Consider the following 57,671-nt stretch of genomic DNA (forward strand, 5'->3'; position numbering starts at 1 on the left):
GTCATTGGAATTAAGACCAATAAATATTTTTATAAAGACGATTTATGCACATTACAATGGAATAATCAAATCAATCACAACAGGGATAACTAATGCCGTTTCAGAAGGACTAAACAGCGTGATGCAATTAGCCAGATCTAGGGCAAGAGGCTATCGAAATTCGGAAAACTTCATTGCTATGATATATTATCTTGGAAACGTATAAAAGATGTACCCACTAGTTTAGGCGAAGAGCCATTCATGTTTTGCTTAACAAAAATCCATCTTATAGATTTAAGATGGATTTTTGTATTTTTTTTAAAACATAAACCTACAAAAATATTGAATTTCAGTCGTTTAGTTAAAATTAACATACAATTTCAAAACTTATTTAGAAAAATAATTATTAATGTTCTAATTTTGACCCGTATAAATACCTGTTTTTGAATTGGTATAGAATGTTTTAACACAAAAAAGAAGGTTTTTTTATTGTTAAAGCTACATTAATTATTGTTATTGCATTGAATAAGCCCCCAAATTCTCTCCAAATACTATGAATAAAATTTTACATTTATTTACCGCTATTTTTTTTTCACTTAATATTAAATTTAAGAAAGTTGTTTTCTCTTTTTTTCAAGGCAATAAAAAATACAGTTTTTCATACAAAACTTCTTCATATAAAACTTTTGTGTTTTCAGTAGTTTTGTTGTTGACGGTTTCGTTTACGAATGCAACTGCTTATAATTCAAAAACTAGAGAAAATCTTGAACTTACAACAAGTTGGGGAACGAATACATATTGTAGTGGAAAATCATCTACTATTTTACCAACAAGTGCTTGTCCTTCGTATACAGCATCTATAAAGACTAATGGTTCAGTTTGTAATACAGCTCCTCCATCATCTGTTAGTTTAAAAGTAAAATTAGTTGGTGGTCAAAGTCCATATTCAGTACAGTTTAGAAATGAAATAACTGGTGTTGTTACAACGGTTACCAACTATATTAGTGACACAAATATAGGAATTCCTGTTCCATCAGTAACTACACCTTATACTTTGGTTTCGGTTACTGATGCTAACGGTTGTCCAGCAACCATTTCCCAAGCATATACAAGCATCTTGATGTATAGCATTCCAGCTACTCCTACTGCGAATGTTGTTAATGTTGCTTGTTCATCTGATGCTAATGGAAGTATAACAATGAATAATGCTTATCAGCCAGGATCTTTAAAGTTCAATGGCGTTAATACAAATTCTGGTTCCACATCGCCAATAGATTCTCATGTTGATTTTGGTACTACTTTATTGTCTAATAGAGCTCAATTTACTGGCGAAGGATGGATAAAATTTGATAAAAGTAAATACAAAAATAGAATGTCACTTTTCGGGCAAAATGATGTCGTAGAATTTGGTTTTGAAAATAATAATTTGAGATGTTGGACTGCGGGTGGTGGAAGTGTAGATTATGCTCTGACGTCCTATCCAGCAGATAATGCTTGGCATCATATAGCAGTAGTTGCTAACGGTACAAATCTTCAGTTTTATATTGATGGAGTAAGTGTAGCGACAGGCGGTTCTGGTACAACTAACTACGGTAGTAACACTAGTTATACTACTAAAATCGGTTGGGGAGTTATGGATGCTGGAGGTGTGGGTTTAGTAGGAGAAGTTTTTAATCTTAGTTTTTGGAACCGTGCACTTTCATTAGATGAAATAGCTGGTTTAGCAACAGGGTTTACACAATATAATAGCAAGCAAGTGGGCTTATTAGCAGGATATAGTTTTAATGAGGGAAGTGGTACTTCGATGAGTTCTGTAGGTAGTGTGGCTCCAACAGGTACTTTAAAAGGAGCAACTATACCTGTTTGGACAGATCCAAGTACTTATAGTTGGACATCTATTCCTGCAGGATTTACGAGTAGTTCTATAAATTTAACGGGTTTAAGTCCAAAAACGTATAATTTATCAATCAATTTAAAAGGTTGTCCAAAAACCACTTCATTTGTAGTAAACGCAACTAATGTTGCGCCGACTATAACTACAGCTGCTACACCTGCGATAGTTTCAGCAGTTTGTCAAAGTGGTTCAGCTCAAACCACTACAATGGCTTATACAGCAACTACAGGAATTCCTACTAGTTATAGTATTGTATGGGCAGCAGGAATAATAAATCAATCGTCTACTCCATTCTCATTTGTTTCAGGAGGTGGAACTGTTACTGGGATTAAAGTTCCGGCAAATACATCCGCTGGAAATTACGCGGGCACAATGACTATCAAGACTGATAATGGTTGCACGGCTACTCAGTCAATAACACTTACTATTGGTCCTGTTTCTACAATAGCTGCTCCAGCAGCAACATCAGCTACAAATGTTGGTTGTTCTGGTTTTACAGCAAATTGGAGTTCTGTAGCAGGGGCTACAGGGTATTATTTAGATGTTTCACCCGATAGTAATTTTGGCAACTTTAATCTGGGTGGTTTTCAAAACATAGATGTTACTCTTGCTACTTCATTCGTCGTAACTGGATTGACAACTCCTGGTCAAACGTATTATTATCGTGTTAGAGCCTATAATAATTGTGGAAGCACGTTGTTGACAGGTGGTTATTCTAATAAAGTAAGTATATTGGTAAGTGTAGCAGTTACTAATTCATCATTAACGCAATCAATTTGTTCAGGAGGAAGTTCTACTTTAGTTAATCTTACTTCTGGAGTTACTGGAACTACTTTTGCTTGGACAGCGACTGCAACAACCGGTGTAACTGGTTTTACAGCAAGCGGAAATACTGATTCAATTCCTGTACAGATTATCTCTACAAATGGGACAGGACAGGGAACGGTTACTTATGCAATTACTCCAACAGCTAATGGTTGTAATGGTCCTGCAACTAATTACACTATAGTAGTTAACCCAAGTCCAACTGTTAGTAATTCACCATCAACTCAGACAATTTGCTCTGGGTCGAGTTCTACTTTAGTTACTCTTGCCTCTGCAACTGCAGGCACTAGTTTTACTTGGACAGCCACAGCTACATCAGGTGTAACTGGTTTTGCTACTAGTGGAACGAATACAATTCCTGCTCTGAACATTTCTACAACTGGGTTAGTACAGGGTACAATTACTTATGATGTTACTCCAACAGCCAATGGGTGTCTTGGTACGGCAAGTAATTACACTATTGTAGTTAACCCAACTCCAATAGTTACCAATTCGCCATTAACCCAAACAATTTGTTCCGGAGGAAGTTCTACTGCAGTTAGTCTTACTTCAGGAGTTACAGGAACTACTTTTGCATGGACAGCTACAGCTACAGCTGGGGTTTCTGGTTTTACGACAAGTGGCACAGGATCAATTCCGGTTCAGACGATTTCTACCACAGGAACAATACAAGGAACAGTTACTTATGTTGTAACTCCAACAGCCAGTGGTTGTTCTGGTACTGTAGTAAATTATACGATATTGGTAAATCCAAAGCCAGCGGTTACCAATACCCCATTAACACAGACTATTTGTTCAGGAGGAAGTTCTACAGCAGTTAGTCTTACTTCAGGAGTTACCGGCACTACTTTTGCATGGACAGCTACAGCTACAGCCGGGGTTTCTGGTTTTACTACAAGTGGGACAGGATCAATTCCGGTTCAGACGATTTCTACCACAGGAACAATACAAGGAACAGTTACTTATGTTGTAACTCCAACAGCCAGTGGTTGTTCTGGTACTGCAGTAAATTATACGATATTGGTAAATCCAAATCCAACGGTTACCAATACCCCATTAACACAGACTATTTGTTCAGGAGGAAGTTCTACAGCAGTTAGTCTTACTTCGGGAGTTACTGGCACTACTTTTGCATGGACAGCTACAGCTACAGCTGGGGTTTCTGGTTTTACGACAAGTGGGACAGGATCAATTCCAGTTCAGACGATTTCTACTACAGGAACAACACAAGGAACAGTTACTTATGTTGTAATTCCAACAGCCATTGGTTGTTCTGGTACTGCAGTAAATTATACGATATTGGTAAATCCAAAGCCAACGGTTACTAATACCCCATTAACACAGACTATTTGTTCAGGAGGAAGTTCTACAGCAGTTAGTCTTACTTCAGGAGTTACCGGCACTACTTTTGCATGGACAGCTACAGCTACAGCCGGGGTTTCTGGTTTTACGACAAGTGGGACAGGGTCAATTCCGGTTCAGACGATTTCTACCACAGGAACAACACAAGGAACAGTTACTTATGTTGTAAATCCAACAGCCAGTGGTTGTTCTGGTACTGCAGTAAATTATACGATATTGGTAAATCCAAATCCAACGGTTATCAATACCCCATTAACGCAGACTATTTGTTCAGGAGGAAGTTCTACAGCAGTTAGTCTTGCTTCAGGAGTTACCGGCACTACTTTTGCATGGACAGCTACAGCTACAGCCGGGGTTTCTGGTTTTACGACAAGTGGGACAGGGTCAATTCCGGTTCAGACGATTTCTACCACAGGAACAACACAAGGAACAGTTACTTATGTTGTAAATCCAACAGCCAGTGGTTGTTCTGGTACTGCAGTAAATTATACGATATTGGTAAATCCAAATCCAACGGTTACCAATACCCCATTAACACAGACTATTTGTTCAGGAGGAAGTTCTACCGCAGTTAGTCTTACTTCAGGAGTTACCGGCACTACTTTTGCATGGACTGCAAGTGCTACAATAGGAGTTTCTGGTTTTACGACAAGTGGGACAGGTTCAATTCCAGTTCAGACGATTTCTACCACAGGAACAATACAAGGAACAGTTACTTATGTTGTAACTCCAACAGCCAGTGGTTGTTCTGGTACAGCAGTAAATTATACGATATTGGTAAATCCAAATCCAACGGTTACCAATACCCCATTAACACAGACTATTTGTTCAGGAGGAAGTTCTACAGCAGTTAGTCTTACTTCAGGAGTTACCGGCACTACTTTTGCATGGACAGCTACAGCTACAGCCGGGGTTTCTGGTTTTACGACAAGTGGGACAGGATCAATTCCGGTTCAGACGATTTCTACCACAGGAACAACTCAAGGGACTGTTAATTATGTCATTACGCTAACGGCAAGTGGATGTCCGGGTACAGCAACAAATTATACGGTCTTGGTAAATCCAAATTTACCTGCGAGTGTAAGTATCGCTATCACAGCGGGAACCCAGGTTTCATGTTCTGGTACCTCAGTAACTTTTACAGCTACCCCAACAAACGAGGGAACTACCCCAACATATCAATGGACTAAAAACGGTTCAAATATTGGTGGTGCTACTTCTGTAACCTATACAGGAGTTTCGGGAACAGCTTTTGTGAGTACAGATGTAATCGCTTGTGTAATGACTTCGAATGCTACACCTTGTTTAACAGGTTCTCCAACAACTTCTAACGTTGTGTCTATGACTGTCAACGCATTGCCAATAACTCCTACAGCATCTGCAACGGCACAACCTACTTGTGTTGTGTCAACTGGAACTATCACAGTTACGGCTCCAATAGGTTTAAACTATAGTATAGACGGAGTAGTATATAGCAATACCTCAGGAATTTTTAATAACGTACCAGTAGGATCATATACGGTAACAGCTTCAAATGGAACCTGTATCTCGTTGGCTTTAGCCCCTATTTCAATAAATCCTCCGGTTACCAATACTTGGAATGGAACTGCTTGGTCTAAAACAGGAAACGCTACACCACCAACATCAAGTGATATAGTAGTTTTTGCTGCAAATTTTAATATTACGACTTCTATAAACGCTTGTTCTGTTCAAATTAATCCTGGTGTAAATGTGGTAGTAGGATCTCTAGTAGGAAGCGCAGGATATTTAGTTGACAAGAACGCAAATGCTATTATGCATATCGAAAACGGTTTAACAGTTGATGCAACCAGCAGCTTGACTTTCGAGAATAATGCGAGTTTGATTCAAATTAATGATGCAGCAGCTAACAGCGGTTTAATTACTTACAAGCGTCTTACTACTCCGATGAAGAATTTTGATTTTACAGATTGGTCTTCACCGGTATCATTACAAACTTTGAAAAATTTATCACCAAATACCTTATCTGATAAATATTTTAGTTTTTGGAATAGAGTTTGGTTTACAGAGAATTCTGCCAGTGTAATGTTGCCAGGAAAAGGGTATACGATACGAACGCCAAAAGAAGGAGTTTGGGGTGCCCCGTATCCTGAAACCGTTGTTTTTCCTTATGCTCAACCTGTTTCTTTTATTGGAAAACCCAATAATGGTGTTTATACGGTGACAGTAAATTCAAACGCGGGCCGTTATAATTTTATAGGAAACCCTTATCCATCGGCATTGGATGCAAATAAATTTATTCCTGCAAACAGTGCGGGAATTAAAGGAACAATTTATATATGGACTCATAATACTCCTATTACACAAAGTGGTTCCAACTATGTTTACAGTCAAGATGATTATGCTGCATACAATGGATTTCTTCAAGCTGGAGTTGCAGCAAAAAGTCCTAATATAGGTCCAAGTGATGGTAATAGAAATCAACCTACAGGTAATATAGCAGCTGGTCAAGGATTTTTTGCCATAAGTACAACAGCAACCACTGGAAGTATAACTTTTAATAATGGTATGAGAGTTGGTTCACCTTTGAGTAATTCGCAGTTTTTCAAGGGAACAAAGACAAAAAAATCTACTATTGAGATACATCGTATTTGGTTGAATTTGAGCAATAGCCAAGGAGCATTCAAACAAACCTTGATTGGGTATGCTACAGGGGCAACCAATGGAGATGATGCTGATTATGACGGATCAAATTATACTAAAAATGCTTATATTGATTTTTACAGTTTGATAAGCACTAAAAAATGTGTGATACAAGGACGTGCTTTGCCATTTGACACAAAAGATGAAGTTCCTTTGGGTTACAAATCAACAATAGATGGTAGTTTTTCAATAAGTATTGATCAAATTGATGGAGTATTGGCCAGTCAAGATGTATTCCTTCAGGACAAAACTGCTTCGATTTATTATAATTTAAAAAAAGGACCTTATACTTTTAATACCCTAAAAGGATCATTTGATGATCGTTTTGTATTGGTTTATGTTGATAAATCTGTTGTTGTTCCTCCAGTTGTTGTAACGCCACCAGTAGTAGTAGTTCCACCAGTAGTTGTAGAACCACCAGTTGTAGTTGTTCCTCCAGTTGTTGTAACACCACCAGTTGTCGTTGTTCCACCTGTCGTTGTAGAACCGCCAGTTGTAGTTGTTCCTCCACCTGTAATTGTAGAACCACCAGTTGTAGTTGTTCCTCCTGTTGTTGTAACGCCACCTGTAATTGTAGAACCGCCAGTTGTAGTTGTTCCTCCAGTTATTGTAACGCCACCTGTAGTTGTAATACCGCCAGTTGTTGTAGAGCCGCCAGTAGTAGTTGTACCTCCTGTAGTTGTAATACCGCCAGTTGTTGTAGAGCCACCGGTTGTAGTTGTTCCTCCGGTAGTTGTAGAACCACCAGTTGTAGTTATTCCTCCAGTTGTTGTAACGCCACCTGTAGTTGTAGAACCACCAGTTGTCGTTGTTCCTCCTGTAGTTGTTGAGCCTCCGGTTGTAGTTGTTCCACCAGTTGTTGTAACTCCACCAGTAGTTGTAGAGCCGCCAGTTGTAGTTGTTCCTCCAGTTGTTGTGACGCCACCAGTAGTTGTAGAGCCGCCAGTTATAGTTGTTCCACCAATCGTGATTCCACCAGTAGTTGTTATAGATCCTACTTTGGAAAATCCAGAGTACACCAAAACAGGCAAAGCAGTTGTTGTTTCTGTAAATAACCATCAAATTAAAATTAACTCTTTCGATGAGACGATTTCAAAAGTGATGGTGTACGATTTAACGGGAAGGCTACTTTTTGAAAATGATAATGTAAATAAAAATGAGTATATAATTCAAAATCTGAATTCAACTGATCAATTTTTAATTGTAATCACGCAACTTGTAAATGGTAAATGGGTAACTAAGGAAATTGTTTTTTAGAAATTTAGTGAATTTTATAAATATCTTAATCCCATTCTGTTAATTTAGAATGGGATTTTTTTTTGTTATTATAATATTGATAAATAAAAAAAAAGAGGCTGTTCACTATTACTTGATAAATAATTGCGCAACTATATTTTTTAATATAAAAAGATTACATTTTTTTAATTTAACATTTGATTGTCTAATAAAATTTAGTTTATGACGATAATTTAGAACTTAATAGATTTATATTTGTGAAAATTTTTTTAAGTACTTATTGTAAAGTATTTACATTAATTTCTAATGACAATACCAACTGATAAAAATCAGGTTCATTAGTAAAGAACAATTAATTCTAATTATGAAAATAAAACTACTATCTGTAATTTTACTAATATTCTTATGCCAAAACATCAGTTTTGCTCAATGTTCATTTGGTAACCTGCCTTTTAATGCGTCTATTCAATCAATATGTTACAATACCGAAGTTATTTCTCCAAATGTGGGAGAAGTTACTACTACTGGTGTAACTGTTGGACGTTATGTGGCAGTAAATGTTGTAAAAGGATATTCGTATACCATAAAAACCACAAATACTGATTTAGGTTTTATAAAAAGAGTAACGCTGTTTGACAGTAGTTCAACAGGGGTAAGTCTTCTCACAGCTAAAGCAACTGCGAATAATACTGCAATTTCTCTATCTTGGTTAGCCACTTTTACTGGTGTTTTGTATGTGCAATTCAATAATGATGGTAATGGTTGTGCGACGAGTTCGAGTGTAGATACAGTTGCTATAGCTTACACAGGGGGAAGCAATATATCTGACTCACCAACTGCCTTTGGTATGGATAGCTGGATTGGTCATGTTTATGATTTTTCTAATTCAACGGTAGCAGTACCTCCTTCCGATACCAATGCTTTTTCTAATTACTTAGGTAGTTTTGTTCAAAATAATACTGTTTCGGGCTCAACAAGGTCATTTGTTCAAGGTTATGGAGGCAATGATACTTGTTTTTCATTTAGTGCAGGAGGAACTCCTCAAACTTTAAGGACAGATACTTTTGCCGTACGATATAGAATGCAAACTACACCAGCTACGTATCCTGCTGGTTGCTATTTTGTAAATGTTAGAGGAGATGATGGAGTCCGATTGTATATTGATGATACTTTGGTATTTAATGCTTGGTTGCAACAAGGTCCGACTGATTATAATAATGTTTTGGTATATCTAAATGGTAACAGTCAATTAGTATTTGATTACTATGAAAAAAACGGTCAAAATGAGTCTAATTTTACGATTTTTCCTGTCGATGTTGCTACTATAAATAGTTTAAACACAATTACTCCATTAGGTCCAATAACAAGATGTGCAGCTACGAATACTACTTTAACAGGTTCTGTTGTTGCAGCACAAGGAAACAATGCTATACCACCAGTGACATACCAATGGCAATATTCTAATGATAACAACATTACTTGGAATGATATATCTGGTGCTACAACAAAAGACTATACAGTACCGGGAACTTCCCCTGCGGTTGCCACACAAATATATTATAGAAGAAATGTAAAAGGTGCAACTACAAACTCAGCGGCATGTGTTTATAACTCAAATGCTGTTGCTATTATTACAGATTCTACCGTAGCTCCAACTGTACCAATATCATCAGCAGGGACTAATATTAGCTGTTCTGGTTTTACTGCAAATTGGAATACAGTGTCTTCGGCCACAAGTTATATATTGGATGTTTCTAGTGATGCAGGTTTTACAACTCTAGTTGTTAGTGGTTTGAATGTGGGTTTTGTTACTTCACATAATGTTACAGGATTGGCTGCTGGGACTTATTATTATCGAGTACGAGCCTATAGTTCATGTCCTGCAACTACTACTGGAAATTCTTTGAGTCAAACGGTTACAATTTTATCTCTTCCTTTAGCTACTATTAGCGGTAATACAACGGTTTGTCAAAATGCAAGCTCACCAAATGTAACTTTTACTAATTCTCTTAGTAATGCTATAACCCTAACTTATAATATTAATGGAGGAACAAATACTACTATAAATGTGGCTGCTAATTCTATAGCAACAGTTCCAGTATCTACTGCTTCTTCAGGTTCTTTTGTTTATAATTTGGTAAGTGCGGTTTATCAATTAACTCCTAGTTGTTCGAGTAGTTTATCTGGTTCGGCAATAGTAACTATAAACGCTTTATTATCAGTAGCCCCCAATAAGGTTGATGAAACCTGTCCTACATCAAATAATGGAACTATTTCACCTGTTCTTTCAGGTGGTCTTACCAATATTAGATACATAAAATTGACTCAAAAATACGTTAATGCAGATGCTTGGCAGCAGGTTGCAGAAATTGAAGCTTTTGAGGTTTTTTCGGGTACAAATGTTGCACGTTCTTCAAATGGAGCAATTGCTTCATCCTCTTCGAATTATTCTGCTTCGTATTTGCCGGCAATGGCTATAGATGGGCTTAATAATGTTAATAATAATTTGTGGCACAGTGGGACTACAAATATTAATGAATGGATTAAAGTAGACCTTCAATCAAGTAAAAATATTGATTATATAAAAATCTATAATCGTGCAGATTGTTGTCAAGTAAGAGGACAAAATATGTTGTTGGAACTTTTTGATGCATCCAATAATCTGGTTTATTCAAAAACAATAGATTTATACCAAGCAGGAGCAAATGTGCCTGTTACTGTTAATGTATTGGATGTTACATGGGCAGATGGCGCACCAACTTTGAATCGTACTGCTTTGGATTCTGGAACTTATACTTTGAATGCTTCAGATGCAGTAGGATGTTCGGTGAGTTCTCCAATAAATATAGCTTCAATAAATCCAAACGCAAGTATAGCTTCGGTTACAGGAACAAGTCCATTGTGTATTACAGGGACAGCTACTTATGCTGCCAACGCGGTAGTTTTAGGAGGCGGAGCAGGGTCTTGGAGTAGCAGTGATACGACAATAGCGACAGTAAGTGCTGCAGGATTGGTTACAGGAGTTTCTGCAGGATCAGCTAACATTATTTATACCATTACAGGTGGCTGTGGCGGAACAGTATCTGTACAACAATCGGTAACTATAAGTCCAAACGCAAGTATAGCTTCGGTTACAGGAACAAGTCCATTGTGTATTGCAGGAACAGCTACTTATGCTGCCAACACGTTAGTTTTAAGTGGTGGAACAGGAGCGTGGAGCAGCAGCAATACGGCAGTAGCGACAGTAAGTGCAGCAGGATTGGTTACTGGAGTTTCTGGAGGTTCAGCTAATATTATTTATACCATTACAGGAGGCTGTGGCGGAACAGTATCTGCACAACAAACGGTTTTAATCAATGCTACTCCTGCAGCGCCAGTTCTTAACAATGTTGTATTAAATTGTAGTGATACAACGGCTAATGGCACATGGGCAGCCATTCCAAATATTGCGAATTATCGATTTGATGTTTCTTTGGATCCTTTGTTTGGATCTTTTATACCGGGTTATCAAGATATTTCTGTAGCACCTTCGTTAAGTCCTACTGAATCGGTAGCTGTTAATGGATTGACACCAGGAGTTACTTATTATGCTAGAGCTAGAACAATAAGTAGTTGTGGTACGCCAAGTGTTAATTCTAATACGGCAACAATTTCTGTCCCGATTACCACAACAACAGATGGTGGTTTAACTTGGGACAACTTATCTCCGGATAATTCTAAAAAAGCCGTCTTTGCAGTTGGTTCAGCAAGCAGTGTGCCAATGGTAACTCCAATAAACGCTTGTTCTGTACAAATCAATCCAGGAGTAAATGTGGTTGTTGGAGCTCCAGGAAATGCAAACTCAAATGCTATTTTACATATTGAAAACGGTTTGACTATTGATGCAACCAGCAGCTTGACTTTCGAGAATAATGCGAGTTTGATTCAAATTAATAATACTGCGGTAAATAGTGGTTTAATTACTTACAAACGTATTACAACCCCGATGAAGAATTTTGATTTTACGGATTGGTCTTCACCTGTTTTAGGTCAAACCTTGAAAGCATTGTCTCCAAACACATTATCGGATAAGTATTATAGTTTTTCGGACAGAGTTTGGATAACAGAGAATCCGATCAATACAATGTCTCCTGGAAAAGGCTACACGATACGAACACCAAAAGGAGGCGTTTGGGGAGCGCCATATCCAGAAACAGTCGTGTTTCCATACTCACAACCTGTTTCGTTTATTGGGACGCCCAATAATGGTGTTTATACGGTGACAGTAAATTTAAACGCAGGCCGTTATAATTTTATAGGAAACCCTTATCCATCGGCATTGGATGCAAATAAATTTATTCCTGCAAACAGTGCGGGAATTAAAGGAACAATTTATATATGGACTCATAATACTCCTATTACACAAAGTGGTTCCAACTATGTTTACAGTCAAAATGATTATGCTAGTTATAATCCATTTGTTGGAGGAGTTGCAGCAGGTAGTTCAACCATTCCTGGAGCAAATAACAAAGCACCTACAGGTAATATAGCAGCTGGTCAAGGATTTTTTGCCATAAGTACAACAGCAACCACTGGAAGTATAACGTTTAATAATGGTATGAGAGTTGGTTCACCTTTGAGTAATTCGCAGTTTTTCAAGGGAACGAAGACAAAAAAATCTACTTTTGAGAGACATAGAGTTTGGTTGAGTTTGAGTAATACCCAAGGAGCATTCAAACAAACCTTGATTGGGTATGCCACAGGAGCAACCAATGGAGATGATGCTGATTATGACGGATCAAATTATACTAAAAATGCTTATATTGATTTTTACAGTTTGATAAGCACTAAAAAATGTGTGATACAAGGACGTGCTTTGCCATTTGACACAAAAGATGAAGTTCCTTTGGGTTACAAATCAACAATAGATGGTAGTTTTTCAATAAGTATTGATCAAATTGATGGAGTATTGGCCAGTCAAGATGTATTCCTTCAGGACAAAACTGCTTCGATTTATTATAATTTAAAAAAAGGACCTTATACTTTTAATACCCTAAAAGGATCATTTGATGATCGTTTTGTATTGGTTTATGTTGACAAATCTGTTGTTGTTCCTCCAGTTGTTGTAACGCCACCAGTAGTTGTAGAGCCACCAGTAGTAGTAGAACCACCAGTTGTTGTAGAGCCACCGGTTGTAGTTATTCCACCAGTAGTAGTAGTTCCACCTGTAGTTGTAGAACCACCAGTTGTAGTTGTTCCTCCAGTTGTTGTAACGCCTCCGGTTGTAGTTGTTCCACCTGTAGTTGTAACACCTCCAGTTGTTGTAGAGCCACCGGTTGTAGTTGTTCCACCTGTAGTTGTAGATCCACCTGTAGTTGTAGAACCACCAGTTGTAGTTGTTCCTCCTGTAGTTGTAACACCGCCAGTTGTCGTAGAGCCACCGGTAGTAGTTGTACCTCCTGTAGTTGTAGAGCCACCTGTAGTTGTAATACCACCTGTAGTTGTAGAACCACCAGTTGTAGTTGTTCCTCCAGTTATTGTTACGCCACCAGTAGTTGTAGAGCCACCTGTTGTAGTTGTTCCTCCAGTTGTTGTAACGCCACCAGTAGTTGTAGAACCACCTGTTGTAGTTGTACCTCCTGTAGTTGTAATACCTCCAGTTGTTGTAGAGCCACCGGTTGTAGTTGTTCCTCCGGTAGTTGTAGAACCACCAGTTGTCGTTGTTCCACCAATCGTGATTCCACCAGTAGTTGTTATAGATCCTACTTTGGAAAATCCAGAGTACACCAAAACAGGCAAAGCAGTTGTTGTTTCTGTAAATAACCATCAAATTAAAATTAACTCTTTCGATGAGACGATTTCAAAAGTGATGGTGTACGATTTAACGGGTAGGCTACTTTTTGAAAATGATAATGTAAATAAAAATGAGTATATAATTCAAAATCTGAATTCAACTGATCAATTTTTAATTGTAATCACGCAACTTGTAAATGGTAAATGGGTAACTAAGGAAATTGTATTTTAGAAATTAAATTAATGATTAATTCAATCCCATCTTGTTACTTCAAGATGGGATTTTTTTTATGTAAAAGATCCTGATAGTTTCAATATTATGAATACTTTTTAGAATTAATTTGACTTTCCTTTTTTATATTTGGTTTTGTATTTTGAATTTGAAGTAAGTTCTTGGTTTTGAAGAAGAATTCAGATGCAGTAGATTTCTATTACGGAATTTGGGTTGAATGATTATTACAAAGAAATTACTCTAAAATTAATTTTTTACTAGTCTTATTTCTGATATTATATGTAAATTGCGTATTTACATATAATATTTTTCTGATTTTTAAACTAGTTTTTTATGAGGCACTATCTAGTATTATTTTCTATTCTTTTTTTTAAATCTTTTGGATTTTATGGACAATCTATTTTTTCTAATCCCATTACGGGTATTAATCCAAATCTTTTAAATCCTTATACCAATGGACAGTTAGTAGATCCAAATTGTACGGTTTCGGGTATTGGAAGAGGAAGCGGTATTTTGGGTAAAAATGCTAACAATAGATACAATGCAATTGGATGGAATACTGCTGTAATTGATTCTAATAAATATTTTGAATTTGTTATAACTCCAATAAGTGGAAAGAGAATTGATTTTTTAAGCTTTTATTTTCTAGGACAAATTTCACTTTATGGCCCTTCTCATTTCGTTTTTCGTTCAAGTATAGATGGTTTTTCAACAAATATTGCTACTCTTGTTGGTACGGGCGGTACTGTATCTTTATCAGATCCTAACTTTCAAAATATAATTGAACCTATTACTTTTAGAATTTACAGTTGGGGAGCTACTAATGGAAATGCAACTTTCAGTATCAATAAGTTTGATTTTAAAGGTACAACAGATTGTGCGCTTCCCGAAAAACCGAGATTAACGGATATTCCGATTTCATGTTCATCGACTTCATTTGAAGTTAATTGGGTTCCTCCTTTTCTAGCCAAAAATTATATTTTTGATGTTGCTACCGACCCAAGTTTCAATAATCCTGTGGTTGGATATTTTAATTTGCTGTTAGAAAATGTTACTAATCAAATTGTTGTTGGTATAACTGCAGGAGAAACGTATTATGTTCGTTTACGAGCAATGAATGATTGTGGATTAAGTAATTATTCAAATACTAGTATTGTCTTTTCTCCATCAACTACTTTTGATGGTGTTTCTTGGGATAATGATTTGCCAGATAGTACAAAAAAAGTTGTTTTTGCGGGCAATGCCACAATCGTTTCACCATTAAATGCTTGTTCTGTTAAGATCAATCCAGGTGTAAATGTAGTGGTCGGAGAAACAGGAGGAACAAATGGTACCGCTATTTTGCATTTAGAAAATGGATTAGAGGTAGTCGGTACAGGTGCTTTGACTTTCGAGAATAATGCTAGTTTAATTCAGGTGAATGATGCTGCTGTTAATTCAGGTAAAATCACTTACAAACGTATTTCCTCTCCAATGAAAATTTTTGATTTTACGGATTGGTCTAGCCCAGTTTCAGGACAAACACTAAAAGAATTATCACCAAACACTTTGTCGGATAAATATTTTAGTTTTTGGGACAGAGTTTGGATTACTGAGAATTCTGATAATACAATGCTAACAGGAAAAGGTTATACAATACGAACGCCGAAAGAGGGAGTTTGGGGAGCTCCTTATCCAGAAACTGTAGTGTTTCCTTATCGCCAGCCCGTTTCGTTTATTGGTACTCCCAATAATGGAATTTATACTGTAGCTGTAAATCCAAATGCTGGGCGTTACAGCTTTATTGGAAACCCTTATCCATCGGCATTGAATGCAGATGTATTTGTTTCTAACAACGCTGGCGCAATCAAAGGAACAATTTACATTTGGACGCACAATACGTCTATTACTCAAAACGGTACGAATTACATTTACAGCCAAGATGATTATGCGTCTTATAATGCTTTTCTTGGGGCTGGAGTTGCTGCAGCAAGTTCTACCGTATCTGGAGCAAATGACAAAGCACCAACAGGTAAAATAGCTGCAGGTCAAGGATTTTTTGTCATTAGCACCACTGGAACTACAGGTAGTATTGTATTCAATAATAGTATGCGCGAACATTCCGTAGCGAATAATTCCCAGTTTTTTAAGGGTTCAAGTACAAAGAAATCTTCTATTGAGAGGCATCGAGTTTGGTTGAGTTTGAGCAATATTCAGGGCGCATTCAAGCAAATTTTGATTGGTTATGCTACAGGAGCGACCAATGGTGATGATGTTTTATTCGATGGGTCAAATTATTCTAAAAATGCCTATATTGATTTTTGTAGTTTGATCAGTACAAAAAAATGTGTGATTCAAGGACGTGCCTTGCCATTTGATAAAAAAGACGAAGTTCCTTTGGGGTATAAATCTTCAATTGATGGTAGTTTTTCTATAAGTATTGATCAAATTGATGGAGTATTGGCCAGTCAGGATGTATTCCTTCAGGACAAAACGGCTTCGATTTATTATAATTTAAAAAAAGGGCCTTATACTTTTAACACCTTGAAAGGAACATTTGATGATCGTTTTGCATTGGTGTATGTTGATAAATTAGATGTGGTTGAGCCTACAATGAAAGATATACCATCTATAGTGCTTTTGGATGCAAAGTCGAAGTATTTTTCTATTGATAACAAAGAAAAAGCCGTAATGGTATTTGTTAAAAATCATCAAATTAATGTCGATTCATTTGAAGAAAACATCGAATCAGTTTTGGTGTTTGATTTGAAAGGAAGGGTGCTTTATAAAAAGGACAATATTGCAAAAAAGCAATTTTTTGCCACCGATTTTTTGCCAACAAACCAAATTTTAATTGTAAAAACAATTTTAAGTAATGCTGCTATTAAAACATATAAGCTATTTTTTTAGATTTAACTTTTTTCATCAATTGAAAAACCCCATGATCAATATGAAAATGGGGTTTGATTAATTTTTTTAAAATAAAAATTATTTTCCTTTTATAGAAGCTTCCAAGTTTTTTTCTATGGTATGACTTGGCCTTGTCCATTTTGGTTTTTCGCCCAAAGACTCATATTGAGAATCTACTGCTTCAACAGTTGGACGTTGTGCTACTTTTTTAAATGGTTTTTGAGGTTTTAAACCCAATATATCAAACATTTTCATGTCTTCATTTACATCTGGATTTGGCGTAGTCAGCAATTTGTCTCCTGCAAAAATGGAATTGGCTCCTGCAAAGAAACACATAGCTTGGCCTTCACGACTCATATTCATTCTTCCAGCAGACAAACGAACTTGGGTTTCCGGCATTACAATCCTTGTTGTTGCAACCATTCGAATCATTTCCCAAATTTCAACTGGTTTTTCATTTTCCATTGGAGTTCCATCTACTGCCACTAATGCATTAATTGGCACCGATTCGGGTTGAGGATTCAAAGTAGATAGTGCAACAAGCATTCCAGCTCTGTCTTCTATACTTTCTCCCATTCCTATAATTCCTCCGCTACAAACGGTAACGTTTGTTTTACGAACATTTTCTATGGTTTGTAAACGATCTTCAAAACCTCGAGTCGAAATTACTTCTTTGTAATAATCTTCGGAAGTGTCCAAATTATGATTGTAGGCATACAATCCAGCTTCCGATAAACGTTGGGCTTGATTTTCGGTAATCATACCCAATGTACAACATACTTCCATGTCCATTTTGTTAATAGTACGCACCATTTCCAAAACCTGATCAAATTCTGGGCCGTCTTTTACATTTCTCCACGCAGCACCCATACATACACGAGATGACCCGCCAGATTTTGCTTGAATTGCTTGTTCTTTAACTTGATTTACAGACATTAAATTATTTCCTTCAACGCCAGTGTTGTATCTTGCTGCTTGTGGGCAATACCCGCAATCTTCAGAACAACCACCTGTTTTTATGGAAACCAGTGTAGAAACCTGAACCACGTTTGGATCATGTTGCTCTCGATGGATTGTAGCTGCTTCAAAAAGCAAGTCCATCATCGGTTTATTGTATATAGCAATTATTTCTTCCTTCGTCCAGTCGTGTTTTGTGATACTCATTGATCCTTTATTTTGATGCATCAAAAGTAATCAAATTGTATTAAAGTAACAATGCTCTTGTCATAAAAAGACTAATTCAATATAGTCTGAAAAAGTAGTTTAATCGGCTATAAATTTGTCATTATAATATAACATAAGCATCAATGTAACAATCACAGAAGAAGCGATTCCTTCAAAAAATAAAGTAAAACAATACATGTTTATAGAAGGATGACCTCCGAACAAAAAAGTTTCGGATAATTTTTTAATATATTCATCACCTCCTCTTATATAGCTGTATATCAACAACCCAAGAACTGACAAAAATACACCTAAAACCGAGGTTACCATAGCCGCCTTTGCATTGCGTATAAAGTTGGTCTTGCCCTTTTTTATCCGAGTTTGAATCGTGTTGTTAACAGCATATATAATAAAAAACACATTGAATAATCTTAAATAAAAAATGTCGGATAACTTTAAGAATTCCATCAAAAGAAAATAGCTTCCTATTGTTATAAAAATAAAAAAACTGTTTTTAATTTCTCTTTTTACTTTCATTTTATTTTTGTTTTTAAAAGTTAGAACTGTAATTTAGGTCTGGTAATCAGATAGTCTGATATAAATTTACAAAAAATTATCTTTAAAATTACACAAAAAACGATTTCGTAGTTTTTTATCCTTAATATGAAATCTGAATTTTAAAATTGTTGCCGTATTGGTTTGGGCGTGCCACCATAAAATAAAGAGGCCAGACTTAGATGCTGCTTATTCGGCCTCTTCATTTTATGCTGTCGGGCTCATCTGGTCCGCCACGGCGGATTCCGTCTATCCCTCACGTAAAATAACAGATTCGATCACCTTTGTCTATCCCGATAATTATAGGGGTAAACTTTGACAAAGGTGATCGATTCAACACAACTTTAGTATTTTATAGATTTCTATTTCAAATAATAGAAGGGTATATTATAAACACATTCTAACCTTTAAAGATTACTAAAATAATCCAGGGAAGTATTTTTATCTTTTTTCAATTGTTCTTTTAAAAGGGAAAGGGATTCAAATTTTTGTTCCGAACGGATTCTTTCTAATAGTGAAACCGTAATTTTTTGACCGTACAAATCGTCGTTAAAGTCGAAAAAGTTTATTTCAATCGTTTGGTTTTTGCCTTCTACTGTTGGGTTATTGCCAATATTCATCATACCCAAAACAGTCTCATCGTTGATAATGCTTTTGGCAATATAAACTCCGTTTTTCGGAATAAGTTTAAAATTCTCTTCTAGTTGTATATTGGCGGTTGGAAAACCTATAGTTCTGCCCAATTGCTTTCCTTTGGCAACAATTCCAGTAAGGGAGTAATTGTATCCTAAATATTCATTGGCTAATGAAACAATCCCTTCAGACAAAGCTTGCCTGATTTTGGTTGAACTTACAGACACTTCTTTGATTTCTTGAGCTGTAATTTCTTCAACTTCAAAATTGTACTGTTTGCCAAAAGTTTTTAAATCTTCTATATTGGCAGTTCTATTCCGACCAAATCGATGGTCGTGTCCAATTATTATTTTATGAATGTGAAATTGATCTACTAATATGTCTTTCACAAATTCTGCTGCGGTTAATCTTGAAAATTTTTCATCAAAAGGATGAATTACTAGATTTTGAATGCCAATTTTGTCTAATAAATCAATTTTTTCTTCTATGGTATTGAGTAATTTTATATCCGAATCTTCTTGAAGTACCATACGTGGATGCGGAAAAAAAGTAAGAACTAAGCTTTCGTATTTATAATTTTCTGTATTTTGAGTTAACTTTTCTAAGATTTTTTTGTGACCAAAGTGAACGCCATCAAAAGTACCTAACGTTAGAATCGTTTTTTTTATGCTTCCATTTGCGGAAACTTGGAAATCGTTTATCGAATGAAAAATCTTCAAAATAGCTTTTTTTAATTTTTTGCAAATTTATACTATCTATTTTAAAAAGAAGTATAAGATGTTTTAATTTAAGTCTTGAGAGTCGAAAATTTTTAAATTATAATAAATAATAGGATTATCGGCAACTAATACTTTCCGATATTATGAAAACGATTTAAAAAACGACCACAAATTAGTAGATTAAAATTAGTATGATGGCAATAATAAAAACACCTATTTCTTACGACTTTATTAAATAGTGCAATGTATTAAAGAGATCATTTTAAAAAATATGTGAATCCGTAGCTAAATATACTTGGTATGTTTTGCACACAATCATAATAAATTAAATAGTAATAAAATCTAATTCGCTATTTAGTAAACAAATAAGAGTGGTGAATAGTTCCAATTCTAATTATAAATAAAATAATTTATTGGGTATTGGTTTGTAAATGAATTAATTTTGTGTTTCAATTTTTATATTATGAAAAGATTTTTATATTGTATCTGGTTTTTAGCTACTAGTTTGGTTGGGTTTTCTCAAGTCAAATCTTCATGGAAAGAAGTGGGTACTGCTCAAAAAATAATTTCGCAAAGACAAAATAAATCTTTAGATAAAGAAGATGCTCTTTGGTTTACCTTGGATGATTCTGAGTTCAAACAATCATTAACCGTTCTTCAAACAGGTGTTAAAAGCGTTTCCGTTATTATACCGAACAGTTTAGGAAAAATGGAACAATTTTCGGTTATTGAATCTTCTAATTTTGCACCTGAGTTACAATCACAATATCCAGAAATTCGTGCGTATTCGGGTACTGGAATTACGGATCCAAAAGCTTCGATAAATTTTAGTGTTTCACCAAGTGGTGTGCAAACCATGATTTTGAGAGGAGATAGTGGTTCTGAATTTATTGAACCAATAGCAGGAAACAAATCGTATTATAGCGTTAAAACTGCTAAAAACAGGAGCAAAGGAGATTTGCCTTTGACATGTAAAACAGTAGATATTGTATTGAATAAAGATTTGGTAAAAAAAGCTACTAGCTTAAAATCTAATAATGGTGTCTTCAAAACCATGCGATTGGCATTGTCTTGTACAGGCGAATATTCCACTTATTTTGGGGGTACAGTTGCAAAATCTTTAGCAGCGATGAATGCTACAATGACAAGAGTCAATGGAGTTTTCAACAGAGATTTAGCTTTGAAATTGGAAATTATTGCTAATAATGCTACTATAATATATTTAAATGCTACTACAGATCCTTATTCTAATCCTAAAGAAGGAGCTGATGGAGCATGGAATTTAGAATTACAAGGTAATTTAACAACAACTATTACTAATGCTGGTTATGACATTGGGCATTTGTTTGGTGATTCTGGCGGTGGCGGAGATGCAGGATGCATAGGTTGTGTGTGTGTGAGTCCTACGGTGTCTGTTCCTGAAGGAAAAGGAAGTGCTTTTACTTCACCTAGTAATGGAAAACCAGAAGGAGATTCATTTGATATTGATTATGTAGCGCATGAAATGGGGCATCAACTAGGGGCAAACCACACTTTTTCACATGATGTAGAAGGAACGGAAGTAAATGTTGAGCCAGGTAGTGGTTCTACTATTATGGGCTATGCTGGAATTACTAAGGATTATGATGTCCAAAATCAATCGGATGATTATTTTGCTTATGCCAGTATTTTGCAAATTCAAACTAATTTGGCTACTAAAACATGTCCCGTTTCAACGGTATTGTCCAATCAAACTCCAACAGTCAATGCAGGTTCTGATTATACAATTCCAAAAAGTACTGCTTTTGTTTTAAATGGGACTGGATCAGATCCCAATGGAAATACAATGACGTATTGTTGGGAGCAAAACGATACGGCTACTACCAATGAAAGTGCAGCAAATAGTGTTGCTTATGGTGCGAAACCTGCTGGTCCTAATTTCCGGTCTTTTTTACCAAGCACGACTACCAATCGTTATTTTCCAGCTTTCACGAAAGTGTTGGCCGGTCAATTGTCTACGACTTGGGAGTCGGTTTCTACGGTGGGCAGAAGTTTGAATTTTGTATTTACAGGAAGAGACAATGCTACTTTGGGTTCTGGACAAACCAATACAGATGCTTCGAAAATTACTGTTGATGGCAATAAAGGACCTTTTGCTGTTACTTCTCAAAATATTGATAATTCAAATTGGGTTTTGGGTTCTTCACAAACGATTACTTGGAGCGTCAATGGTACAAGTTCGTTGTCTGGATCGGCCAACGTAAATATTAAACTATCTACAGATGGCGGGTTGACTTTTCCAACTTTACTTGCAACCAATACTCCAAACGATGGATCGGAAGTAATTACTGCTCCTACTACGGCAGCCAAAAATTGTCGAATTTTAATCGAGCCTACGGCAAATGTTTTTTATGCTGTAAACAGCAAACCTTTTGCATTAGGATATAGTGTTGCAACTGTTTGTAACTCCTTTGTTTTTACAGCACCATACAATATACCTGAATCTCAAACTTATTCTGAGAAAACAATTGCAGTTCCTGCATCCACTTCAGAAATAACTGACGTCAATTTTAGTGTTAATTTTACCCACGCTTATATTTCAGATGTTCAAATTGATTTGATTAGCCCAAAAGGGACTATTGTGAAGTTGTTTGATAAGTTTTGTGGTGCAACAAACACTACTTTAGATTTAGTTTATGATGATTTGGGAATTCCTTTAACTTGTGGATCAACAACATTACAAACGATTATACCTGTGGGGGTATTGTCTGCTTTTAATGGGGAGAATCCCGGAGGAACTTGGAAAATTAGATTTAGAGATACTGGTGTGGGTGATACTGGAACTATAAACACAGCTTCTTTGCAAGTTTGTTCGAGTTCTTATACAACTCTGGCAAATCCAAGTTTTGAAATCTATGACTTTGTTTTGTATCCTAATCCTAATAAAGGGAATTTTACCGTTCGATTAACAAGTTCGAATGCTACAGATATTCAAATTTTTGTAACTGATTTATTGGGTAGAAAAATTTACAGCAAGAAATTTAAAAATACAGGCGATTTTAATGAAAACATTCAATTGATCAATGCTTCAGCAGGCACCTATATTGTTACTGTTGTGGATGGAGAGCGAAAAGGGGTTTCGAAAATTATTGTAGAATAAGAGTTCAGTTAAATTGATAAACAAAAAGGGAAACGTAATGTTTCCCTTTTTTTATTTGCCATTAAATGTTGTCATTGTATTTTCTAATCCTGCCGTTCCAAAAGATTTTATGATTTCGGAGGCGAGTTCTAGTCTTTCGGGTAGTTTTGTTTTTTCGCTGTCATCCCAATCTCCCAAAACATAATCGACTTGTTGTCCTTTTTTGAACTCATCGCTGATGCCAAATCGAAAACGGGTATATTCTTGTGTGTTTAGAATAAGATTGATGTTTTTAAGTCCGTTATGACCTCCATCACTCCCTTTTTTTCGGATGCGTATAGTGCCGAACGAAAGATTTAAATCATCGGTGATTACAAATATATTTTCGAGTGGAATGTTTTCTTTGTCCATCCAGTATTTTACGGCTTTCCCGCTTAAATTCATATAGGTGTTGGGTTTCAAAAGAAGAAAGGTTCTTCCCTTGAATTTGTATTCGGCCAAGGAGCCGAGTTTTACGGTTTCGAAAGTGACACTTTCTTTACGCGCTAGAAAATCAAGGACTTTGAATCCTATGTTGTGACGGGTGTTTACATATTCGGCACCAATGTTACCGAGTCCAACGATTAAAAATTTCTTACTCACGGTTTTTATTATTTTTTGGTGTTCGTGAACCTCCAGTTTTATATTATCTGTGTTCGCTGCTGTTTTTGGTGATGAAAACAGGTCTTTTATCCATTTTATCATGCTGCAAAAATAGGTTTTATCTGTTGATTAAGGAAACTTGTTTGTTGGAAAAATATTTTGTGGTTAGCGGAAGAGGCCACCCCGCCCGTTGGGCACCCCTCCAGAGGAGGGGAAATCGCGTGTATTCACCTCCTCTGGAGGGGTGCCCAACGGGCGGGGTGGTTTTTTTGCGCCAATCTTGTAATAATCCCAAGAACAAAACCATAATAACCAATCAGCCCCGATGGGAGGGAAAATCCTTTTATTTTTTTCTTTAAAAAATAAAAGATTGGAGGGACAGCGGGAATCCCTGTTTCCTAAAATGCCTAATCTTTCGCTCCTAAATTGGATAGTTAAAAAAGATAACCACAAATCACACGAATTTCCACTAATTCCTTTAAAGTATAAGTGAAGAAAATTTGTGAAAATTTGAGTAATTTGTGGTGAAAAATTTTCTCCATAGAATTCGTGGTTAAGCAAAAAAAAAGCACCAGTCGTGAAACTGGTGCTTTTGATATAGATTGAAAAAGTATTATTTTTTCTTTTTTGCTGGTGCTTTTGCAGCTTTTGCAGCTTCTTGGGCCGCTTTCATAGCAGCACGAGAGATCTTCACTTGACAAATTACTGTATTGTCTGGAGCAAGGATTTTGAAATTTGGTGTTGGCACTTTAGTAACGTATAATTTGTTACCCATGTCAAGAGGTGTAATGTCTGCTTCTACGAAATCTGGAAGATTTTTAGGCAAAGCTCTTACTTTTAATTTACGGTTGTTGATACGTAATTCACCACCTGCCATAACTCCTTTTGAGTTACCGATGATTTTTACTGGAACTTCCATAGTGATTTCTTTCTCGTCAAAGATTTGAAAGAAGTCAATGTGTAAAATTTTGTCAGATACTGGGTGTACTTGAATGTCTTGAAGAATAGCATTGAAAGTTTTTCCAGCACCAAGTTCAATCACAACTGTGTGTGCGTTTGGAGTGTAAACCAAGTTTTTGAAAGCCATAACTTCTGCTGAGAAATGAACTGCCTGATTTCCTCCGTATAATACGCAAGGAACCAATCCAGCATTACGTAAGGCTTTAGTTGCTACTTTACCTACGCTTTCTCTTTCTGATCCTTTAATTGTAATCGATTTCATTGTAATATTTATTATAGTTATTAATTAAACTCTTGTTGTTGTAGTTTTTGTTAACCTTACTAATTCCCCTGTTGGGGTTAGGGGTCTACATTAAAAACTTCCCGCTAATGGAATTGTTGTGATGCACCATGTGCATTACTTCGGCAAAAAGTGGTGCACAACTCACTACTTTTATTTTATTAGATTGTTTTTTTAACGGAATTGAGTCTGTAACAATCAATTCTAGTAATTGTGAATTCTCTATTTTTTCGTAAGCACCACCTGATAATATGGCGTGTGTACAAATGGCTCTTACGCTTAAGGCTCCTTTTTCGATCATTAAATCGGCGGCTTTCGCCAAAGTGCCTCCAGTGTCAATCATGTCATCTACTAAGATTACATTTTTGCCTTTCACTTCTCCGATCAGCTCCATTGTTTCGATGACGTTGGCTGCTTTTCTTTGTTTGTAACAGATTACCACTTCAGAATTTAAGAATTTAGAATAAGCATAAGCTCTTTTCGATCCTCCCATATCTGGAGATGCAATCATTAAATTGTCTAGACCTAAACTTTCTACATACGGTAAAAAGATAGTGGATGCAAATAGATGATCTACTGGTTTCTCAAAGAACCCTTGTATTTGATCGGCATGCAAATCCATGGTCATTATTCTTGTTGCGCCTGCTGCGTCTAGCAAATTGGCTACCAATTTGGCTCCTATCGGAACTCTTGGTTTGTCTTTTCTGTCTTGTCTTGCCCAACCGAAGTAAGGGATTACAGCTGTTATGTGTCTGGCTGAAGCGCGTTTTGCAGCATCAATCATTAATAACAATTCCATCAGATTGTCGGCAGTTGGAAATGTTGAACATACTATAAATACACGTAATCCTCTGATAGACTCTTCGTAAGAAGGTTGAAATTCACCATCACTATATGTAGACATGGTAACTTTCCCCATTGGGATTCCGTATTCTTTTGCAATTTTGGCTGCAAGATACTCACTTTTTGAACAGGCAAAAATTTTAGCTTCTGGTTCTAGGTGTGACATTTAATTTGTTGTTTTAATTCCGCTGCGCTTTATGCAATTCGGCTTCAATAATTGTTTAAAGCTTGAAAAATATAAATGCCTCGAGTGTAGTTAGTTGTGTGTATCGTTTTTAACGAGGTGCAAATTTAGAAAATAAAATCAACTCTGAAAGAAAAAATTTAAGTATTTTTATTAGAATGTTTAAAAATATTATTTACATTTGCACCGTGTTAAAGGAAAAGATAATTGTTAATACACTTTATCTCTTTATTGCGTTGAAATAACTGTCTGTTATTTCATGTCTGCTAAGCCCGGATGGCGGAATTGGTAGACGCGCTGGTCTCAAACACCTGTGGGAAACCGTGCCGGTTCGACTCCGGCTCCGGGTACAAAAACCGCTTCGAAAGAAGCGGTTTTTTTGGTTTTATGGGGTTTTTGATTATTTCACTTGCAATGTCAATCCCAACGCATTGATGATTTGTACAAAATTTGAAATCTGCAAATCGGTTTTGCCTTGTTCTATTTTGGCAATATAGGCTCGTTCTTTGCCTATTTGGTCTGCTAATTGCTGTTGGGTTAGATGTTTTTCTTTGCGTTTTTCTTTTATCAATTCGCCATAATAAAAAGACAATGCTTTTTTTGAAAATTCATCTCTCTCGTGTGTGCCTTGTTTGCCGTATTTGTCGTCCAAATAGTCGTTGGCTGTTGGCAACTCTCTTTGTATTTTTTCTAAATCAAGTTTTGGTCTTGCCATTTTTCTAAAATTTTGATTGCTGTTTTTATTTGTTTGTCGTAATCCTTTGTCGACTTTTTCATAAATCCATTTAGAAACAAAATATTTCTGCTTTGTGATATATTGTCGTGGTCTATAGTAAAAACAATAATTCGATATTCATTATTAACCTGTATTCGCACTTCATAAAAATCGGTGTTGATTAATTTTTTTGCTATTTTAATATTAATTACGGGTTGTGTTATTATTATCTCCAATAGGTAATCTATTTTGTCCTTCACATTGGTTTCTGAATTGTTTAAAAATTCCAAAAACTCAGATGTTTTAAATATTGTCCTCATAGATAAAAACGTTTTGCAAATGTAATTAATTCGTTACCAAATAAAATTAAGTTTATGATTTTTTTATACAACTAATGGCTTTTAGTTTAGTGTTTGGAAATCAAAGTGATTTTAAATAAAGACGTAAGATATACATTATATTTTAAAATTTGGATTTTAATTTATTAGTTTAAGCAGGACAAACGCATGAGTTATTATAGGACATGGATTTGCTTCGTGACGTATTAAGAGCTGTCCTGGAAATCAAATTTTCACAATGAATTCCTTATAATCAAAGCATTTTTATTCTCAATCTGTTCTTTTTTTCCGGTAAGCACCATTTGGGCCAATAGTTTTCCCATGGTGGTGAAATCGGTGGAGATGGTGGTAATCCCATTTGAAACAACTTTTTTTAATGGAGTTTCATTATAGGAGATAATTCCAAAGTCTGTTCCTAGTTTTAAGTTTTGTTCTTTTGCTTTTTCAATTACGCGAACTAAATCCCTGTCATTCGGGATGATGTAAACAGCTCCAATAGTTATTTCGTTATCCGTAAATTCATTAATGATTTCATGATCAAAAGCAAATTCATTGCAATAATCTACAAAACCGGTTTTCATTCCCAAAGGTTCTCTAAAACCTGGAAATATCAGGATGAGTTTGTTGTATTTGTTGAGTTTTAATTTTCCTTTGAATAAACCCTCGAAGATGTCTTTTTTGTGATTTTGGTAAATGGCGGGAAAGGATTTTAGTTCTCCATTGGTCTGATCCAGGATGATTACGTCATTTACTGGTAGGGTTTTTATAATCGCAGCTACATCGATTAAGTTGGTAGGCATAATGATATATTTGGTATAATTTCCATTGCTGTCATCTATCAATTTTTTGAAAACAGGAACATTAAAATGATGAAAGAAAATATCGACTTGTACATTTTTTCCAATGTTTTTTAAAAAGGAGTTGTAGATGTCTTCCTTGAAAATGTTAAGCTCATCAAAGAGCAAAAATATCTTTTGTTTTATAGTGATTTCAATACTCTTGACATAATATCCTTTGCCAGGGATGGCATAAATAATGCCTCTTTTTTTGAGTTCGTCATAAGCTTGCAGTGCGGTATCGCGAGATAAATTATCAGGAAGACAAATTTTATTAATGGAGGGCAATTTGTCGTTTTTTTTTAAATCCTGATTTTCAATTGCTTTTTCAATTGCATTAATTATTTGTTTATATTTGGGTAAACCAATGTTGTTTTTGATAGCGATTGCTTTCATTTTTGCTTTCATTTTTGTTTTGCAAGATACAAAAACTGGTAGGTACTGGTATGTATGATATAAATTTTATTCTACATTTGAATTTCAAATTTCATAATTAAACAATGGAAATTAAACGTAATTCACAAATTAAAATCGATTTTGTAAAGGATTTATTCGGTTTACTGCCAGATGGTACCGCCATATACTCTTACGAATTATCCAATAAAAACGGAATGAAGTTAAAAGTAATCCCATATGGAGCAACGATAACCGAATTGAAGATGCCGTTAAAAAATGGTAAAATAGTTGATGTTGTTTTGGGTTTTGATACTTTAGAATCTTATATACAATCGTTTAATCTTCCAAGTCCGCCTTATATGGGTGCAGCGGTAGGAAGGTATGCCGGTAGGATTCACAACAGTTCTTTTACTTTGAATGATCAAAATATTCTTTTGAACAAAAACAATAACGATAATTCTTTACACGGAGGTGCAATCGGGTTTAGTCAAAAAATTTGGACCGTTAAAGATATACATGCAGGCAAAAAATCATCTATAACCTTGACGTATTCCAGTTCGGCTGGGGAAGAGAATTATCCTGGAGACCTATTTATTGAGCTTACTTACACCCTTTCCAAAGAAAACGAATTGATTATAGAATACAAAGCCAAGACTACCGAGGATACCATAGTGAATTTGACCAATCACAGTTATTTTAATTTGGACGGTCATTTATCCAATGTGTTAGATCAGGAATTAATTGTAAATTCACATCGAATGTTAGAAACTAATCCTGAAAATATTCCAACTGGTAGGTTTTTAAAAATAGATAATACCGACTTTGATTTTTTTACCCCAAAAAAATGCCCTTCAGTAATTGACAATACTTTTGTTTTGGATCGAAAAGACGAATTTGCTGCTTCCCTTTATAATAAAAAAAACAATCTAAAAATGACTGTTTATACAGATCAGCCGGGAGTTCATATCTATGTTGGAGGGAATTGTTTTAATGAATTAAAAGGCAAAGAAAATGCCGATTATCACCCATTAAGCGGTATATGTTTTGAAACTCAAAACTATCCAGACGCACCCAATCACGACCATTTTCCAAGTGCTGTTCTTAAAAAAGGAGCCGAATACTCGCATAATACCATTTATAAATTTCAATCATTTTAAAATAAATCCCACATGAAGAAAGTTTTAACTTTAGTATCATTTTTTGCTTTTTTGGCCATTCAATTTGCGTGTTCGAATGGCAGTGATTCTCCAGATCCTGTTGTAGATCCGCCGGTTGTAACCGATGATTTTATCAGAGCTGCCGATATTTCTTTTCTTCCTGAGATTGAAAGTGCTGGAACGGTTTTGTATAATAATGGCAAAGCCGAAGAGATGCTTACTACCCTGAAAAATGCAGGCTGTAATACCATTCGGATACGTTTATGGAAAAATCCTGCCAATGGTCATTCTGGATTGACCGAAGTAAAAGCGCTTGCTGCACGTGTTAAACAAGCCGGTTTGAAAGTTTGGCTTACCGTTCATTACTCGGATACTTGGGCAGATCCTGGTAACCAAACGACTCCAGAAGAATGGAAAAACTTGTCTTTTGCCGATTTGAAAACGGCAGTGGCCACTTACACATCTACAATCATAACAGAGATTAATCCTGATATTATTCAAATCGGGAACGAAATTAACAGCGGTTTGCTTTGGCCTCAAGGACATTTGATTAACCAAGAAGCACAATGCATCGCTTTGTTGTCTACCGCCAGTGCAACCATTCGAAGCAAAGCACCAAAGACAAAAATTATGATTCATTATGCTGGTGTAAATGCATCGGATACAGATTGGTTTTTTACCAAAGTAAAAACAGTAGATTACGATTATATAGGACTTTCGTATTATCCAGTTTGGCACGGTAAAGATTTGACTGTTGTAAAAAACACGATTGACGCTTTGGGAAGTAAGTTCAGCAAAAAAGTTGTTATTGCCGAAACGGCTTATCCTTTTACGTTGGGTTATAATGATTGGACAAATAATATCGTTGGTTTAGATTCGCAATTGGTTTCTGGTTATCCAGCAACTCCCGAAGGACAAAAAAGTTATATGCTGGCTATCAAAGAACTTGTAAAAACATCCAAATCAGGTATTGGATTTGCTTACTGGGGAGGCGAGTGGATTTCGTTCAAAGGTAAAGAAGCAAAAAATGGTTCAACTTTTGAAAACCAAGCATTCTACGATTTTGACAATAAAGCACTTCCCGTTTTAAAAGCTTTTAATTTAAATTAATATAGAATGAAAAAGATACTATTCACATTAGCCATTCTTTCTTCCTTGGTTTTCTCTTGTTGTACCACCAATAAAAATGCGGAGCAACCCAAAGAAAATGTTTTTGCAAAAGGAGCCGATGTAGGTTGGTTGCCACAAATGGAAGCCACAGGATATCAATTTTATGATGCGGATGGATCTAAAAAAGATTGCTTGCAATTGCTAAAAGACCGCGGAATAAATACCATCAGATTGCGTGTTTGGGTAAATCCTTCGAACGATAAAACCAGTGGGCATTGCAGCAAAGAAGAAACAGTTGCCATGGCAATTCGTGCACAAAAAATGGGAATGCGAATCATGATTGACTTTCATTATAGTGATACTTGGGCCGATCCAGGGAAGCAAGCAAAACCATTGGCGTGGAAAAATCATACTTTTTCAGAATTGCTGAATGATGTTTATTCCTACACAACCGATGTTTTGAAGGCGCTGAAAGCGGCAGGCGTTACTCCAGAATGGGTTCAGGTTGGAAATGAAATTCCGGGCGGTATGCTATGGCCAGAAGGAAGTACAGAAAACTTTAATCAATTGGCACAATTACTGAATAAAGGTTATGAAGCGACTAAAGCTATAGATCCAAAAATCAAAGTAATTGTTCACTTGGACGAGGGCAATAACAGCAAAAAATTCAGATGGTTTTTTGATAATGCGAAAGCCAATAATGTTAAGTATGATGTGATAGGATTGTCCTATTATCCGTATTGGATAAAAAGTGATTACAAAGCAACCATTGCAGATTTGGCTAATAATCTAAATGATATGGCTGCTCGTTACAATAAAGAAGTTATGATTGTTGAGGTTGGTGGTGATTACACTTTGGAACAAAATACACACGATATGCTGGTTGCAGTTATAAAAGTAGTAAAAGCGGTGCCAAATAACAAAGGTTTAGGCGTAATTTATTGGGAACCAGAAGGCGAAAAAAGCTGGAGCGGTTATCAATTGAGTGCTTGGAAATCAGATGGAAAACCGTCAATGGCATTGGATGCGTTTAAAGAATAGTTTTGATTCGAAAAATTGTTAAAACATATAAGTCAAATAAGTTTTTAATTTGAATATAATCAAGTAAACTAAAAGTTCATTTAAGTAAAGGCAGGAAGCCTTGCAAAGAATGGATTTTGCTTATATTCTCTTTTAATCAGTAATTTGGCAAAGTAATTTACTTTAACTTAAATGACTTATATGTTTAAAATTAATGGCATAGAAAGTAATAATTATACCCGTTAAAAATGAAGAAATTGATACGTTTTCTTGTTCTATTTATAGCGTTTACACAATTGGCTTTGTCTCAAACCCGAGAGGTTAAAGTGTTAGATACCAATTGGAAATTTCAAAAAGGTGATTTTGAAGAAGCTTCTAAAGCAGATTTTAATGATTCCAAATGGGAGTCTGTAACCGTTCCGCATGACTGGGCTATTTATGGCCCTTTTGATAAAAATGTAGATATACAGAAAGTGGCCATTGTTCAAAACGGAGAAAATGTAGCTACCGAAAAAACAGGGCGAACAGGGGCATTACCTCATATTGGAACAGCCTGGTATCGCAATACATTTACCTTGCCCAAAGATTCAAAAGGAAAAAAAATAATGCTGCTTTTTGAAGGAGCAATGAGCGAACCTCAAGTGTATTTAAACGGAAAAAAAGTAGGAGAGTGGGCCTATGGTTATAGTTATTTCTATTTTGATGTTTCTCAATTTATACAAGATGGAGCCAACACTTTGTCCGTAAAACTAACCAATAAAGAATTTGCTTCCCGTTGGTATCCTGGTGCCGGTTTGTATCGAAAAGTTAGTGTTATTATAAAAAACAACGAAAGCATTGACCAATGGGGTCAGTTTGTAACTACTCCTTTTATCAGTGATGCCGTGGCCAAAGTCAATATTAAGACCAAAGCTTCAGGCGAAAATACGCGCTTGGTTACCACTATTTTCGATGCCGAAGGACATCAACTAAGTTCAGAGGAGTCGACGTTGCAATTCGGAAAAGAGTTCGATCAAAATATAAAGGTCGAAAACCCAAAATTATGGAGTCCCGAAAAGCCTTATTTGTATAAAGCGGTTTCTCAATTGTATGTTGGAAAAGAATTGAAAGATGCCATTTCAACACCTTTTGGAATTCGAGAAATAAAATACGAGACCAATAAAGGTTTTAGTCTTAATGGGAAGGTAACCAAATTCAAAGGGGTTTGTCTGCACCATGATCTTGGTCCGCTTGGGGCTGCAGTAAACAAAGCCGCGTTGCGCAGGCAAATGGAGATTTTAAAAGATATGGGCTGTAATGCGATTCGCAGTTCACACAATATGCCCTCTTTCGAGCAATTGGAGTTGGCGGATGAAATGGGCTTTCTGTTTTTGGCAGAGAGTTTTGATGAATGGGTTTTACCAAAAGTTGAAAACGGCTACCATCGCTTTTTCGATGAATATGCCGAAAAAGACATTGTGAATTTGGTGCAAGCCACACGAAATCATCCTTCTATTGTGATGTGGAGTTCAGGAAATGAAGTGCCAGATCAGTGGGGAGAAGCTGGAGTGAAGCGCGCTAAATGGCTACAGGAGATATTTCATCGAGAAGACCCGTCACGCCCGGTAACTGTTGGTATGGATCAAGTAAAAGCGACGATGGAATCTGGTTTTGGAGCGTTGTTGGATGTTCCGGGATTGAATTATCGAGTGCATTTATACGATGAAGCATATGCAAAATTCCCTCAAGGATTTATTTTAGGTTCAGAAACCGCATCAACGGTTAGTTCTCGTGGGGTTTATAAATTCCCTGTGGTTCAGGAAAAAATGAAACAATATCCAGATTTTCAATCTTCCTCTTATGATTTGGAAGCCTGCAGCTGGTCGAATGTGCCTGACGATGATTTTGTGCTTCAAGATGATAAACCTTGGGTAATTGGTGAATTTGTTTGGACTGGTTTTGATTATTTAGGAGAACCTACACCTTATGATGAAATGTGGCCGTCTCGAAGTTCTTATTTTGGGATTAACGATTTAGCGGGTCTGCCAAAAGACCGTTATTATTTATACCGATGCCGTTGGAATACGGAGAAACCAACCCTTCATATCTTGCCGCATTGGAACTGGGAAGGAAGAGAAGGACAGACAACTCCCGTTTTTGTATATACGAGTTACAACAGTGCCGAACTTTTCATCAATGGCAAAAGTATGGGAGTGAAGACAAAAAACAAGAGTACACCTCAGAATCGTTATCGCCTAATGTGGATGGATGTAAAATATGAGCCAGGAACGGTAAAAGTAGTGGCTTTTGATGACAATGGTAAAGCGGTTGCACAAGAAGAAGTTCGTACTGCCGGCAAGCCTTATCAAATTGTTTTGGATGCGGACCGAAAAACAATCACAGCCAATGGCGAAGATATATCCTTCGTAACCGTTTCTGTAGTGGATAAAAATGGAATTCCTTGGCCAACAGCATCTAATCAGTTAAAGTTTAAGGTTACTGGAGCGGGTACTTACAGGGCCGCCTGTAATGGCGATGCCACTTCACTCGAAATGTTCCATAAAGACACCATGAAACTTTTTAGCGGAAAACTGGTAGTGCTTGTAAAATCTACAAAAACCGCTGGTGATGTAATACTAGAAGTAAATGGAGCTGGGTTAAAGAGCGGTAAATTGACCTTGGTCTCTGAGTAATAAATAAAAGATGACGGTCTGTGACTAATATTAAATCGATAAAAATTTGCCACAGATTACACAGATTTTCATAGATTTTTTTAATAATGCTTATAAAATCTGTGTGAATCTGTGTAATCTGTGGCAAAAAAAAGACTTGGTACGAATCAAGGACACTCATAAAATCTAATATTTTAACAATTTCAAAATAATGAACGATTTATTAATTAAAAAAACGACAGCTTTTTTTCAGGAGAAATTTGGTAATGCTCCAGAGAAAATTGTACTTTCTCCAGGAAGAATCAACATCATAGGAGAACATATCGATTATAATGACGGCTACGTTTTACCTGCTGCAATCGACAAGATTATTTGTTTTTCTTTCGCTAAAAACAATTCGAAGCAATCCAAAATTGTTGCAATAGACTTAAACGAAGAATTTGAAGTCGATTTGACTCAAACCATTTCATTGAGCAAAGTAGTTTGGACGAATTATATCTTGGGAGTAATTAAACAATTGCAGGATAATGGCTTTTCTTTCGAAGGGTTTAATTGTGTTTTCAGCAGTAATATTCCAGTTGGTTCAGGATTGTCATCATCGGCGGCTTTAGAGTGTGGTACCATTTTCGGAATCAAGGAACTTTTCAATCTGTCTATTCCCAAAGTGGATATAGCGCTAATGGGACAAAAAGCCGAACATTGGGTTGGAATCAATTGCGGGATTATGGACCAGTTTTCGAGCGTAATGGGTTTAGAAAACAAAGTCATAAAAATTGACTGCAAGACATTGGAATACGAATACCACAACGCCGATTTCAATAATTATTCTCTTATTTTATTCGATAGTAACGTGAAGCATTCTCTTTTTTCTTCCGCTTACAATACCAGAAGAGTAGAATGTGAAGACGGTCTTTCGATAATCAAAAGTAACTTTCCATATATTAGCAGTTTCAGAGATTGCACTGATAGTCATGTGCTTCAATTAAAAGACAAAATGGCGCCAAATGTGTTTGACAGATGCTATTTTGTGGTTCAAGAAATTAATCGTGTGAGACTTGCCTGCGAAGCTTTGGATAACGGAAATATTGAAGCCTTAGGGAAATTGCTTTTTGAAACCCACGAAGGTTTGTCCAAAGAGTATTTGGTAAGTTGCGAGGAATTGGATTTTATAGTTGATACTTTAAAACAGGAAAAAGCAGTAATTGGTTCCCGAATGATGGGTGGTGGTTTTGGAGGCTGTACCATCAACTTGATTAATAAAGATGAAGAAGAAACTATAAAAGAAAAACTTACGAAGTTGTATAAAGAGGCTTTTGATATAGAATTAAAAATATATAATGTTAAAATAGGAAACGGCACATCATTATATAAGCCAATACTCTAGTTATAAAGATAAAATTTGAAATAAAACAAACGTGATGCCTATTTTTTTTCGCCTATATATTAACACACTTTAAAAAAAACTGACACATATATCACAAATGAATACAGATTAATTATTCGATTATATTTAAAATCAATGTTAATCAGTGAAATTTGTGTCAAAAAAATTTTCCGTATAACCAGTTGCAAAACTATAAAATGAAAACAATGAAAAAATTTGATAAAAACGAAGACCCGCACAGACGTCTCAATCCATTAACAAACGAATGGGTTTTGGTGTCACCGCACAGAGCAAATAGACCTTGGCAAGGCCAAAATGAAAAAATTAATACCGATACTCTTCCAGAATACGATCCCACTTGTTATTTATGTCCTGGGAATGTTCGTGCAAATGGTGAAAAGAATCCGAAGTACGAATCGAGTTTTGCTTTTGAGAACGATTTTGCAGCAGTACAACAACATCCTATCTTGTTTGAAGCCGAAACTAAGCCTACTTTTTTTAAGACGCAGCCAGAACGCGGTATTGCCAGTGTGGTTTGTTTCTCACCAAGACACGATTTGACTTTACCAGAAATGCAACTTCCGGAAATTGAGATTATCATTAGAGCTTGGCAAAAAGAATACATGGACTTAGGAAATGTAGATTACATCAATCACGTTCAGATTTTTGAAAATAAAGGAAGTATTATGGGATGCAGTAATCCACACCCGCATGGGCAAATATGGGCACAATCGTCTTTGCCAACTAAGGTGGAGAAAATACAAAACAGTTTGAAAGCCTATTTCGATATTAATCAAAGCAATCTTTTGTTGGATTATTTGAAGGAAGAGTTGGAACTTAATGAACGCATAGTAATTGAGAATGAACATTTCGTTGCTTTGGTTCCTTTTTGGGCAATTTGGCCTTTTGAAACTATGATTATCAGTAAACGTCATATCACAAAAATCACCGAGTTCACTGACGATGAAGTTTCTGCTTATGCTATCATATTAAAGAGTTTAACGATAAAATACGATAATATTTTTGAGACTTCTTTTCCGTATTCTTCGGGAATTCATCAAGCTCCAACGGATGGAGAGCCGCATCTGGAATGGCAATTTCACATGCATTTTTATCCGCCCTTGTTGCGTTCGGCTTCGGTAAAGAAATTTATGGTGGGTTATGAAATGATGGGAGAAGCACAACGGGATATGACTCCTGAAAAAAGTGCTGCTGTATTGAAAGCACTTCCGGAGGTTCATTATAAAAATAAATAAAAATTGAGTAAGATATTAGTAACAGGCGGTTTAGGTTTCATTGGTTCGCATACTGTTGTCGAATTACAAAATCAAGGTTTTGAAGTAGTTGTTATTGATAATCTTTCGAATTCCTCTATTGAAGTTTTGGACGGTATTGAACGAATTACGGGTGAAAAACCATTTTTTTCCTCGGTCGACTTAAGAGATAAATTAGCCGTGCAAAGTTTCTTTCTCGAACACAATGATATTGCAGGAGTAATTCATTTTGCAGCCTCAAAAGCCGTTGGTGAAAGCGTCAAAAATCCGTTGCTGTATTATGAAAATAACTTGGGTGCTTTGGTTTACATTTTACAAGAATTAGAAAAAAAGGCAGCAGCTCACTTTATCTTTAGTTCTTCTTGTACAGTATACGGTCAAGCCGAACTAATGCCTATTGCTGAGACAACTCCGATTCAAACCGCCTTATCTCCTTATGGCTACACCAAACAGATAGGCGAAGAAATTATTTCTGATGTTGTGAAGGTAAGCGGTATCAACGCTATACTGCTTCGTTATTTCAACCCAATTGGCGCGCATCCTTCTGCTGAAATTGGAGAATTGTCTATTGGAGTGCCTCAAAATTTAGTTCCGTTTATTACTCAAGCGGGAATGGGCTTGCGTGCCGAATTATCGGTTTATGGAAATGATTATTCAACAGTTGACGGTACTTGTGTTCGCGATTACATTCATGTAGTCGATTTGGCGAAAGCGCACGTAATTGCTTTGCAACGATTATTGGACAAAAAGAATGCCGAACCACTTGAAATTTTCAAATTAGGAACGGGTACTGGAAGTTCTGTCTTGGAAGTGATTACTGCTTTTGAAAAAGTAAGCGATCAAAAATTGGCCTATAAAATTGTTGAAAGAAGGGAAGGCGATGTAACTGAGGCATATGCCAATACAGACAAAGCCAATACTGTTTTGGGTTGGAAAACGGTTTCAACTTTGGAAGAAGCGATGGACAGTGCCTGGAAATGGGAACGGAAGATACGAAGCTAGAAGCATTAACACTTGAATGATTTTTATAATATAAAATTGCAATTAACCAAACATTAAATTTAACCAATGAACACATTACAAATTTACGATTACCTAGTTTTTCTAGTGTATTTCTTTATAGTAGCAGGATATGGCTATTATGTTTACAAACGCAAGCAAACAAAATCCGTTTCGGCTTCACACGATTATTTTTTGGCCGAGGGGTCTTTGACCTGGTGGGCGATTGGAACATCCTTGATTGCTTCTAATATTTCTTCGGAACAGTTTATAGCAATGTCTGGAAATGGATTCAAAATGGGTCTGGCGATTGCCACTTACGAATGGATGGCTGCTTTGACACTGATTATTGTTGCCGTTTTCTTTATTCCTGTTTACTTGAAAAACAAAATTTATACAATGCCTCAATTTTTGAGCGAAAGATATAATGGTGACGTAGCGATGATTATGGCTGTTTTTTGGCTGTTGCTGTATGTGATTGTGAATTTGACTTCAATTCTGTATTTAGGAGCTTTAGCGATTAACGGAATTTCCGGAATTCAATTGGATTTATGCATGTATGGCTTAGCGTTTTTTGCCATCGTAATTGCACTTGGCGGAATGAAAGTAATTGGATACACAGATGTAATTCAAGTGGTCTTTTTGATTTTTGGAGGATTGGTGACCACATATTTGGCATTGGACAAAGTAGCCGAATTGAATGGACAGCACGGAATGGTACAAGGTTTCAACTATATGTTTGACCAATCTGGGGATCACTTCAAAATGATTTTAAATAGAGACAATCCTAATTTTCCAAGTCTGCCTGGATTAACGGTTTTATTTGGTGGTATGTGGATTGTGAATTTGAATTATTGGGGATGCAACCAATACATTACGCAAAGAGCATTGGGAGCCGATTTGAAAACAGCCAGAAGCGGTATTTTGTTTGCAGCTTTCTTAAAATTGTTAATGCCAATTATTGTGGTATTGCCAGGTATTGCGGCTTATGTTATTCATATGAAAGGTGGATTGCAAACGGAGTTATTAGGGTCCGACGGTATTTTAAATCCAGACAAATCGTATCCAGTATTGTTAAATCTGTTGCCAGTAGGATTGAAAGGATTGTCTTTTGCCGCACTTACTGCCGCCGTTGTGGCTTCATTAGCTGGAAAAGTAAACAGTATTTCTACCATTTTTACGCTGGATATTTTTAAGAAAAAAATTAGACCCAATGCTTCTGAAAAACAAATGGTGCGTGTCGGGAAAATTACGGTGCTTGTGGCTATGCTTGTCGCTGTAATTATTGCTCCATTTTTGGGAATTGACAAAAAAGGTGGGTTTGAATTTATACAAGAATATACTGGATTTGTAAGCCCTGGTATTTTTGCCATGTTTATTATGGGATTCTTTTGGAAAAAGACAAGTTCGAATGCAGCTATGTTTGCTACAATTGGAGGTTTTATACTTTCAGTAATTTTTAAATTCTTGCCTCAATTTATAAATTTACAATTCTTAAGTAGTACTGGTTTTGCCTCTTTAGTGGAACAAAAAGACAAGACAATGCTGTATGAGATTCCTTTTATTGATAGAATGGGTTTTGTGTTTGTAATTTGCGTAGCATTGATGGTAATTATAAGTTTAATTGACCATAAACGTTCCGTTAAAGTAAAAGGGCTTGAGGTAGATACCAATATGTTCAAAGTGACTAATGGTTTTGCTGTAGGTTCTATGATTGTAATAGGGTTGTTAGTAGCTTTATATTCTATTTTTTGGTAGAATAATGTTTGTCAAAAAAAAGGAAGCAGTTTATATGAACTGCTTCCCTTTTTTTTATCTTCTTTGATTTTACTATTCACAACCATCAATACCGCAACTGTTTTCGTCAGTGGTGTTTTGAAGTTTTATTTTGGTTTCAAAATTTCCTTCTTCCCAAGATTTTTCCAAAGTTTTCAAAAACACATCAGTCCCTTGTGCACCAGATACGGCATATTTATTGTCAAATACAAAGAAGGGAACACCCGTTACACCAATCGATTGTGCCTCTTCTTGATCCTGTCTTACCTCATTGGCATAAATATCTGAATGTAAAACACTTTCAATGGCCTCTTTTTCTAATCCTACTGCAAGCCCCAATAATTCTAAAGTTTTCAAATCATTTACATCTTTGCCTTCAGTCAAATAGGCTTTGAACAAAAGTTCTTCCAATTCGTTTGATAAATTATGTTTTTTGGCCAAATGCAACAATCGATGTGCATTTTGAGAATTTGCTAAAACTGCTTTTTCAAAATGAAAATCCAAACCAGATTTTTTAGCGTTTTCAGTCATATTATCAACCATTGTTTGTGCCCAATCAGAATCTTTACTATATTTTATTGCCAAATGATCAATGATGCTTTCATTTGGTGTTGCCACAAAACTCGGATCCAATTGAAAACTTTTCCATTCAATAGCTACAGATTCTTTATAATCAAAAAGCGAAAGTGCTTCTTCAATTCTTCTTTTTCCAATATAACAAAACGGACACATTACATCCGACCAGATTTGTATTTTTAATTGATTTTTCATTTATATTAATTTTGGGTAAAGCAAAAGATTTAAAATGTAAATTTATGAATTACAATTTCGATGTATTTACTTTTAAGATTATATTGGGAACAATTAAACAGAATTATTGTCCTCCTTATTTTTATTTGGAAATTGATAGTTGTATTGTTTTAAATTCTGTTTTGGTTCTATTTTTATATCAATAGTCGAATAAAATTGATTTTCATCATTTGAGAATGATTTATTTAAAAGAAAGTGAGTGAAGTATTTTTTTAGAATTACTAATCTTGTTCGTTCAATGGAATAAATGGTTTTCTTACCTTTAATTTTAACGTTTATTAAGCCCGCTTTTTTTAACTCTAATAAGTGTTTTGAGATTGTAGATTGTGCCAATGGTATTAAAGATACAATTTCACCACAATTTCTATTACTTTTACTCCACAATAATATCATAATTTGTAATCGTGTCGGATGTCCAAGTGCTCTACATAATGTTGCAATGTTAATTATTTCTTCTTCAAAATCTTGGTTTTTGCTAATTCCCATACTTGATTATTTTAAATGCGTAGTTATTCGATTTTAACTCAATTTATTTCTGGATAAATTTATTTTTTTTAAATATAACTTAATGATATAAAAGTGTCAGATTAAGCCATTTTATTTTTTTTATAAATTTTAGAACCTCTATTTTAAAAAAAAAATATTTTATTAATTCACGTATAATTACGTGTTTTTGAAATTCTATAATTCTATAGCTTTGATGGAATTAAATTGAAATTTTTAATCTATTTGTATTGAGCCATAATACAGAACCAAATTTAAATTTAATTTTTAGTTTATTTGCCTTTAAAAGAGGATTATACTGTTTTTTTTCATTAAATAAATGTCCCCGCATTTACCTTTTATATATTAATTTAAACCTACTAATTATGAAAAGTTATTTAAGAAAATTTTTAGTTTTATTGTTGGTTATTCCATCAATTTTTGCTCAAAAAGCACAAATTAAAGAAGCTCAAAAAGAGTTAAAATTGGGTAATTCAGAAAATGTAATTGCTGTTTTGTCCCCCATTGAATATTTAATACCAAACGCTTCAAACGAAGATAAAATTCATTTTTATTATACAAAAGGAACTGCTTTATTAGATATATGCAACAAAAAAAATAACTCTTCAAAGTTCCTTACACAAGCAATAAATGCCTTCACCGATTTAATACAGATCGAAAATGAAACACAAACTAATAAATATTCTCCTGAAGCAATTCAATCATTAAATATAATAAAAGAAGATCTTATTAGTAGTGCAAATGAAGATTTGGTTCTTGATAATTTTAGTGAGTCTTCAAATAAATTTTTTCAAGCTTATTTGATTAATAAAAAAGACACATTGCAATTGTACAATGCTGCTGTGAGTTACAAAAATGCTTTAGATGCTGATTTGTCCTTAAAATGTTTTGAAGAATTAAAAACCATTAATTACTCTGGAAATATACCAATTTATATTGCTTTCAATCGCAATACTTTGACAGATGAATATTTTGATACTATGGACGAAAGAGATTCCAAAATTCAAAGTGGTTCCCATATAAAACCTAGAATAGTTTTGAGTTCAAAAAAACCTGAAATCTATAAAAGTATAGTTCTTTTTTATATTCAAAAGGGCTATAAAGAAAAAGCAATGAAAGTTATCGAAAAAGCACGCGATTTAAATTATTTAGATCAATCTTTAGCTTTTATTGAAGCTAATTTGTATTTAGAAACCAAAGATTACGATTATTTTGATAAACTGGCAGCTTCCATTATTGAATCAAATCCAAATAACCCAGAAATATTAATTACTTTAGGAATAAAATGCCAAAATGAAATGTATGATACAGCTGCTGAGTATTATTATAAAAAGGCAATAGCTTTAGATCCAAATAATCTAATAGCTTATGTAAATCTTTCAGCATTATTGGTAAATAAAAGTATCATAATTACCTCTAAAATGAATGAATTAGGTTCTTTACCTATGAATAAAAAGAGTTATGAAGAGCTAAAAATACAAAATGAGCAAATAAATAAAATGCTCGTGCCTTATTTTCAAAAAATAGTTAGCATTGATCCATTTAACAGTAGCGTAAGTCAATTGATTTCTAGTGTTAATATGTCAAAAAACAATTCAAATCAATCTTTTGCTTCCAGTGACGATTAAAAATATTTATATTGAAAAGGACAAAAATATCACATAAACAAAATATGATTATCTGAGAAATAAGTATTAAGTTGAATTTGATTAGGGTAAAAAATCATCAGTTATTTTAATTGATGGTTTTTTTGTGAAAATTATTTTTGCAAAGAATGTAAAGTCATATTATCTCAATAAGGAGTATATTATTCAAAAATATTTGAAATATTACAATTGCTATTTTCAGTACTAGTTAACCTAAACAATAACATTGTATCTTTTCTGCAAGATATGTTGTGCTTAAATTGTATCAAGTTTAATTTGTAGTGTAATATGATTCTACAAAAAAGCCACTAATTATTTAGTGGCTTTTTGTATTTGTTGATTAACTTATTATGCTAATAAATCTAAAACTAGTGATGGAAACAATCCAATAATAATGTTCATAAGAATTGCAACAACAGCAACAGCATAAATCAAGAATGGTTTTCCTGTTCTTACTTCATTTGGTTCTTTGGTATACATCGCTAGGATCAATTTAAAGTAGTAACCAACGCTTATAATTGAATTAATAACTGCAAATATCACGACAACAAGATAACCCGCTTGAATCGTTTGGCTAAACAAAACCAATTTAGCAAAGAAACCTGCAAAAATTGGAATACCTGCCATAGAAAGCAAAGATGCAGTTAAAACAGCCGCCAACAAAGGATTTGTTTTTCCTAAACCATGAAAGTTAACAATGTCTTCGTTCTCTCTGTTTTTACATACGTATAAGATAACACTAAAAGAAGCGATACCCGCCAAAGAATATGCCGTTGTATAATACAATAAGCTTCCTGCCGAAGTTGATAAACTCAATAATGTCATCAGCATAAAACCAGCATGTGAAATTCCAGAGAAAGCCAGCATACGTTTCACATTAACTTGTCTTAAGGCCATAATATTTCCAACAGTCATAGAAGCTATTGAGATAATAACTATAACTATTTGGAAAGCATAATTTAAATCTGCGTGCATGCTTGATAATAATTTGTAAAGTGTAGCCATTGCTACAACTTTTGCCAATGTACTCATCAATGCTGTAGTCAAAGCTGGGGAACCTTCATATACATCTGGTGCCCAAAAGTGAAAAGGAACAGCAGCTATTTTAAATAACATTCCAATCGTTAGTAAAACTATTCCGATTGGAAACCAGATTGGTAACTCTGCAGATTGTGACATATCACTAATTTCACTAATGTCAAATGATCCCATTGCACCGTATATCATACAAATTCCAAACAAAATAATTCCTGAAGCAAAAGAACCCATCAGGAAATATTTCATTCCGGCTTCGTTACTTTTTACATTCATTCTATTGCTTGCGGCAAGTATATAAAGGGATATAGATAAGATTTCAATACCTAAAAAGAACATGGCTAAATTTCCAAAAGAAACCATAGAAACAGCTCCAGCCAAAAGGAATATTTTTATAGCGATATAATCAGAAAGTTTGCTTTGATGATTGTCATAAAAGTTATGACTCAAAGCCACTAAAAAGATAGTTAATACAATAAATAAACTCGAAAATGAAACCGAGAATTTATTCACTGTAATCATATTGTTATAGTAACTGGCAGGAGAATTAAATTCAGAAACAGTAAGTCCTAGAATGGCTAATAATCCAATAATTGTTATTGGTATAATCGCTTTTCTAAAATCGAAGATTTCAAATATAAGGCATAAAACACCTAATCCTATTATAGCTATTAATGTTGTCATTTATATTATGCTTTTTTACTTAATTGTATTTATTAATAGTGTTTAAAATAGTCTCAAGACTTGGTGTTATCAAATCGTTGATTGGTTTTGGATACATTCCGAAGAAGAATAAAACGGCAATAATAATCACCATTGTCAATCCTTCAGAGAAAGTGACATCGGCAAAAACTTTAGTATTAGTTTCTCCTAGCATTACATGTTGGAACATTTTCAACATATAATAAGCGCCCAAAATAATAGTTGTACCGCCTAAAATGGCAAACCAAATATTAATTTGTGAAAGGCTATAAAGTACTGTAAATTCTCCAATGAAGTTAAAAGTTGTCGGCAAAGCTACAGAAGCCAATACCAAAATTAAAAACATTGAAGTGAATTTTGGAGACTGTGAACGAATCCCACCCATTTCTGAAATTAATCTAGTTTCGTATCTTCTAAAAATGATTTCAGCCGCAAAAAACAAACCTACAACCACAAAACCGTGAGCGATCATTTGTAATACTGCACCTCTAAATCCATCAAGAGTTAACGTATAAGTACCTGCTGCGATCAATCCAACGTGAGCAAGTGAAGAATAAGCCAATAATTTTTTCAAATCTTTTTGTCTCAACGCAACAATTGAACCATAAATAACTCCCGCAATACCAACACCAATAAATATGTGCATATATTCTTTAGCAGCTAATGGAGCCAAAGGCAATTGCCAGCGGATAAGACTGTACAATCCCATTTTAAGCATAATACCAGACAAAAGCATAGTACCAACAGTAGGCGCTTTTTGGTATACATTTGCCTGCCAAGTATGAAAAGGAATTAATGGAATCTTAATGGCATAGGCCAAAAAGAAAGCCGTAAAAATCCATTTTTGTTCGTTAATATTTAAATCTAATTTGTACAAATCTTCAATTAGGAAGCTTCCGGCCTTTTGATACATATAAACAAAAGCAACTAACATGAATAAAGATCCTGCTAATGTGTATATAAAAAACTTAATAACAGCTTTTTTGCGATCTTCGGCATCTCCATTACCCCAAATCAAAGCAATAAAGTAAATTGGAATCAAAGATAATTCCCAAAAGATGTAATATAAAAGTCCGTCACTTGCCAAGAAAGTTCCAACCATTGCAAATGACATAAACAATATTAAGGAATAAATCGATTTTGCTTTTTTGAATTCATTTCCAAATGAGGACAAGATGATAATCGCAGTTAAGGCTGTGGTCAACAAAATCATGGCCAATGACAAACCATCCGCTTGTAAAGCAAATGAAACTTTAGGTAGTGTAATCCATTGGCTGATATAGCTGATGTTTTCACCTAAATTATAATGGTTTAATAAAACAATTGAGCAACCTGCTGCCGCCAATCCAAAAAACAATGCCACTTTTGAAGCGAGTTTGTCACCAGCTAAATAAGTTGCAAATGCGCCAACTAAAAGGATAATTAATATAAGGGATACGTTCATAGTATATGATTATTGAGCTAGAAATAAAAATGAAACAATGGCACACATGCCTAAAACAAAAGCAAATAAATATAACCCAACACTTCCATTCTGCAATTTTTTACCTTGAAAACTTAATTCATTGGTTACTTTTCCTAATCCAAAGACTAAAGAAGAAATTCCTGTTTCAACATAGTCTCTAAAGAATTTTGATAAACTGTTTGTTGTATTAACGAATAGTATATCATATACTTCATCAACATAGTATTTGTTGTAAAGCACTTTCGAAAATCCAGTAATTTGTGCATCTTCACTTGGAATCGAATGTTGTTGAATGTATTTTCTATAAGCAATTAAAATTCCTAAAAGTGCACCAATAACTGCAATTCCCATTAAAGAGTATTCTGTGAATCCTAAAGTATGCTCTTCTGTTGTTACTTTTGTAAAAATTGGAGCCAAATAACCATTTAACCAATTGTATTCAGGGAAAGGTAAACTTATCAAACCTCCTACAGTAGCCAAAATGGCTAATACAATTAAAGGGAAGGTAATCAAAGAAGGACTTTCGTGTAAATGGTGTTTTTGTTCATCTGTCCCTCTAAAGTCTTTGTAGAATGTTAAGAACATTAATCTAAACATATAGAATGCAGTCATTACTGAAGCAATTGTTCCAATGAACCAAAGCGGTATGTTATGGTGAAAAGCAATCATCAAGATTTCATCCTTAGAGAAAAATCCTGAAAAGAATGGTACACCCGAAATGGCGAGTGAAGCAATAAGCATAGTCCAGAAGGTAATTGGCATCGCTTTTTTCAATCCACCCATTTTTCGCATATCTTGTTCTCCATGCAACCCATGAATTACAGATCCAGAACCCAAGAACAAACAAGCTTTGAAGAAAGCGTGAGTGATTACGTGAAATACAGCTACTTCATAAGCTCCTAATCCCAAAGCCAAAAACATTAAGCCCAATTGAGATACAGTAGAGTAGGCTAATACTTTTTTAATGTCATTTTGAACTAAACCAATTGTTGCAGCAACCAAGGCCGTTAAAGCACCAATTATAGCAATTATGTTTTGAACGTATGGAGTTAAATCAAAAATAAAGTTCAATCGAGTAATCATAAAGATACCAGCAGTTACCATCGTAGCGGCGTGAATTAGTGCTGAAACTGGTGTAGGACCAGCCATTGCATCAGGCAACCAAGTATATAAAGGAATTTGAGCCGATTTACCACAAGCTCCAATGAACAATGCAAAAGCAGCGATGCTCAACCAAAAGGTATCAAGATTAGTAGCTCCTGCAATAGCCGTTTTTAAGGTTGCAAAATCCAAAGTAGAGAACATACTACCCAAGATGAAAATCCCGATTAGCAATCCTAAATCTCCAATTCTATTCATGATAAAGGCTTTTTTCGCAGCATCATTAAAAGCTTGGTTTTTATACCAAAATCCAATTAACAAGTACGAACAAAGTCCAACACCTTCCCAACCAATGAACATTACCAATAAGTTGCTTCCAACAACAAGAGTAATCATAAAGAAGATAAACAAATTCAAATAAGCGAAGAATGAATGCATTTTCTCATCATCATGCATATAGCTGATGGAGTATAAATGGATTAGTGAACCAATTCCAGTTACAAACAATAACCATAAAACAGATAATTGGTCTAGTAAAAAACCAAAACTTACATGAAAATTGCTAATCTGAATCCAATCAAATAATTGAATGTTAATGGCCTGTTTGGTTTGATTGATTTGTAGAAAAAAGGAAACCGTAACAATAAAAGAAATCACTACCGAAAGAGTTCCGATGATTCCTGAAACAGATTTTCCTATACTTTTTCCGAAGAAAACATTAATTAAAAATCCTAAAAAAGGAGTTAAGAGTAAGACTAAAGCTAAATTGGTATCCATTGCCATTTATCCTTTTAAGTTTTTTAAATTATCGATGCTAATTGATCCAATATTTCTAAATATCGAAACTAATATGGCCAGTCCAACAGCAACTTCTGCAGCCGCTACTGCCATAGAGAAAAATACAAATACTTGCCCTTGCGTGTCTTGGTGATAGGTTGAGAAAGCCACAAACAATAAGTTAACGGCATTCAACATGATTTCAATAGACATGAATACAATGATTGCATTTCGTCTGTATAAAACTCCGAAAATCCCAATACAAAATAGTGTTACACACAGGAAGATATAGTTTTCTATACCAATTTGAGTTAAAATATTGTTCATTATTTTTCTAATTTTTCTTTTTTAGACAATAACACCGTTCCAATCATTGCAACTAATAACAAAATAGAAGCAAATTCAAAAGGTACCATATATTCATTCAATAATGCTTTCCCCAAAACTTTAATGGATTGGTAATCCTCGCCCGTATAATCGTATTCTACAATTGGTTTAGAATCAATAAAGATTTTGATCAAAACCAAGCAAACCAAACAAAACGAAACAATTGCGCCCAATCTTGTGAATCTCGGCTTATGAACTTCATCCGCTTCATTAAGATTCATTAACATGATGGTAAACAACAATAAAATCATAATTGCTCCAGAATAGACAATGATATGTACAATGGCCAGAAACTGAGCGTTCAATAACAAATAATGTCCAGCTATAGAGAAAAAACAAATTACCAAATAAATAGCGCTATGTATTGGATTTCTGCTAAAAATAGTTAAAAATGCTGTTAGCAATGTGATTGCAGACAATACGCAAAATAGAATAAGTACTGTTGACATTAGTTAGCGTTTTTTAGTTGAGTATTTTTCATAGCCATTTCCAGTGGCATAACCAGTTTGTCTTTTCCAAAAATAAAATCTTCTCTTTCATAACTAGAAGGAACCAATTCTTTTGAAATAGTCAAATAGACAGCATCTTTTGGACAGGCTTCCTCACACAGCCCACAAAAAATACATCTTAACATATTGATTTCATAGATCTCGGCATATTTTTCTTCGCGGTACAAATGCATTTCATTCGCCTTACGCTCTCCCGCTTTCATTGTAATGGCTTCAGCAGGGCAAGATAACGCACACAACCCGCAGGCGGTACAGTTTTCTCTACCTTGTTCGTCGCGTTTCAACATGTGCTGTCCACGATACACAGGACTCATCACACGAACTTGTTCCGGATATTGAACCGTTACTTTTTTTCTGAATAAATGCTTCAGCGTAATGATTAAACCTTTCACAATCGCAACCAGATACATGCGTTCCAAAAAAGTCATCTCCTTGTTGGAGACCATTTTTTTTCTTCCTGATAAGGATATAGTTTCTATTGACATTTTATATTTTTTATTTGTAGCTAATCCTGCTATCCGTTGCAATCTTTTATGTTTTAAAGAAAAACATAAAAGGATTTCCACTTCTATCAGGGCTAGTCCCCGTTAACATTGTGATTTGGTTTTTTTAAAATCCGAAATAAACAGCTATTTCACTTCTCAAAAGCACAACTCCAGTAATCATTATATTGATAATTGCAAGTGGAATCAATATTCTCCATCCCAAATGCATTAATTGATCGTATCTAAATCTTGGTATTGTCCAACGAACCCACATGATAAAGAAAATGAAACCGCAAAGTTTGGTAAACAACACAGCCATTCCTATTACGTTGGCAACATTTACGCCCCAGTTTTCCAATACCCATCCCATTCCAGGATAATTGTATCCACCAAAGAACAATACAGCCAAAATGGTTGAGGAAACAAACATATTTGCATATTCAGCAAATAAGTAGAATCCCATTTTCATAGAAGAATATTCTGTGTGATATCCACCAATTAATTCCGATTCACATTCCGCCAAATCAAAAGGCGTTCTGTTTAATTCAGCAAAGGAACAAATCAAGAAAATCAAAAAGGTTAACGGTTGGTACAATACATTCCAATGCCATTCTGATTGTTGCATGGAGATTTCTCTAAGGCTCAAGGTTCCTGTCATCATAATCAAAGCGATTATCGACAATCCCATAGCAACTTCATAAGAAACCATTTGCGAAGCAGCTCGAATTGAACTGATCAAAGAAAACTTGTTGTTTGAAGCCCAACCACCAATCATAATTCCATAAACTCCTAGAGAAACAACTCCAAAAATGTATAATATTCCAATATTAATATCAGTTGCTTGCAATAGAATATCTCTGCCAAATAAATGTAGTTTGTCTCCCCAAGGGATAACAGCACTTGTCATTAATGCAGTACTCATTGCTATAGCTGGTCCAACTACAAATAAAAATTTATTGGGAGTGTTTGGTTCAAATTCTTCCTTCGAAAATAATTTTAAACCATCAGCAAGTGGTTGAAATAATCCAAATGGTCCTGCTCTGTTAGGTCCAATTCTGTCTTGCAGCCAAGCGGCTACTTTACGTTCTGCCCATGTAGAATACATAGCCATCAACATAGTAAGGGCAAAAACCACTACAATAACTACACTTTTTTCTATAATAAATGTACTTTCCATTTCTTACGATTTTTGAGTGTTAGATTCCAATGGATTGGCAGACATACTAATTTTTTTTCTGTCTTCATCTCTACCCAAAAGTATGTTTTTCTCAGTAGCAATTTCAACTTTTTCTAATTTTTGAGTATAATTATTCTGATTAATAACCGAATCTTTTTCAAATTTACGAGGTCCTTCAATTACCCAGTCAGTAACTTCTTTTTTGTCAAAACGACACGTGTTGCAAATGAATTCCTCTACTTCGTGAAATTCATCTTTACGACCAGTTACACGTTGTATTTCACCTCCAAACATCCAAACTGTTGTTTTGCCACAACATCCAGGAGTAGTACATTCTCTATGCGCATTATAAGGTTTGTTAAACCAAACTCTAGATTTGAATCTAAAAGTTTTATCAGTCAACGCTCCAACTGGACACACATCAATCATATTTCCAGAAAACTCATTCGTTATGGCTTTTGAAATACAAGTAGAGATATTCGCATGATCACCTCGATCCATTACTCCATGAACTCTGTCATCAGTCAATTGATCAGCAACTTGAACACATCGTTGACATAAAATACAACGGTTCATGTGCAATTGAATATTCGGACCGATATCTTCCGGTTCAAAAGTTCTTTTTTCTTCAATAAAACGGGATTCCGATTTTCCGTGTTCGAAACTTAAGTTTTGCAAATCACATTCTCCAGCTTGGTCGCAAACTGGACAATCAAGAGGGTGATTAATTAACAAAAATTCTGTCACCGATTTTCTTGCTTCTTGAACTCTTGGAGATGCTTTGCTGGCAATTTCCATTCCGTCTTGACAACCTGTTACACAAGATGCCATTAATTTCGGCATAGGTCTTGGGTCTGCGTCACTACCTTTGGTTACATCAACTAAACAACAACGGCATTTCCCACCGCTCCCTTTTAGTTTAGAATAATAGCACATCGCTGGCGGAACAACTTCTCCACCAATCATACGCGCAGCTTGCAAGATCGTTGTTCCTGCTTCTACTTCAATTTCTTGACCGTCTATGGTTACTTTCATTCTATTTATGTTTAAAAGTTTATAAGTTTAAAAATCTAATGTGTTGCCACCTCTAACTTCTAACTTCCAACTTCTGACTTTTAAATTATACTATTTCTTTAGAAACTAAGTGCTTTACTTTTTCAAAAGGTTCAGCAACAAAATGATCTCTGTTTTTTATTTTTTCAGGGAAACGAATATGATATTCAAACTCCTCTCTAAAATGACGAATCGCCGCCGCTACCGGCCAAGCTGCTGCATCACCAAGCGGACAAATGGTGTTTCCTTCAATTTTGCTTTGAATACTCAATAGTAAATCGATATCTTCCTCGCGTCCGTATCCATTTTCGATTCTATGTAGTACTTTTTCCATCCAACCTGTACCTTCTCTACATGGTGTACATTGGCCACAACTTTCATGGTGGTAAAAACGAGAAAAATTCCAAGTATTTCGAACTATACAAGAGGTGTCATTATAAACGATAAATCCTCCAGAACCCAACATCGATCCTGTGGCAAAACCACCGTCACTTAAGGATTCGTATGACATCAAACGATCTTCGCCTGCTGCAGTTTTATAAATTAAATGTGCTGGTAAAACAGGAACAGAACTTCCTCCAGGGACAAAAGCCTTCAATGGACGATCAGAACTCATTCCTCCCAAATATTCATCAGAATTCATAAACTCATAAACGCTTAATCCCATTTCAATTTCATAAACACCAGGATTTTTAATATGCCCTGAAGCTGAGATTAATTTGGTTCCTGTAGATCTTCCAATACCGATTTTAGCATAATCTGCTCCTGATTTGTTTACTATCCAAGGTACTGCAGAAATAGTTTCTACGTTGTTTACAACTGTTGGATTTGCCCAAAGTCCGGAAACGGCTGGGAATGGTGGTTTGATACGAGGATTTCCTCTTTTTCCTTCCAATGATTCAATCAAGGCAGTTTCTTCACCGCAAATATAAGCTCCGGCACCACAATGAACGTAAAGTTCTAAATCAAATCCAGAACCCAATATATTTTTTCCTAAAAAACCGGCTGCTTTTGCTTCGGCTATGGCTCTTTCTAATATTTTATAAACCCACATGTATTCACCACGAATGTAGATATATGATAGGTTGGCACCCAATGCATAACTAGAAGTAATCATCCCTTCGATCAATAAGTGAGGAATGTATTCCATCAAATAACGGTCTTTGAATGTTCCAGGTTCAGACTCATCGGCATTGCAAACCAAATGTCTTGGTTTTCCAGATTTTTTGTCAATAAAACTCCATTTCATTCCGGCAGGAAAACCAGCACCACCACGACCGCGTAATCCAGAAGTTTTCACTTCTTCAACCACTTCGTCCGGAGTTAAGGTTTTCAACGCTTTTTCTACAGATGCATAACCGCCGTTTTGACGATATACTTCGTAGGTTTTAATTCCTGGAATATTGATTTTGTCTAATAATATTTTTTGTGACATCTTATTTATCGTGTAATATTATTTTATCGTCTTTACAATCGGCAATTAGTTGGTCAATTTTTTCCTTGTTCAAATGTTCTTTGTAGAAATCTCCCAATTGCATCATTGGTGCATAACCACAAGCACCCAAACATTCAACTCCTCTTACTTCAAAAAGACCATCAGCTGTAGGTTCTCCTACTGGAACACCCAATTTTTCACAGGTGTAATCCATTAGATCTTCTACACCATTTAAACAACAAGGTGAAGTTTGGCAAAATTCAAACATGTATTTTCCAATAGGTTTTTGGTTATACATAGTGTAAAAAGTTACTACTTCGTACACTTCTATAGGCTTGATATGTAAAATTTCGGCAACTTTGTCTTGTAATTCAATACTCAACCAATTGTCGTGAGCATCTTGAACTTCGTGTAAAACGGGAAGTAAAGCTGATTTTCTTTTGTCTTCAGGATAATGACCTATTAGTTCATTGATGCGGGACATCAAGGTGCTGGTCATGTTTATTTCTTGTTTGTAATGTGTGTGTACCATAATTTATGCGTCTAATTCTCCAGCAATAACATTTAAACTTGATAAAATAACAATAGCATCAGAGAGCATCGATCCTTTAATCATGTCAGGATAAGCTTGGTAATAAATAAAACAAGGTCTTCTGAAATGCAATCTATAAGGAGTTCTGCTTCCATCTGTAATTAAATAAAAACCCAATTCTCCATTTCCTCCTTCAACAGGATGATAAATTTCTGCAACTGGAACAGGAACTTCACCCATTACAATTTTGAAATGGTATATTAAAGATTCCATATTGGTGTAAACGTCTTCTTTAGGAGGAAGGTAATATTCTGGAACTTCAGCGTGGTATTCATTTCCTTCTGGCATTTTATTTAATGCTTGACGGATTATACTTAAACTTTCCCAAACTTCTGCATTTCGAACACAAAAGCGGTCGTAAGTATCTCCAGATTTTCCTACAGGAACAATGAAGTCAAAATCTTCGTAAGAACTGTATGGTTGTGCTACTCGAACATCGTAGTCAACTCCTGCAGCACGTAAATTTGGACCTGTAAATCCATAAGCCATTGCTTTTTCAGCAGATATAGCTCCAACATTTACAGTACGGTCTATAAAAATCCTATTTCTTTCGAATAAGTTTTCAAATTCTTTCCAAGCAATTGGGAAATCTTTTAAAAACACCTCTAATAATTCAAATGCTTTTGGTGACCAGTCTCTTTCGAAACCACCAATTCTACCCATATTTGTTGTCAAACGGGCACCGCAAATTTCTTCGTAGATTTCGTAAACTTTCTCTCTAAATTGAAACACATATAGAAAACCGGTGTAAGCTCCAGTATCAACTCCTAAAATCGAATTGCAAATCAAGTGATCTGTGATACGCGCCAATTCCATTACAATAACTCTTAAATATTGCGCTCTTTTTGGAACCTCAATGTCTAACAATTTTTCTAATGTCATCCACCAACCTAAATTGTTGATTGGAGAAGAACAGTAGTTCATTCTGTCTGTAAGTGGAGTGATTTGGTAAAAAGGACGGTTTTCTGCAATTTTTTCGAAAGCTCTGTGGATGTAACCAATAGTTGGTTCCGCTTCCAGAATTTTTTCACCATCCATCAACAAGATATTTTGAAAAATACCATGCGTAGCAGGATGTGTTGGACCTAAATTCAGAATGGAAAGCTCGCTTCCATCTTCATTGTGCCTCTCTTTGATTATTTTAGCATAGCGATGCTCTGGTGGTAATAATAGTTCTGACATTTATCTAATGTGAAAAATTATATTTATTTTTTAGCTATTGGTTGATGGTTGTTCTTCCAAAATACCTGTCGTCTTTGTCTGTTCTTCCGCTGTCTTCCATTGGAAATTCTTTACGCATAGGGAATGAAATCATCTCGTCCATATTCAAAATACGTTTCAATTGTGGATGTCCAATAAAATTGATTCCATAGAAATCATAGGTTTCTCTTTCCATCCAATTGGAACTTAAGAAAATATTTGAAATCGTTTTTATTTCCGGATTTGTACCGTTTATAAAAGCTTTAACTTTAATTCTTTTGTTTTCGTACCAATTGTGTAAATGGTATACTACGGCAAATTGTCTTTCTGTTTCGTTGTCTGGATAGTGAACTCCGCATAAATCGGTTAAAAAATGAAAACGTAAAATTGGGTCATTTTTTAAAAAAAGAATAGTTGCTGTAATTTTATCTGAATCTACTTCAAAAGAGAAGATGTCTCTTTCTTGATTGAAGTTGAAAACAGTTGAACCTAATGTCTCAATTAACTTCTCTTGAATTTCTGATGTTTCTAAAGCCATTTTACTTATTGAATGTTATAAGATGCCAATAATTCTTGGTACTCAGGTGAACTTCTTCTTCTTACAGACTCGCTACGTACTAATTCTTGTAGTTTCATTACGCCGTCAACAATTTGTTCTGGACGAGGTGGACAACCTGGAACATAAACGTCTACGGGGATAACTTTGTCGATTCCTTGTAAAACAGAATAGGTATCGAAGATTCCTCCTGATGAAGCGCAAGCTCCAACGGCAATTACCCAACGAGGTTCTGCCATTTGTTCATAGACTTGGCGTAAAATTGGCGCCATTTTTTTTGAAATTGTACCCATAACCATCAACATATCTGCCTGGCGAGGAGAAAAACTAACTCTTTCAGAACCAAAACGTGCTAAATCATAATGTGATGCCATTGTTGCCATAAATTCGATTCCACAACAAGACGTAGCAAAAGGTAAAGGCCAAAGTGAATTGGCACGTGCTAATCCAACAACGTCGTTTAACTTTGTTGCAAAAAAGCCTTCGCCAACAACACCTTCTGGAGGGGCAACCATATTTATATTTGAATCGCTCATTTTAATTTTAGATATTAGATTTTAGATTTTTGATTCTTTGGAATCGTAAACTAAAACCATCATTGTAAAAAATAAATTTTATTCTTTTTTGTAAAATACTAAATCTTAAATCTCAAGTTTTAAATTTTCTCTTTTATGATAAACTAAAAACTATTATTTCATTATTCCCATTAAGGATAGGGGGTTATTCCCACTCCAAAGCTTTCTTTTTGATGATGTAGAAAAAACCAACTAAAAGCAACATCATAAAGATAATCATTTTTATCATTCCTTCAACTCCTAACTCTTTGAAATTCACGGCCCAAGGGTACAAAAATATTACTTCTACATCAAAAAGTACAAATAATATAGCCACTAAGAAATACTTAACAGAAAATGGAATCCTTGCATTACCCACTGATTCAATACCGCATTCAAAATTTTTATCTTTGTTTACAGATGATCTTTTTGGTCCAAGTTTGCCCGAAATTATTATCATACTTACGACAAATCCTACAGCCAAAATAAGCTGCATAAACACAGGAATGTAATTTAATTGTTCAGATTGCATAATATTACTTGTTTTACTTTAAAATAAGCAACAAAGATAGCTTTAGTGTGGGTAAATCACAAGTCCAAATTCATAATTAGTGCAATAAAAAATTAGAAATTCTTATTATTTTTAACGATTATAAATAAAATGATATTTGAAAGTGATTTAAATGAGTTTAATGCAAAAAAAAACGTTTCGAAATAAATCGAAACGTTTTTTAGACGGTTTTCGCCAAAAATAGTTGCCTATTTTAGACTTAAAGAACTGCTACTTTAGCAGCAACTTTCCCTTTTCTTCCTTCTTCTTCTTCATAGCTTACTCTGTCACCTTCGCGTAATTCTTCCGCGTTGATTCCTGATGCATGAACAAAAATGTCTTTTCCTGTTTCTTCGTCTGTAATGAATCCGTAACCTTTAGATTCATTGAAAAATTTAACTGTACCTGTACGCATTGTAATAGTAATAATAATTTATAATGTCGCAAATGTAATCTTTAATATAATACGAAAGTCATTCTTACAATATTTTTTTTCTAAAAATATTGATATTCAACGTTTTCAATTAAATTGTTGTATTTAATTTAATATGTAATTCCTTTAATTGGGATTCATCAATAATAGATGGTGCGTCAATCATTACATCACGACCCGAATTATTTTTAGGAAATGCTATGAAATCACGAATGGTTTCTTGTCCACCTAAAATGGCAACTAAACGATCCAATCCAAAAGCTAAACCACCATGTGGAGGCGCTCCAAACTGAAAGGCATCCATTAAGAATCCAAATTGTGCTTTGGCTTCTTCTTCTGTAAATCCTAAATATTTGAACATTAATTGTTGTGTCGCTTTGTCATGAATACGGATAGATCCACCTCCAATTTCATTTCCGTTCAAAACCATATCATAGGCATTGGCACGAACTTTTCCTGGATTGGTTTCCAACAGGTGCATGTCTTCTGGTTTTGGAGAGGTAAATGGATGGTGCATTGCATGGTATCGTCCGCTTTCTTCGTCAAATTCCAATAATGGAAAATCAACAACCCAAAGTGGTGCAAATTCGGCAGGGTTTCTTAATCCCAAGCGTGTGGCTAGTTCCATACGTAAAGCACTTAATTGCGCTCTTGTTTTATCAGCTGGACCAGAAAGCACAAAAATCATATCTCCAGCTTTGGCTCCTGTGGTTTTTGCCCAATTGGTTAGATCTTCCTGATCGTAGAATTTATCTACAGAGGATTTGTATGTTCCGTCTTCGTTGCATTTTGCATAAACCATTCCGCTGGCACCTACTTGTGGACGTTTTACCCAGTCAATTAAGGCATCAATTTCTTTACGGGTATAATTTCCAGCTCCTGGAACAGCAATTCCAACTACCAATTCGGCAGCATTGAAAACAGGAAAATCTTTGTGTTGTGCAAATTCGTTCAATTCGCCAAATTCCATTCCGAAACGAATGTCCGGTTTGTCATTTCCGTATGTTTTCATAGCATAATCGTAGGTAATTCTTGGGAATTTATCAACTTCAATGCCTTTTATTTCTTTTAATAA

General features: G+C 35.2%; 41 protein-coding genes and 1 tRNA gene (1 of these 42 running past the window's edge). 15 read left to right on the top strand and 27 right to left on the bottom strand.

The window, feature by feature from the left end:
* From AC8GF4_RS06670 to AC8GF4_RS06685, 4 genes are all read left to right on the top strand, one after another.
* Positions 1-205 (top strand): transposase (locus AC8GF4_RS06670; RefSeq protein ID WP_506593471.1); only part of this gene is annotated, 205 nt, incomplete at its 5' end.
* A gap of 327 nt (positions 206-532) precedes the next feature.
* Complete coding sequence (locus AC8GF4_RS06675) at positions 533-7,999, top strand: RemA C-terminal-like gliding motility protein (protein ID WP_506593472.1); 7,467 nt, start codon at positions 533-535, stop codon at positions 7,997-7,999.
* 343 nt (positions 8,000-8,342) lie between these two features.
* A complete protein-coding gene (locus AC8GF4_RS06680; RefSeq protein WP_506593473.1) occupies positions 8,343-13,982 on the top strand; it encodes a RemA C-terminal-like gliding motility protein in 5,640 nt (1,879 codons plus the stop codon).
* A gap of 333 nt (positions 13,983-14,315) precedes the next feature.
* Positions 14,316-16,871 carry a RemA C-terminal-like gliding motility protein gene (locus tag AC8GF4_RS06685; protein ID WP_506593474.1) on the top strand — a complete coding sequence of 852 codons (2,556 nt, stop codon included), beginning with the start codon at positions 14,316-14,318 and terminating at the stop codon, positions 16,869-16,871.
* Between the two features lie 78 nt (positions 16,872-16,949).
* On the opposite strand, the gene bioB is transcribed toward AC8GF4_RS06685, so the two are convergent.
* The 3 genes from bioB to AC8GF4_RS06700 all read right to left on the bottom strand — a co-directional run bounded on the left by bioB (position 16,950) and on the right by AC8GF4_RS06700 (position 19,942).
* Positions 16,950-18,035: a biotin synthase BioB gene (gene bioB, locus AC8GF4_RS06690; RefSeq protein WP_506593475.1), complete on the bottom strand. Its 1,086-nt coding sequence runs from the start codon at positions 18,033-18,035 to the stop codon at positions 16,950-16,952.
* Positions 18,036-18,134: 99 nt separating this feature from the next.
* Positions 18,135-18,572 carry a hypothetical protein gene (locus AC8GF4_RS06695; RefSeq protein WP_506593476.1) on the bottom strand — a complete coding sequence of 146 codons (438 nt, stop codon included), beginning with the start codon at positions 18,570-18,572 and terminating at the stop codon, positions 18,135-18,137.
* Positions 18,573-18,997: 425 nt separating this feature from the next.
* A complete protein-coding gene (locus AC8GF4_RS06700) occupies positions 18,998-19,942 on the bottom strand; it encodes a bifunctional riboflavin kinase/FAD synthetase (RefSeq protein ID WP_506593477.1) in 945 nt (314 codons plus the stop codon).
* A gap of 463 nt (positions 19,943-20,405) precedes the next feature.
* Here AC8GF4_RS06700 and AC8GF4_RS06705 point away from each other — a divergent pair, with 463 nt between their 5' ends.
* Positions 20,406-23,081, top strand: coding sequence for a zinc-dependent metalloprotease (locus AC8GF4_RS06705; protein WP_506593478.1), 2,676 nt, complete (start codon positions 20,406-20,408; stop codon positions 23,079-23,081).
* A 51-nt stretch (positions 23,082-23,132) separates the two neighbouring features.
* Here the strand turns inward: AC8GF4_RS06705 and pth are convergent, their stop codons facing one another.
* The 3 genes from pth to AC8GF4_RS06720 all read right to left on the bottom strand — a co-directional run bounded on the left by pth (position 23,133) and on the right by AC8GF4_RS06720 (position 25,951).
* The gene (gene pth / locus AC8GF4_RS06710) at positions 23,133-23,804 is read right to left on the bottom strand and encodes an aminoacyl-tRNA hydrolase (RefSeq protein ID WP_506593479.1); all 672 of its coding nucleotides are present in this window, start codon (positions 23,802-23,804) and stop codon (positions 23,133-23,135) included.
* A gap of 511 nt (positions 23,805-24,315) precedes the next feature.
* On the bottom strand, positions 24,316-24,924 hold the full coding sequence (locus AC8GF4_RS06715) for a 50S ribosomal protein L25/general stress protein Ctc (protein WP_506593480.1): 609 nt from the start codon (positions 24,922-24,924) through the stop codon (positions 24,316-24,318).
* Between the two features lie 85 nt (positions 24,925-25,009).
* Positions 25,010-25,951, bottom strand: a complete 942-nt coding sequence (locus tag AC8GF4_RS06720) for a ribose-phosphate pyrophosphokinase (protein WP_506593481.1) — start codon at positions 25,949-25,951, stop codon at positions 25,010-25,012.
* Between the two features lie 288 nt (positions 25,952-26,239).
* Between AC8GF4_RS06720 and AC8GF4_RS06725 the strand changes: the two genes are divergently transcribed.
* Positions 26,240-26,319: transfer RNA gene (locus AC8GF4_RS06725), tRNA-Leu, on the top strand.
* Positions 26,320-26,369: 50 nt separating this feature from the next.
* On the opposite strand, the gene AC8GF4_RS06730 is transcribed toward AC8GF4_RS06725, so the two are convergent.
* The 3 genes from AC8GF4_RS06730 to AC8GF4_RS06740 all read right to left on the bottom strand — a co-directional run bounded on the left by AC8GF4_RS06730 (position 26,370) and on the right by AC8GF4_RS06740 (position 28,254).
* On the bottom strand, positions 26,370-26,684 hold the full coding sequence (locus AC8GF4_RS06730) for a helix-turn-helix domain-containing protein (RefSeq protein WP_506593482.1): 315 nt from the start codon (positions 26,682-26,684) through the stop codon (positions 26,370-26,372).
* Entirely contained in the window at positions 26,660-27,004 is a 345-nt protein-coding gene (locus AC8GF4_RS06735; RefSeq protein WP_506593483.1) for a type II toxin-antitoxin system RelE/ParE family toxin, read from the bottom strand. Before AC8GF4_RS06735 ends, AC8GF4_RS06730 begins: the two co-directional genes overlap by 25 nt.
* 251 nt (positions 27,005-27,255) lie before the next feature.
* Positions 27,256-28,254 carry a winged helix-turn-helix domain-containing protein gene (locus AC8GF4_RS06740; protein WP_506593533.1) on the bottom strand — a complete coding sequence of 333 codons (999 nt, stop codon included), beginning with the start codon at positions 28,252-28,254 and terminating at the stop codon, positions 27,256-27,258.
* Positions 28,255-28,358: 104 nt separating this feature from the next.
* Between AC8GF4_RS06740 and AC8GF4_RS06745 the strand changes: the two genes are divergently transcribed.
* The 8 genes from AC8GF4_RS06745 to AC8GF4_RS06780 all read left to right on the top strand — a co-directional run bounded on the left by AC8GF4_RS06745 (position 28,359) and on the right by AC8GF4_RS06780 (position 39,607).
* Positions 28,359-29,411 (top strand): aldose epimerase family protein, encoded by a 1,053-nt coding sequence (locus tag AC8GF4_RS06745; RefSeq protein ID WP_506593484.1) that lies wholly within the window; start codon positions 28,359-28,361, stop codon positions 29,409-29,411.
* Between the two features lie 12 nt (positions 29,412-29,423).
* Positions 29,424-30,521: a glycoside hydrolase family 53 protein gene (locus AC8GF4_RS06750; RefSeq protein WP_506593485.1), complete on the top strand. Its 1,098-nt coding sequence runs from the start codon at positions 29,424-29,426 to the stop codon at positions 30,519-30,521.
* 6 nt (positions 30,522-30,527) lie between these two features.
* The gene (locus AC8GF4_RS06755; protein ID WP_506593486.1) at positions 30,528-31,562 is read left to right on the top strand and encodes a glycoside hydrolase family 53 protein; all 1,035 of its coding nucleotides are present in this window, start codon (positions 30,528-30,530) and stop codon (positions 31,560-31,562) included.
* Between the two features lie 227 nt (positions 31,563-31,789).
* On the top strand, positions 31,790-34,213 hold the full coding sequence (locus AC8GF4_RS06760; protein ID WP_506593487.1) for a DUF4982 domain-containing protein: 2,424 nt from the start codon (positions 31,790-31,792) through the stop codon (positions 34,211-34,213).
* A gap of 190 nt (positions 34,214-34,403) precedes the next feature.
* The gene (gene galK / locus AC8GF4_RS06765; protein WP_506593488.1) at positions 34,404-35,576 is read left to right on the top strand and encodes a galactokinase; all 1,173 of its coding nucleotides are present in this window, start codon (positions 34,404-34,406) and stop codon (positions 35,574-35,576) included.
* A gap of 206 nt (positions 35,577-35,782) precedes the next feature.
* Positions 35,783-36,832: a UDP-glucose--hexose-1-phosphate uridylyltransferase gene (locus AC8GF4_RS06770; RefSeq protein ID WP_506593489.1), complete on the top strand. Its 1,050-nt coding sequence runs from the start codon at positions 35,783-35,785 to the stop codon at positions 36,830-36,832.
* A 3-nt stretch (positions 36,833-36,835) separates the two neighbouring features.
* A complete protein-coding gene (galE, locus tag AC8GF4_RS06775; RefSeq protein WP_506593490.1) occupies positions 36,836-37,852 on the top strand; it encodes a UDP-glucose 4-epimerase GalE in 1,017 nt (338 codons plus the stop codon).
* Positions 37,853-37,918: 66 nt separating this feature from the next.
* On the top strand, positions 37,919-39,607 hold the full coding sequence (locus AC8GF4_RS06780) for a sodium/sugar symporter (protein ID WP_506593491.1): 1,689 nt from the start codon (positions 37,919-37,921) through the stop codon (positions 39,605-39,607).
* Between the two features lie 72 nt (positions 39,608-39,679).
* Here the strand turns inward: AC8GF4_RS06780 and AC8GF4_RS06785 are convergent, their stop codons facing one another.
* Positions 39,680-40,396, bottom strand: a complete 717-nt coding sequence (locus AC8GF4_RS06785) for a DsbA family oxidoreductase (RefSeq protein WP_506593492.1) — start codon at positions 40,394-40,396, stop codon at positions 39,680-39,682.
* Positions 40,397-40,489: 93 nt separating this feature from the next.
* Positions 40,490-40,921, bottom strand: coding sequence for an ArsR/SmtB family transcription factor (locus tag AC8GF4_RS06790; protein WP_506593493.1), 432 nt, complete (start codon positions 40,919-40,921; stop codon positions 40,490-40,492).
* Positions 40,922-41,304: 383 nt separating this feature from the next.
* Between AC8GF4_RS06790 and AC8GF4_RS06795 the strand changes: the two genes are divergently transcribed.
* A complete protein-coding gene (locus tag AC8GF4_RS06795; protein WP_506593494.1) occupies positions 41,305-42,567 on the top strand; it encodes a tetratricopeptide repeat protein in 1,263 nt (420 codons plus the stop codon).
* A gap of 366 nt (positions 42,568-42,933) precedes the next feature.
* Here the strand turns inward: AC8GF4_RS06795 and AC8GF4_RS06800 are convergent, their stop codons facing one another.
* The 16 genes from AC8GF4_RS06800 to aspS form a co-directional block, all read right to left on the bottom strand.
* Positions 42,934-44,304, bottom strand: a complete 1,371-nt coding sequence (locus AC8GF4_RS06800; RefSeq protein ID WP_506593495.1) for an NADH-quinone oxidoreductase subunit N — start codon at positions 44,302-44,304, stop codon at positions 42,934-42,936.
* A 19-nt stretch (positions 44,305-44,323) separates the two neighbouring features.
* A complete protein-coding gene (locus AC8GF4_RS06805; RefSeq protein ID WP_506593496.1) occupies positions 44,324-45,766 on the bottom strand; it encodes a complex I subunit 4 family protein in 1,443 nt (480 codons plus the stop codon).
* A gap of 9 nt (positions 45,767-45,775) precedes the next feature.
* Positions 45,776-47,665 carry an NADH-quinone oxidoreductase subunit L gene (gene nuoL, locus AC8GF4_RS06810; RefSeq protein ID WP_506593497.1) on the bottom strand — a complete coding sequence of 630 codons (1,890 nt, stop codon included), beginning with the start codon at positions 47,663-47,665 and terminating at the stop codon, positions 45,776-45,778.
* A gap of 6 nt (positions 47,666-47,671) precedes the next feature.
* Complete coding sequence (gene nuoK / locus AC8GF4_RS06815; protein WP_100432422.1) at positions 47,672-47,992, bottom strand: NADH-quinone oxidoreductase subunit NuoK; 321 nt, start codon at positions 47,990-47,992, stop codon at positions 47,672-47,674.
* A complete protein-coding gene (locus AC8GF4_RS06820) occupies positions 47,992-48,501 on the bottom strand; it encodes an NADH-quinone oxidoreductase subunit J family protein (protein WP_315148969.1) in 510 nt (169 codons plus the stop codon). The genes nuoK and AC8GF4_RS06820 overlap by 1 nt, the downstream gene beginning before the upstream one ends.
* Positions 48,501-49,046, bottom strand: a complete 546-nt coding sequence (locus tag AC8GF4_RS06825) for a NuoI/complex I 23 kDa subunit family protein (RefSeq protein WP_506593498.1) — start codon at positions 49,044-49,046, stop codon at positions 48,501-48,503. Before AC8GF4_RS06825 ends, AC8GF4_RS06820 begins: the two co-directional genes overlap by 1 nt.
* 124 nt (positions 49,047-49,170) lie before the next feature.
* Positions 49,171-50,223 (bottom strand): NADH-quinone oxidoreductase subunit NuoH, encoded by a 1,053-nt coding sequence (gene nuoH, locus AC8GF4_RS06830; RefSeq protein WP_506593499.1) that lies wholly within the window; start codon positions 50,221-50,223, stop codon positions 49,171-49,173.
* A gap of 3 nt (positions 50,224-50,226) precedes the next feature.
* Positions 50,227-51,258: an NADH-quinone oxidoreductase subunit G gene (locus AC8GF4_RS06835; protein ID WP_506593500.1), complete on the bottom strand. Its 1,032-nt coding sequence runs from the start codon at positions 51,256-51,258 to the stop codon at positions 50,227-50,229.
* An 85-nt stretch (positions 51,259-51,343) separates the two neighbouring features.
* Positions 51,344-52,711 carry an NADH-quinone oxidoreductase subunit NuoF gene (gene nuoF, locus AC8GF4_RS06840; protein WP_506593501.1) on the bottom strand — a complete coding sequence of 456 codons (1,368 nt, stop codon included), beginning with the start codon at positions 52,709-52,711 and terminating at the stop codon, positions 51,344-51,346.
* Between the two features lies 1 nt (position 52,712).
* On the bottom strand, positions 52,713-53,243 hold the full coding sequence (locus AC8GF4_RS06845; RefSeq protein WP_506593502.1) for a complex I 24 kDa subunit family protein: 531 nt from the start codon (positions 53,241-53,243) through the stop codon (positions 52,713-52,715).
* Between the two features lie 3 nt (positions 53,244-53,246).
* Positions 53,247-54,485 carry an NADH-quinone oxidoreductase subunit D gene (locus AC8GF4_RS06850; protein WP_506593503.1) on the bottom strand — a complete coding sequence of 413 codons (1,239 nt, stop codon included), beginning with the start codon at positions 54,483-54,485 and terminating at the stop codon, positions 53,247-53,249.
* Between the two features lie 34 nt (positions 54,486-54,519).
* Positions 54,520-55,041, bottom strand: coding sequence for an NADH-quinone oxidoreductase subunit C (locus AC8GF4_RS06855; protein WP_506593504.1), 522 nt, complete (start codon positions 55,039-55,041; stop codon positions 54,520-54,522).
* Positions 55,042-55,046: 5 nt separating this feature from the next.
* Positions 55,047-55,595 (bottom strand): NADH-quinone oxidoreductase subunit B, encoded by a 549-nt coding sequence (locus tag AC8GF4_RS06860; protein ID WP_506593505.1) that lies wholly within the window; start codon positions 55,593-55,595, stop codon positions 55,047-55,049.
* A gap of 184 nt (positions 55,596-55,779) precedes the next feature.
* Positions 55,780-56,145: an NADH-quinone oxidoreductase subunit A gene (locus AC8GF4_RS06865; RefSeq protein ID WP_506593506.1), complete on the bottom strand. Its 366-nt coding sequence runs from the start codon at positions 56,143-56,145 to the stop codon at positions 55,780-55,782.
* Between the two features lie 238 nt (positions 56,146-56,383).
* A complete protein-coding gene (locus tag AC8GF4_RS06870) occupies positions 56,384-56,578 on the bottom strand; it encodes a cold-shock protein (protein ID WP_077378011.1) in 195 nt (64 codons plus the stop codon).
* Between the two features lie 109 nt (positions 56,579-56,687).
* On the bottom strand, positions 56,688-57,671 hold the 3' portion of the coding sequence (gene aspS / locus AC8GF4_RS06875; protein WP_506593507.1) for an aspartate--tRNA ligase. 771 nt of this gene lie beyond the right edge of the window; 984 of the gene's 1,755 nt are visible here — the last part of the coding sequence; its start codon lies off the right edge, out of view — the gene reads right to left on this strand; the stop codon is at positions 56,688-56,690.

This window comes from Flavobacterium rarum (SeqCode), assembly GCF_965234445.1.
In the GTDB taxonomy this organism is placed as follows: domain Bacteria; phylum Bacteroidota; class Bacteroidia; order Flavobacteriales; family Flavobacteriaceae; genus Flavobacterium; species Flavobacterium rarum.

Bases quoted from the DNA above. Each gene is read 5' to 3' on its own strand.
- AC8GF4_RS06745 (WP_506593484.1), top strand. From the start codon at position 28,359: ATGGAAATTAAACGTAATTCACAAATTAAAATCGATTTTGTAAAGGAT.
- AC8GF4_RS06795 (WP_506593494.1), top strand. From the start codon at position 41,305: ATGAAAAGTTATTTAAGAAAATTTTTAGTTTTATTGTTGGTTATTCCA.
- AC8GF4_RS06805 (WP_506593496.1), bottom strand. From the start codon at position 45,766: ATGAACGTATCCCTTATATTAATTATCCTTTTAGTTGGCGCATTTGCA.
- AC8GF4_RS06800 (WP_506593495.1), bottom strand. From the start codon at position 44,304: ATGACAACATTAATAGCTATAATAGGATTAGGTGTTTTATGCCTTATA.
- AC8GF4_RS06785 (WP_506593492.1), bottom strand. From the start codon at position 40,396: ATGAAAAATCAATTAAAAATACAAATCTGGTCGGATGTAATGTGTCCG.
- AC8GF4_RS06685 (WP_506593474.1), top strand. From the start codon at position 14,316: ATGAGGCACTATCTAGTATTATTTTCTATTCTTTTTTTTAAATCTTTT.
- pth (WP_506593479.1), bottom strand. From the start codon at position 23,804: ATGATAAAATGGATAAAAGACCTGTTTTCATCACCAAAAACAGCAGCG.
- AC8GF4_RS06850 (WP_506593503.1), bottom strand. From the start codon at position 54,485: ATGTCAGAACTATTATTACCACCAGAGCATCGCTATGCTAAAATAATC.
- AC8GF4_RS06860 (WP_506593505.1), bottom strand. From the start codon at position 55,595: ATGAGCGATTCAAATATAAATATGGTTGCCCCTCCAGAAGGTGTTGTT.
- AC8GF4_RS06865 (WP_506593506.1), bottom strand. From the start codon at position 56,145: ATGCAATCTGAACAATTAAATTACATTCCTGTGTTTATGCAGCTTATT.
- galK (WP_506593488.1), top strand. From the start codon at position 34,404: ATGAACGATTTATTAATTAAAAAAACGACAGCTTTTTTTCAGGAGAAA.
- AC8GF4_RS06675 (WP_506593472.1), top strand. From the start codon at position 533: ATGAATAAAATTTTACATTTATTTACCGCTATTTTTTTTTCACTTAAT.
- nuoK (WP_100432422.1), bottom strand. From the start codon at position 47,992: ATGAACAATATTTTAACTCAAATTGGTATAGAAAACTATATCTTCCTG.
- AC8GF4_RS06705 (WP_506593478.1), top strand. From the start codon at position 20,406: ATGAAAAGATTTTTATATTGTATCTGGTTTTTAGCTACTAGTTTGGTT.
- AC8GF4_RS06740 (WP_506593533.1), bottom strand. From the start codon at position 28,254: ATGAAAGCAATCGCTATCAAAAACAACATTGGTTTACCCAAATATAAA.
- AC8GF4_RS06760 (WP_506593487.1), top strand. From the start codon at position 31,790: ATGAAGAAATTGATACGTTTTCTTGTTCTATTTATAGCGTTTACACAA.
- bioB (WP_506593475.1), bottom strand. From the start codon at position 18,035: ATGAGTATCACAAAACACGACTGGACGAAGGAAGAAATAATTGCTATA.
- AC8GF4_RS06715 (WP_506593480.1), bottom strand. From the start codon at position 24,924: ATGAAATCGATTACAATTAAAGGATCAGAAAGAGAAAGCGTAGGTAAA.
- AC8GF4_RS06680 (WP_506593473.1), top strand. From the start codon at position 8,343: ATGAAAATAAAACTACTATCTGTAATTTTACTAATATTCTTATGCCAA.
- AC8GF4_RS06730 (WP_506593482.1), bottom strand. From the start codon at position 26,684: ATGGCAAGACCAAAACTTGATTTAGAAAAAATACAAAGAGAGTTGCCA.
- AC8GF4_RS06845 (WP_506593502.1), bottom strand. From the start codon at position 53,243: ATGGTACACACACATTACAAACAAGAAATAAACATGACCAGCACCTTG.
- AC8GF4_RS06870 (WP_077378011.1), bottom strand. From the start codon at position 56,578: ATGCGTACAGGTACAGTTAAATTTTTCAATGAATCTAAAGGTTACGGA.
- AC8GF4_RS06780 (WP_506593491.1), top strand. From the start codon at position 37,919: ATGAACACATTACAAATTTACGATTACCTAGTTTTTCTAGTGTATTTC.
- AC8GF4_RS06720 (WP_506593481.1), bottom strand. From the start codon at position 25,951: ATGTCACACCTAGAACCAGAAGCTAAAATTTTTGCCTGTTCAAAAAGT.
- AC8GF4_RS06790 (WP_506593493.1), bottom strand. From the start codon at position 40,921: ATGGGAATTAGCAAAAACCAAGATTTTGAAGAAGAAATAATTAACATT.
- AC8GF4_RS06855 (WP_506593504.1), bottom strand. From the start codon at position 55,041: ATGGCTTTAGAAACATCAGAAATTCAAGAGAAGTTAATTGAGACATTA.
- AC8GF4_RS06735 (WP_506593483.1), bottom strand. From the start codon at position 27,004: ATGAGGACAATATTTAAAACATCTGAGTTTTTGGAATTTTTAAACAAT.
- AC8GF4_RS06750 (WP_506593485.1), top strand. From the start codon at position 29,424: ATGAAGAAAGTTTTAACTTTAGTATCATTTTTTGCTTTTTTGGCCATT.
- AC8GF4_RS06835 (WP_506593500.1), bottom strand. From the start codon at position 51,258: ATGAAAGTAACCATAGACGGTCAAGAAATTGAAGTAGAAGCAGGAACA.
- AC8GF4_RS06770 (WP_506593489.1), top strand. From the start codon at position 35,783: ATGAAAAAATTTGATAAAAACGAAGACCCGCACAGACGTCTCAATCCA.
- AC8GF4_RS06820 (WP_315148969.1), bottom strand. From the start codon at position 48,501: ATGTCAACAGTACTTATTCTATTTTGCGTATTGTCTGCAATCACATTG.
- nuoF (WP_506593501.1), bottom strand. From the start codon at position 52,711: ATGTCACAAAAAATATTATTAGACAAAATCAATATTCCAGGAATTAAA.
- AC8GF4_RS06825 (WP_506593498.1), bottom strand. From the start codon at position 49,046: ATGTCAATAGAAACTATATCCTTATCAGGAAGAAAAAAAATGGTCTCC.
- nuoL (WP_506593497.1), bottom strand. From the start codon at position 47,665: ATGGATACCAATTTAGCTTTAGTCTTACTCTTAACTCCTTTTTTAGGA.
- AC8GF4_RS06755 (WP_506593486.1), top strand. From the start codon at position 30,528: ATGAAAAAGATACTATTCACATTAGCCATTCTTTCTTCCTTGGTTTTC.
- AC8GF4_RS06695 (WP_506593476.1), bottom strand. From the start codon at position 18,572: ATGAAAGTAAAAAGAGAAATTAAAAACAGTTTTTTTATTTTTATAACA.
- nuoH (WP_506593499.1), bottom strand. From the start codon at position 50,223: ATGGAAAGTACATTTATTATAGAAAAAAGTGTAGTTATTGTAGTGGTT.